Origin of the sequence: Klebsiella sp. AqSCr (assembly GCF_008452795.1) — a bacterium.
GTDB lineage: Bacteria > Pseudomonadota > Gammaproteobacteria > Enterobacterales > Enterobacteriaceae > Klebsiella > Klebsiella pneumoniae.
The window spans coordinates 1-55,490 of sequence record NZ_MJDM01000006.1 but is presented as its reverse complement, the minus strand read 5'-3'; the positions used below and the strand labels follow the sequence as shown (position 1 = coordinate 55,490).

General features: G+C 59.8%; 57 protein-coding genes (1 of these 57 running past the window's edge). 31 read left to right on the top strand and 26 right to left on the bottom strand.

The genetic code is table 11. The annotated features are described in order from the left end of the window. Positions 1 to 1,439: the 3' portion of a putative transporter gene (locus tag BHE81_RS22600; protein WP_019705399.1), read on the top strand. The gene continues 223 nt to the left of window position 1, outside the view; the window shows 1,439 of its 1,662 coding nt (coding positions 224-1,662); the start codon falls outside the window, past its left edge; it ends in the stop codon at positions 1,437 to 1,439. Here the strand turns inward: BHE81_RS22600 and BHE81_RS22595 are convergent. Continuing rightward, on the bottom strand, positions 1,431 to 2,153 hold the full coding sequence (locus tag BHE81_RS22595; protein ID WP_004210717.1) for a GntR family transcriptional regulator: 723 nt from the start codon (positions 2,151 to 2,153) through the stop codon (positions 1,431 to 1,433). The genes BHE81_RS22600 and BHE81_RS22595 overlap by 9 nt on opposite strands. 298 nt (positions 2,154 to 2,451) lie before the next feature. On the opposite strand from BHE81_RS22595, the gene BHE81_RS22590 reads away from it, so the two are divergent. From BHE81_RS22590 to BHE81_RS22570, 5 genes are all read left to right on the top strand, one after another. Beyond that, positions 2,452 to 4,074 (top strand): alpha-glucoside-specific PTS transporter subunit IIBC, encoded by a 1,623-nt coding sequence (locus tag BHE81_RS22590; protein ID WP_002923307.1) that lies wholly within the window; start codon positions 2,452 to 2,454, stop codon positions 4,072 to 4,074. Further along, positions 4,071 to 5,393: a 6-phospho-alpha-glucosidase gene (locus BHE81_RS22585; protein ID WP_149888838.1), complete on the top strand. Its 1,323-nt coding sequence runs from the start codon at positions 4,071 to 4,073 to the stop codon at positions 5,391 to 5,393. Before BHE81_RS22590 ends, BHE81_RS22585 begins: the two co-directional genes overlap by 4 nt. 101 nt (positions 5,394 to 5,494) lie before the next feature. Beyond that, on the top strand, positions 5,495 to 5,842 hold the full coding sequence (locus tag BHE81_RS22580; RefSeq protein WP_002923305.1) for a YidH family protein: 348 nt from the start codon (positions 5,495 to 5,497) through the stop codon (positions 5,840 to 5,842). Further along, complete coding sequence (locus BHE81_RS22575; protein ID WP_002923304.1) at positions 5,832 to 6,194, top strand: DUF202 domain-containing protein; 363 nt, start codon at positions 5,832 to 5,834, stop codon at positions 6,192 to 6,194. Before BHE81_RS22580 ends, BHE81_RS22575 begins: the two co-directional genes overlap by 11 nt. Before the next feature lie 74 nt (positions 6,195 to 6,268). Continuing rightward, positions 6,269 to 6,691: a hypothetical protein gene (locus BHE81_RS22570; RefSeq protein ID WP_002923302.1), complete on the top strand. Its 423-nt coding sequence runs from the start codon at positions 6,269 to 6,271 to the stop codon at positions 6,689 to 6,691. A gap of 3 nt (positions 6,692 to 6,694) precedes the next feature. Here the strand turns inward: BHE81_RS22570 and dsdA are convergent, their stop codons facing one another. Beyond that, entirely contained in the window at positions 6,695 to 8,023 is a 1,329-nt protein-coding gene (gene dsdA / locus BHE81_RS22565) for a D-serine ammonia-lyase (protein ID WP_020723563.1), read from the bottom strand. Positions 8,024 to 8,040: 17 nt separating this feature from the next. Further along, positions 8,041 to 9,378: a D-serine transporter DsdX gene (gene dsdX / locus BHE81_RS22560; RefSeq protein WP_004173855.1), complete on the bottom strand. Its 1,338-nt coding sequence runs from the start codon at positions 9,376 to 9,378 to the stop codon at positions 8,041 to 8,043. A gap of 91 nt (positions 9,379 to 9,469) precedes the next feature. Between dsdX and BHE81_RS28375 the strand changes: the two genes are divergently transcribed. Together BHE81_RS28375 and dsdC are read left to right on the top strand one after the other, a co-directional pair. Continuing rightward, on the top strand, positions 9,470 to 9,616 hold the full coding sequence (locus BHE81_RS28375; RefSeq protein ID WP_032410116.1) for a hypothetical protein: 147 nt from the start codon (positions 9,470 to 9,472) through the stop codon (positions 9,614 to 9,616). Continuing rightward, complete coding sequence (dsdC, locus tag BHE81_RS22555) at positions 9,604 to 10,527, top strand: DNA-binding transcriptional regulator DsdC (RefSeq protein ID WP_004150274.1); 924 nt, start codon at positions 9,604 to 9,606, stop codon at positions 10,525 to 10,527. The genes BHE81_RS28375 and dsdC overlap by 13 nt, the downstream gene beginning before the upstream one ends. 159 nt (positions 10,528 to 10,686) lie before the next feature. On the opposite strand, the gene emrD is transcribed toward dsdC, so the two are convergent. From emrD to BHE81_RS28370, 5 genes are all read right to left on the bottom strand, one after another. Next, positions 10,687 to 11,871 (bottom strand): multidrug efflux MFS transporter EmrD, encoded by a 1,185-nt coding sequence (emrD, locus tag BHE81_RS22550; RefSeq protein ID WP_004181587.1) that lies wholly within the window; start codon positions 11,869 to 11,871, stop codon positions 10,687 to 10,689. A 175-nt stretch (positions 11,872 to 12,046) separates the two neighbouring features. Beyond that, positions 12,047 to 12,880, bottom strand: a complete 834-nt coding sequence (locus tag BHE81_RS22545; RefSeq protein ID WP_021440941.1) for a DMT family transporter — start codon at positions 12,878 to 12,880, stop codon at positions 12,047 to 12,049. 68 nt (positions 12,881 to 12,948) lie between these two features. Further along, a complete protein-coding gene (locus tag BHE81_RS22540) occupies positions 12,949 to 13,395 on the bottom strand; it encodes a GNAT family N-acetyltransferase (RefSeq protein ID WP_002923294.1) in 447 nt (148 codons plus the stop codon). A 90-nt stretch (positions 13,396 to 13,485) separates the two neighbouring features. Then, positions 13,486 to 13,605: a type I toxin-antitoxin system toxin TisB gene (tisB, locus tag BHE81_RS22535; protein ID WP_004145059.1), complete on the bottom strand. Its 120-nt coding sequence runs from the start codon at positions 13,603 to 13,605 to the stop codon at positions 13,486 to 13,488. A 452-nt stretch (positions 13,606 to 14,057) separates the two neighbouring features. Next, positions 14,058 to 14,225, bottom strand: a complete 168-nt coding sequence (locus tag BHE81_RS28370; RefSeq protein WP_004150272.1) for a hypothetical protein — start codon at positions 14,223 to 14,225, stop codon at positions 14,058 to 14,060. Positions 14,226 to 14,237: 12 nt separating this feature from the next. Between BHE81_RS28370 and ivbL the strand changes: the two genes are divergently transcribed. The 8 genes from ivbL (at position 14,238) to BHE81_RS22495 (ending at position 22,126) form a co-directional block, all read left to right on the top strand. Beyond that, positions 14,238 to 14,333, top strand: a complete 96-nt coding sequence (gene ivbL, locus BHE81_RS22530) for an ilvB operon leader peptide IvbL (protein ID WP_002923286.1) — start codon at positions 14,238 to 14,240, stop codon at positions 14,331 to 14,333. A 104-nt stretch (positions 14,334 to 14,437) separates the two neighbouring features. Further along, positions 14,438 to 16,126, top strand: coding sequence for an acetolactate synthase large subunit (ilvB, locus tag BHE81_RS22525; protein ID WP_004173858.1), 1,689 nt, complete (start codon positions 14,438 to 14,440; stop codon positions 16,124 to 16,126). Positions 16,127 to 16,129: 3 nt separating this feature from the next. Then, the gene (gene ilvN, locus BHE81_RS22520) at positions 16,130 to 16,417 is read left to right on the top strand and encodes an acetolactate synthase small subunit (protein ID WP_002923283.1); all 288 of its coding nucleotides are present in this window, start codon (positions 16,130 to 16,132) and stop codon (positions 16,415 to 16,417) included. 150 nt (positions 16,418 to 16,567) lie between these two features. Next, on the top strand, positions 16,568 to 17,161 hold the full coding sequence (uhpA, locus tag BHE81_RS22515; protein WP_002923282.1) for a transcriptional regulator UhpA: 594 nt from the start codon (positions 16,568 to 16,570) through the stop codon (positions 17,159 to 17,161). Between the two features lie 17 nt (positions 17,162 to 17,178). Next, positions 17,179 to 18,660, top strand: coding sequence for a signal transduction histidine-protein kinase/phosphatase UhpB (gene uhpB / locus BHE81_RS22510; protein ID WP_004151519.1), 1,482 nt, complete (start codon positions 17,179 to 17,181; stop codon positions 18,658 to 18,660). Positions 18,661 to 18,671: 11 nt separating this feature from the next. Continuing rightward, positions 18,672 to 20,000 carry an MFS transporter gene (locus tag BHE81_RS22505; RefSeq protein WP_004145056.1) on the top strand — a complete coding sequence of 443 codons (1,329 nt, stop codon included), beginning with the start codon at positions 18,672 to 18,674 and terminating at the stop codon, positions 19,998 to 20,000. 145 nt (positions 20,001 to 20,145) lie between these two features. Next, positions 20,146 to 21,537 (top strand): hexose-6-phosphate:phosphate antiporter, encoded by a 1,392-nt coding sequence (gene uhpT / locus BHE81_RS22500; protein ID WP_002923280.1) that lies wholly within the window; start codon positions 20,146 to 20,148, stop codon positions 21,535 to 21,537. 136 nt (positions 21,538 to 21,673) lie between these two features. Beyond that, the gene (locus BHE81_RS22495; protein WP_004901545.1) at positions 21,674 to 22,126 is read left to right on the top strand and encodes a DUF1198 family protein; all 453 of its coding nucleotides are present in this window, start codon (positions 21,674 to 21,676) and stop codon (positions 22,124 to 22,126) included. 128 nt (positions 22,127 to 22,254) lie between these two features. Here BHE81_RS22495 and BHE81_RS22490 read toward each other — a convergent pair whose 3' ends face one another. Continuing rightward, positions 22,255 to 22,578, bottom strand: coding sequence for a helix-turn-helix domain-containing protein (locus tag BHE81_RS22490; protein WP_149888837.1), 324 nt, complete (start codon positions 22,576 to 22,578; stop codon positions 22,255 to 22,257). Further along, the gene (locus BHE81_RS22485) at positions 22,562 to 22,921 is read right to left on the bottom strand and encodes a type II toxin-antitoxin system RelE/ParE family toxin (protein WP_020316562.1); all 360 of its coding nucleotides are present in this window, start codon (positions 22,919 to 22,921) and stop codon (positions 22,562 to 22,564) included. Before BHE81_RS22485 ends, BHE81_RS22490 begins: the two co-directional genes overlap by 17 nt. A gap of 211 nt (positions 22,922 to 23,132) precedes the next feature. On the opposite strand from BHE81_RS22485, the gene nepI reads away from it, so the two are divergent. Further along, the gene (gene nepI, locus BHE81_RS22480; protein WP_004186250.1) at positions 23,133 to 24,326 is read left to right on the top strand and encodes a purine ribonucleoside efflux pump NepI; all 1,194 of its coding nucleotides are present in this window, start codon (positions 23,133 to 23,135) and stop codon (positions 24,324 to 24,326) included. Here the strand turns inward: nepI and phnX are convergent. Beyond that, complete coding sequence (phnX, locus tag BHE81_RS22475) at positions 24,323 to 25,132, bottom strand: phosphonoacetaldehyde hydrolase (RefSeq protein WP_015959164.1); 810 nt, start codon at positions 25,130 to 25,132, stop codon at positions 24,323 to 24,325. The genes nepI and phnX overlap by 4 nt on opposite strands. 9 nt (positions 25,133 to 25,141) lie before the next feature. Next, positions 25,142 to 26,245 (bottom strand): 2-aminoethylphosphonate--pyruvate transaminase, encoded by a 1,104-nt coding sequence (gene phnW, locus BHE81_RS22470; protein WP_023301414.1) that lies wholly within the window; start codon positions 26,243 to 26,245, stop codon positions 25,142 to 25,144. A 141-nt stretch (positions 26,246 to 26,386) separates the two neighbouring features. On the opposite strand from phnW, the gene phnR reads away from it, so the two are divergent. The 5 genes from phnR to phnV all read left to right on the top strand — a co-directional run bounded on the left by phnR (position 26,387) and on the right by phnV (position 31,076). Then, complete coding sequence (gene phnR / locus BHE81_RS22460) at positions 26,387 to 27,106, top strand: phosphonate utilization transcriptional regulator PhnR (RefSeq protein WP_004145049.1); 720 nt, start codon at positions 26,387 to 26,389, stop codon at positions 27,104 to 27,106. Between the two features lie 178 nt (positions 27,107 to 27,284). Further along, entirely contained in the window at positions 27,285 to 28,298 is a 1,014-nt protein-coding gene (gene phnS, locus BHE81_RS22455) for a 2-aminoethylphosphonate ABC transporter substrate-binding protein (RefSeq protein ID WP_004173867.1), read from the top strand. Between the two features lie 5 nt (positions 28,299 to 28,303). After that, complete coding sequence (gene phnT / locus BHE81_RS22450; RefSeq protein ID WP_023301415.1) at positions 28,304 to 29,416, top strand: 2-aminoethylphosphonate ABC transport system ATP-binding subunit PhnT; 1,113 nt, start codon at positions 28,304 to 28,306, stop codon at positions 29,414 to 29,416. After that, entirely contained in the window at positions 29,416 to 30,276 is an 861-nt protein-coding gene (gene phnU, locus BHE81_RS22445; protein WP_002923191.1) for a 2-aminoethylphosphonate ABC transporter permease subunit, read from the top strand. Before phnT ends, phnU begins: the two co-directional genes overlap by 1 nt. 2 nt (positions 30,277 to 30,278) lie before the next feature. Further along, complete coding sequence (gene phnV / locus BHE81_RS22440) at positions 30,279 to 31,076, top strand: 2-aminoethylphosphonate ABC transport system, membrane component PhnV (RefSeq protein WP_023288088.1); 798 nt, start codon at positions 30,279 to 30,281, stop codon at positions 31,074 to 31,076. A gap of 198 nt (positions 31,077 to 31,274) precedes the next feature. Here the strand turns inward: phnV and BHE81_RS22435 are convergent, their stop codons facing one another. The 4 genes from BHE81_RS22435 to BHE81_RS22420 form a co-directional block, all read right to left on the bottom strand. Then, complete coding sequence (locus BHE81_RS22435; RefSeq protein WP_016946134.1) at positions 31,275 to 32,654, bottom strand: carbohydrate porin; 1,380 nt, start codon at positions 32,652 to 32,654, stop codon at positions 31,275 to 31,277. Positions 32,655 to 32,798: 144 nt separating this feature from the next. Continuing rightward, positions 32,799 to 33,101 carry a PTS lactose/cellobiose transporter subunit IIA gene (locus BHE81_RS22430; protein ID WP_002923158.1) on the bottom strand — a complete coding sequence of 101 codons (303 nt, stop codon included), beginning with the start codon at positions 33,099 to 33,101 and terminating at the stop codon, positions 32,799 to 32,801. Positions 33,102 to 33,198: 97 nt separating this feature from the next. Further along, entirely contained in the window at positions 33,199 to 34,521 is a 1,323-nt protein-coding gene (locus tag BHE81_RS22425) for a PTS cellobiose transporter subunit IIC (RefSeq protein ID WP_002923156.1), read from the bottom strand. Positions 34,522 to 34,532: 11 nt separating this feature from the next. Next, positions 34,533 to 34,847, bottom strand: a complete 315-nt coding sequence (locus BHE81_RS22420; protein WP_004145041.1) for a PTS sugar transporter subunit IIB — start codon at positions 34,845 to 34,847, stop codon at positions 34,533 to 34,535. Between the two features lie 293 nt (positions 34,848 to 35,140). Here BHE81_RS22420 and BHE81_RS22415 point away from each other — a divergent pair, with 293 nt between their 5' ends. The 3 genes from BHE81_RS22415 (at position 35,141) to BHE81_RS22405 (ending at position 38,940) form a co-directional block, all read left to right on the top strand. Then, a complete protein-coding gene (locus tag BHE81_RS22415) occupies positions 35,141 to 36,082 on the top strand; it encodes a LacI family DNA-binding transcriptional regulator (RefSeq protein ID WP_002923154.1) in 942 nt (313 codons plus the stop codon). Between the two features lie 211 nt (positions 36,083 to 36,293). Then, complete coding sequence (locus tag BHE81_RS22410; protein WP_032426549.1) at positions 36,294 to 37,664, top strand: MFS transporter; 1,371 nt, start codon at positions 36,294 to 36,296, stop codon at positions 37,662 to 37,664. Between the two features lie 13 nt (positions 37,665 to 37,677). After that, complete coding sequence (locus BHE81_RS22405) at positions 37,678 to 38,940, top strand: gallate dioxygenase (RefSeq protein WP_002923152.1); 1,263 nt, start codon at positions 37,678 to 37,680, stop codon at positions 38,938 to 38,940. Here the strand turns inward: BHE81_RS22405 and BHE81_RS22400 are convergent. After that, complete coding sequence (locus BHE81_RS22400) at positions 38,937 to 40,163, bottom strand: LysR family transcriptional regulator (protein ID WP_002923147.1); 1,227 nt, start codon at positions 40,161 to 40,163, stop codon at positions 38,937 to 38,939. The two genes, BHE81_RS22405 and BHE81_RS22400, sit on opposite strands and share 4 nt — an antisense overlap. A gap of 127 nt (positions 40,164 to 40,290) precedes the next feature. On the opposite strand from BHE81_RS22400, the gene galB reads away from it, so the two are divergent. From galB to BHE81_RS22380, 4 genes are read left to right on the top strand one after another with little or no spacing between them, the layout of a single operon-like run. Further along, the gene (gene galB, locus BHE81_RS22395) at positions 40,291 to 41,031 is read left to right on the top strand and encodes a 4-oxalmesaconate hydratase (protein WP_002923146.1); all 741 of its coding nucleotides are present in this window, start codon (positions 40,291 to 40,293) and stop codon (positions 41,029 to 41,031) included. Further along, a complete protein-coding gene (locus BHE81_RS22390; protein ID WP_021440931.1) occupies positions 41,028 to 41,741 on the top strand; it encodes a 4-carboxy-4-hydroxy-2-oxoadipate aldolase/oxaloacetate decarboxylase in 714 nt (237 codons plus the stop codon). The genes galB and BHE81_RS22390 overlap by 4 nt, the downstream gene beginning before the upstream one ends. Continuing rightward, the gene (locus tag BHE81_RS22385) at positions 41,742 to 42,827 is read left to right on the top strand and encodes a 4-oxalomesaconate tautomerase (RefSeq protein ID WP_032428449.1); all 1,086 of its coding nucleotides are present in this window, start codon (positions 41,742 to 41,744) and stop codon (positions 42,825 to 42,827) included. It begins immediately after the preceding gene. 2 nt (positions 42,828 to 42,829) lie between these two features. Further along, complete coding sequence (locus BHE81_RS22380; RefSeq protein WP_032428448.1) at positions 42,830 to 43,693, top strand: NAD(P)-dependent oxidoreductase; 864 nt, start codon at positions 42,830 to 42,832, stop codon at positions 43,691 to 43,693. Between the two features lie 3 nt (positions 43,694 to 43,696). Here BHE81_RS22380 and BHE81_RS22375 read toward each other — a convergent pair whose 3' ends face one another. The 8 genes from BHE81_RS22375 to eefA form a co-directional block, all read right to left on the bottom strand. After that, positions 43,697 to 43,987: a YicS family protein gene (locus BHE81_RS22375; RefSeq protein WP_002923120.1), complete on the bottom strand. Its 291-nt coding sequence runs from the start codon at positions 43,985 to 43,987 to the stop codon at positions 43,697 to 43,699. A 106-nt stretch (positions 43,988 to 44,093) separates the two neighbouring features. Beyond that, a complete protein-coding gene (locus BHE81_RS22370) occupies positions 44,094 to 44,996 on the bottom strand; it encodes a DMT family transporter (RefSeq protein ID WP_002923118.1) in 903 nt (300 codons plus the stop codon). Positions 44,997 to 45,147: 151 nt separating this feature from the next. Continuing rightward, entirely contained in the window at positions 45,148 to 46,581 is a 1,434-nt protein-coding gene (gene murP, locus BHE81_RS22365; RefSeq protein ID WP_004150245.1) for a PTS N-acetylmuramic acid transporter subunit IIBC, read from the bottom strand. Positions 46,582 to 46,605: 24 nt separating this feature from the next. Next, positions 46,606 to 47,508 (bottom strand): N-acetylmuramic acid 6-phosphate etherase, encoded by a 903-nt coding sequence (murQ, locus tag BHE81_RS22360; RefSeq protein ID WP_021440928.1) that lies wholly within the window; start codon positions 47,506 to 47,508, stop codon positions 46,606 to 46,608. Positions 47,509 to 47,670: 162 nt separating this feature from the next. Further along, entirely contained in the window at positions 47,671 to 48,834 is a 1,164-nt protein-coding gene (locus BHE81_RS22355; RefSeq protein WP_002923107.1) for a multidrug effflux MFS transporter, read from the bottom strand. Between the two features lie 45 nt (positions 48,835 to 48,879). Then, a complete protein-coding gene (gene eefC / locus BHE81_RS22350) occupies positions 48,880 to 50,244 on the bottom strand; it encodes a multidrug efflux RND transporter outer membrane subunit EefC (protein WP_004889164.1) in 1,365 nt (454 codons plus the stop codon). Between the two features lie 3 nt (positions 50,245 to 50,247). Beyond that, on the bottom strand, positions 50,248 to 53,355 hold the full coding sequence (eefB, locus tag BHE81_RS22345) for a multidrug efflux RND transporter permease subunit EefB (RefSeq protein WP_004151514.1): 3,108 nt from the start codon (positions 53,353 to 53,355) through the stop codon (positions 50,248 to 50,250). After that, positions 53,355 to 54,479 (bottom strand): multidrug efflux RND transporter periplasmic adaptor subunit EefA, encoded by a 1,125-nt coding sequence (gene eefA, locus BHE81_RS22340; RefSeq protein ID WP_016529678.1) that lies wholly within the window; start codon positions 54,477 to 54,479, stop codon positions 53,355 to 53,357. Before eefA ends, eefB begins: the two co-directional genes overlap by 1 nt. Positions 54,480 to 54,685: 206 nt before the next feature. Between eefA and BHE81_RS28365 the strand changes: the two genes are divergently transcribed. Beyond that, positions 54,686 to 54,808 (top strand): hypothetical protein, encoded by a 123-nt coding sequence (locus tag BHE81_RS28365; RefSeq protein ID WP_032412474.1) that lies wholly within the window; start codon positions 54,686 to 54,688, stop codon positions 54,806 to 54,808. On the opposite strand, the gene BHE81_RS28360 is transcribed toward BHE81_RS28365, so the two are convergent. Beyond that, positions 54,768 to 54,884, bottom strand: coding sequence for a hypothetical protein (locus BHE81_RS28360; RefSeq protein WP_032428455.1), 117 nt, complete (start codon positions 54,882 to 54,884; stop codon positions 54,768 to 54,770). The two genes, BHE81_RS28365 and BHE81_RS28360, sit on opposite strands and share 41 nt — an antisense overlap. On the opposite strand from BHE81_RS28360, the gene BHE81_RS22330 reads away from it, so the two are divergent. Next, positions 54,859 to 55,275, top strand: coding sequence for a GNAT family N-acetyltransferase (locus tag BHE81_RS22330; RefSeq protein ID WP_004173879.1), 417 nt, complete (start codon positions 54,859 to 54,861; stop codon positions 55,273 to 55,275). The two genes, BHE81_RS28360 and BHE81_RS22330, sit on opposite strands and share 26 nt — an antisense overlap. The last annotated feature ends 215 nt before the right edge of the window (positions 55,276 to 55,490 follow it).

The following is a 55,490-nucleotide window of genomic DNA, read 5'->3' as shown; positions in this document are numbered from 1 at the left end:
GTATTCAGGTGGGGCCGGGCTTTTTCGCCTCGCTGCGGGTCTCAGGCCTGCGGCTCAATCTGTTCGCTATCCTTATCGTTATCCTCGGCGGCCTGGTGACCGCGGTGCTGCATAAGCTGTTCAATATTCCTCTCCCGGTGGTGCTCGGTATCTTCTCCGGCGCGGTGACCAACACGCCGGCGCTGGGGGCCGGGCAGCAAATTCTGCGCGATCTCGGCGTACCGTTCGAGGTGGTCGATCAGATGGGGATGAGCTACGCGATGGCGTATCCGTTCGGCATCTGCGGCATTTTGCTGACCATGTGGCTGGTGCGCCTGTTCTTCCGCATTAATGTCGAGAAAGAGGCCCAGCGGTTTGAGGAGAGCAGCGGTAACGGCCACGCCCATTTACACACCATCAACGTGCGGGTGGAAAACCCCAACCTCAACCAGATGGCGATTCAGGATGTGCCGATGCTCAATAGCGACAACATCGTCTGTTCGCGGCTGAAACGCGGTGAGCTGTTGATGGTGCCTGCGCCGGGCACCCTTATCCAGGCTGGCGACCTGCTGCACCTGGTGGGGCGACCTGAGGATTTGCACAATGCGCAGCTGGTGATAGGCCAGGAGGTGGCGACCTCGCTGTCGACGCGCGGCACCGATCTGAAAGTGGAGCGGGTGGTGGTCACTAACGAAAAAGTGCTGGGGAAGAAAATACGCGATCTGCACGTCAAACAGCGCTATGACGTAGTGATCTCCCGGCTTAACCGGGCAGGCGTCGAGCTGGTAGCCAGCAGCAGCGCCAGCCTGCAGTTTGGTGACATCCTCAACCTGGTCGGCCGTCCGGAGGCAATTGACGCCGTGGCCGCCGAACTGGGTAACGCTCAGCAGAAGCTGCAGCAGGTCCAGATGCTGCCGGTGTTTATCGGCATCGGACTCGGGGTACTGCTGGGATCTATCCCGTTGTTTATTCCCGGCTTCCCTGCCGCATTGAAGCTGGGACTGGCCGGTGGGCCGCTGATTATGGCGCTGATCCTTGGGCGTATCGGCAGTATCGGCAAGCTGTACTGGTTTATGCCGCCGAGCGCCAACCTGGCGCTGCGCGAGCTGGGGATAGTGCTGTTTCTGGCGGTGGTCGGGCTAAAATCGGGGGGTGACTTTGTCGCCACCCTGACCCAGGGCGATGGTCTGAGCTGGATCGCTTACGGCATTTTCATCACCGCCATCCCGCTGCTGACGGTGGGCATCCTCGCGCGCATGCTGGCGAAAATGAACTATCTGACGCTGTGCGGCATGCTGGCCGGCTCCATGACTGACCCGCCGGCGCTGGCCTTCGCCAACAACCTGCACGCCACCAGCGGCGCAGCGGCGCTCTCTTACGCCACCGTCTATCCGCTGGTGATGTTCCTGCGCATTATCACCCCGCAGCTACTCGCCGTGCTGTTCTGGGGGCTAAGCTAGCGGGCTTTGCGCCTGGACGCGGCGCAGGTGATAGTCCACCTGATACTCGCTGGCGTTGCGGAACATGACCGAATAGTTAAGAAACTCGCCGCTGTCGCTGTAGGAAAGGGAGGTAATACGCAGCAGCGGCGTCTGCTCCGGGACGTTCATTGAGCGCGCCAACTGCTTGTCCGCCAGCACCGGCGTCAGCGTTTCATAGTTCCCGCTGATGATGATCCCGCACTCTTTCTCAATATAATCAAATTTCGACCCTTCCAGATGACTCAGCGACAGGTTGCGGAACAGCTTCACCGGCATATAGCTATCCTCCAGCATCAGCGGCTTGCCGTCGACGTAGCGCCCCCGCCGTGAGAAGTAGATCCGTTCATCAATTTTAATCCGCAGCAGACTGGCGATGGCCGGCGGGGCGGGCATCACCTCGAAGGCCAGCACCTGACTCACCACCTCTTTACCCTGCTTGCGCAGCACTTCCGCCAGGCCGGTCAGATTGCTGGTTTCATGATGGACGTCTTTACGCGCCACGTAAGTTCCCGAGCCGTGGCGACGCACAACCAATCCCCAGTCCACCAGCAGATCGATGGCTTTGCGAATAGTCATGCGCGCCACCCCGAACTCCTCGGCCAGTTTTTTCTCTCCTGGTAGCGGGCTGCCGATGGCGAAGTCGGCGGAATTCAGCCGCAGCCGCAGGCGGTCAGCAATGGATTTGTAGATCACCAGTAGTCCTCTTGTGCAGGAAAAGGGGATGTCGCTTTGTGCTCTTTTTTCTAAAAAAATAGATTAATTACAATCAATTAAGACACGTTCATTTAGTTAATTTCGCTGCCTGACTTATCGATGTCTAACTTTTCTTACCGAAGTAGACAACTTTGGCCAAATTAAAACCATGAATGGGATCACGAATCGCAACGGCGCGGCATGTTGTCGGACGGGCAAATTTTTATTCTCCAGTCAGGCCGGTAATCAAGAAAAAGAAGGCCACTCACCCTACGAGTTGTTACATGAGGATTTTCCAATGCTCAGTCAAATACAACGCTTTGGCGGCGCCATGTTTACCCCGGTTTTATTGTTTCCTTTTGCCGGGATCGTGGTCGGTATCGCCATCATGCTGCGCAACCCGATGTTCGTCGGCGAAGCGCTGACCGCACCCGACAGCCTGTTTGCCCAGATCGTTCACATCATTGAGGAGGGCGGCTGGACCGTCTTTCGTAATATGCCGCTGATTTTCGCCGTCGGTCTGCCGATCGGCCTGGCGAAACAGGCCCAGGGCCGGGCCTGTCTGGCGGTGCTGGTGAGCTTTCTCACCTGGAACTACTTTATCAACGCCATGGGGATGACCTGGGGCCACTTCTTCGGCGTCGATTTTTCCGCTGAACCCACGGCCGGCAGCGGCCTGACGATGATTGCCGGGATTAAAACCCTCGACACCAGCATTATCGGCGCCATCGTCATCTCCGGTCTGGTGACGGCCCTGCACAATCGCTATTTCGATAAACCCCTGCCGGTATTCCTCGGCATCTTTCAGGGTTCATCGTTTGTGGTCATTGTCGCCTTCCTCGCGATGATCCCTTGCGCCTGGCTGACCCTGCTCGGCTGGCCAAAGGTCCAGCTGGGTATTGAATCGCTGCAGGCCTTTCTGCGCTCAGCCGGGGCGCTTGGGGTGTGGGTTTACATCTTCCTTGAGCGCATCCTGATCCCCACCGGCCTGCACCACTTCGTCTATGGCCCGTTCATCTTTGGCCCGGCGGTGGTGGAGGGCGGACTGCAGGTCTACTGGGCAGAGCATCTGCAGGCGTTCAGTCAGAGTACGGAACCGCTGAAGACGCTGTTCCCGGAGGGCGGCTTTGCCCTGCACGGTAACTCGAAAGTGTTTGGTTCGGTGGGGATTGCGCTGGCGCTCTACTTCACTGCCGCGCCGGAAAACCGCGTCAAGGTCGCCGGTCTGCTGATCCCTGCCACCCTGACCGCGATGCTGGTCGGGATCACCGAGCCGCTGGAGTTCACCTTCCTCTTCATCTCGCCGCTGCTGTTCGCCGTTCACGCGGTGCTGGCGGCGACTATGGCGACGGTGATGTACATCTGCGGGGTGGTAGGCAACTTCGGCGGCGGCCTGCTCGATCAATTCTTGCCGCAAAACTGGATCCCAATGTTCCATCACCACGCTTCGATGATGTTCATTCAGATAGGCATCGGCCTCTGTTTCACCGCCCTCTACTTCGTAGTCTTCCGCACCCTGATCCTGCGTCTGAACCTGAAGACGCCTGGCCGGGAAGAGAGCGAAATCAAGCTCTACAGCAAGGCCGATTACCAGGCGGCACGAGGTAAAACCACGGCCGCCGCCGCGCCAGAGACCCGGCTGGGTCAGGCCGCTGGCTTCCTGCAGGCCCTCGGCGGCGCCGACAACATTGAAAGCATCAACAACTGCGCCACCCGACTGCGCATCGCGCTGGTCGATATGGCGAAAACGCAAAGTGACGACGTCTTTAAAGCGCTGGGCGCCCACGGGGTAGTACGCCGCGGCAACGGGATTCAGGTCATCGTCGGCCTGCACGTTCCCCAGGTGCGCGACCAGCTGGAAAACCTGATGAAAGATTCTCTTTCGACCGAACATACCACCATGACGGAGGCAGTATCATGAAAAAATTCTCAGTTGTTATCGCAGGCGGCGGCAGCACCTTCACCCCGGCCATTGTCCTGATGCTGCTGGCAAACCAGGATCGTTTTCCGCTGCGGTCGCTGAAATTTTACGACAACGACGGCGCGCGCCAGGAGACCATCGCCGAGGCGTGCAAAGTGATCCTCAAAGAGCAGGCGCCGGAGATTGAGTTCAGCTATACCACCGATCCGCAGGCGGCGTTTACCGATGTTGATTTTGTCATGGCGCATATCCGCGTCGGGAAATATCCGATGCGTGAACAAGATGAGAAAATCCCGCTACGCCACGGCGTGCTGGGCCAGGAGACCTGCGGACCGGGCGGGATCGCCTACGGTATGCGCTCTATCGGCGGCGTGCTGGAGCTGGTGGATTATATGGAAAAATATTCGCCGAACGCCTGGATGCTTAACTACTCCAACCCGGCGGCGATTGTGGCGGAAGCCACTCGTCGTCTGCGGCCGAACGCCAAAATCCTCAACATCTGCGATATGCCGATCGGCATTGAAGGGCGGATGGCGCAGATTGTCGGCCTCAAAGACCGTAAACAGATGCGCGTGCGCTACTACGGCCTCAACCACTTCGGCTGGTGGACGTCGATTGAGGACCTCGACGGCAATGATTTGATGCCGAAACTGCGCGAATATGTGGCGAAATACGGCTATGTGCCGCCCTCGAACGATCCGCACACCGAGGCCAGCTGGAACGACACCTTTGCCAAAGCGAAAGATGTGCAGGCGCTGGATCCGCAGACCATGCCGAATACCTACCTGAAATATTATCTGTTCCCGGACTATGTGGTAGCCCACTCCAACCCGGAACGCACCCGCGCCAATGAGGTGATGGATCATCGGGAGAAAAACGTCTTCAGCGCCTGCCGGGCGATCATCGCCGCCGGGAAATCCACCGCCGGCGATCTGGAGATTGACGAGCATGCCTCCTATATCGTCGATCTGGCGACGGCTATCGCCTTTAACACGCAGGAAAGGATGCTGCTGATTGTGCCGAACAATGGCGCGATCCATAACTTTGACGCCGACGCGATGGTGGAGATCCCTTGTCTGGTAGGCCACAACGGACCGGAGCCGCTGACGGTAGGCGACATCCCGCATTTCCAGAAAGGGCTGATGAGCCAGCAGGTGGCAGTGGAAAAACTGGTGGTCGATGCCTGGGAACAGCGCTCTTACCACAAGCTGTGGCAGGCGATTACCCTGTCGAAAACCGTGCCGAGCGCCTCGGTGGCGAAAGCGATCCTCGACGACCTCATTGCCGCCAACAAAGATTATTGGCCTGAGCTGCATTAATCCCCGTTGTACTACCGGCGCCCTGCGGGGCGCCGGTTCTTCTCCCCGGTTCCTGATTTACGCTATGCTGAAGCCTGCAGCGCGATGAACAAGGAACTGTAATGAAAATCTCCCGCCTCGGCGAAGCGCCGGATTACCGCTTTTCGCTGGCTAACGAACGCACCTTTCTGGCATGGATCCGCACGGCGCTCGGTTTTCTCGCCGCCGGCGTCGGCCTTGACCAGTTAGCGCCGGACTTTGCCACGCCGCTGATCCGTGAAATTCTCGCCCTGCTGCTGTGTCTCTTTGCCGGCGGCATGGCCATCTATGGCTATCTGCGCTGGCTGAATAACGAGAAGGCGATGCGTCTCAAGCAGGACCTTCCCTATACCCGCACGCTGCTGGTAATTAGCATTCTGCTGCTGGCGGTGGTGGCCGCGGTGATGCTGCTGGTGGTGTATGGCGGATAAACGCCGGGCGCGGCGGGAAAGCGATCCCGGTCTTCAGCCAGAGCGCACCTCGCTGGCCTGGTTTCGCACCCTGTTGGGCTACGGCGCGCTGATGGCGCTGGCGATTAAGCACAGCTGGCACCGCGCCGGCCTGCCGTTCTGGCTGTCGATCGGCGTGCTGGCGATTGTGGCGGTGATCCTCTGGGGCTATACCCGCCGTCGTCATCTGATGGATGTCGACGATAGCGATTTTTTACAGCCGCGGGCGGTTCGTGACAAATTTTTGATCGCACTCGCAGTACTTTCTCTGGCATTCCTGTTTGCTGTTACTCACCTTCAACCGATCGTTTTATTCATTAGGGATATGTCATGACAGGATGTCCGGCGAATTTGCCTCTCACTCATGCCCCCGGCCAGCAACATGACACTCCCTTTCAGGCTGTCGTGGTGGAGGCGCATCATTGCCATCAACCGCAGGCGTTCTATGCGCAGCTTCGTCAACAGGGGCTCACCGCTATCCATTTTATTCCGCAGCTAGCGGCCGGCGACGCCGCGCTTTGGGGAGAGTTTCTCTGCGCAGTCTTTCACCGCTGGGTGCGGGAAGATATTGGGCGCATCAATATTTTACTGTTTAGCGAGACGCTGAGCGCCTGGTGCGGCGAGACGCTGACCCAGCCAGGCGCGCCGGCGGCCAACAGCACCTGCTACGGCTGCCCGTGGCTGCGCCTGTGCCGCTGTGGCGAACAGGAAGACCCGCTGTGCGCGGGTTACCGGCAGTTCTACGATTTTAGCGGGCCTTATATGCGAGTGATGCGGGACCTGCGGCGACAGCAGCGGCCGCCAGAGGCGCTGATGCCGCTGCTGCGCTAAAGATTAGCGCCCCTTCGCCAGGTACTGCGCCATCTCCTCCTCCGGCACCATGCCGCCGCCGGTGGCCCACACCAGGTGGGTGGCCTGCTGCAGCTGTTGCTCACTCAGCCCCTGCAGCTGATGGTACGCTTTGCTGGCGCAGACCCGCTGCGGTCCGGCCATCCCGGCCAGCGCGGAGGGTTCAAGGCGGATATTTTCCGCTGCCGCCAGCCAGCCCAGCATGTCATACATCGTCTGGTCGTCAAGGGTATAGAACCCGTCGAGCAGGCGCTCCATTGCCCGGCCAACGAACCCGGACGCCCTGCCGACCGCCAGACCGTCGGCCGCGGTCAGGTTATCAATGCCTAAATCCTGCACCGCTATCTGGTCGTGGAGCCCGGTATAGACGCCGAGCAGCATGCATGGCGAATGGGTCGGTTCGGCGAACAGGCAGTGAACGTGGTCGCCGAAGGCCAGCTTCAGGCCAAATGCCACGCCGCCGGGGCCGCCGCCGACGCCGCACGGCAGATAGACGAACAGCGGGTGATCGGCATCGACCACGCGCCCTGCTTGCGCGAACTGCGCTTTCAGGCGCTCGCCGGCTACGGCATAGCCGAGGAACAGCGTGCGCGAGTTTTCATCATCGATAAAAAAGCAGTTCGGATCGGATTCCGCTGCCTTGCGCCCCTGTTCGACCGCCACGCCATAGTCCTCTTCATACTCAACCACCGTTACGCCGTGGCTGCGCAGTTTGGCTTTTTTCCACGCCCTGGCATCGGCGGACATATGCACCGTGACTTGAAAACCAATGCACGCGCTCATGATGCCGATTGACATCCCAAGGTTGCCGGTGGAGCCGACGGCGATGCTGAACTGGCTAAAGAACTGTTTAAACTCCGGCGTCAGCAATTTGCGATAATCGTCTGCGGTCGTCAGCAGCCCGGCTTCCAGCGCCAGCTTTTCCGCATGGGTCAGCACTTCATAAATCCCACCGCGCGCCTTAATGGAGCCCGAAATCGGCAGATGGCTGTCTTTTTTCAGCAGCAGTTCGCCGCTAATTGGCTGGCCGAATTTTTGCTCAAGACTGCGTTTCATTGCCGGAATGGCAACCACTTCTGATTCGATAATCCCGCCGCTCGCGGCGGTTTCCGGGAAGGCTGCCGCCAGATAGGGCGCGAAGCGCTGAAGGCGGGCATGGGCGTCTTGCACATCGTCGGCGGTCAGACCGACGTAAGGCAACCCCTCCGCCAGGGTGGTGGTTGCCGGGTTAAACCAGGTGGTTTCTTTCAGGGCGATCAGATCCTGCACAAGCGGGAAGGTCGCGGTTAAGGTGGTCAGGTCAGCGTGTTTCATCATACGTCTCTTTGCGCTCAGATAATGAAAGAAAGCAGGAAGGTGGCGGCCAGTGCAAGTAGCGACGCGATAAATGTCGCTGTCGTGTAGTACTTGAACGTTTCACTGAGGCTGGCGCCGCAGTACTGTTTTACCAGCCAGAACAGGGAATCGGTGACGATCGTGCAGCCAATGGCGCCGGAACCGATGGCAATGGCGATGATCTCCGGGCTTACGCCGGGATAAAGCGGCAGCATCGGGGCAACGATGGCGGTAGCGCCCATCATCGCCACGGTGGCGGAGCCAACGGCGGCGTGCAGGATAAGCGCCACCAGCCAGGCCAGCAAAATCGGGTGCATATCAAGGTTCGACAGGATCACCGCGAGGCTATCGGCCAGGCCGCTGGATTTCAAAATCGCGTTGAATGCGCCGCCGGCGCCGATAATCAGCAGGATGTTGGCGATGGAACCAAAGCCGTTTTCGGTATGAGTCAGCAGAACGCCCATCCCCATTTGCCGACGGATGCCGAGCATGTAATAGGCGACAAAGACGGCGATAAACATCGCGGTGATGGGGTTGCCGATAAATTCCAGCACTGTATACAGCGTGCCGCCTTTCGCCATATTCAGTTCAGCGACGGTTTTCACCAGCATCAGGCCAATCGGTAACAGCACGGTAAACAGCGTAGCGCCGAGCGACGGCAGCGTCGATTCTTCGCGAACGTCGAGGTTGGAAAACTCGGCTGGCACTGGTTTAAACGGCAGGCGGTTGCCGAGCAGCCTGAGGAACAGCGGGCCGCCGACCAGCGAGGCGATCAGACCGACCAGCAGGCCATAGACGATAACCGTCCCGATATCAGCCCCCAGTTTATTCGCCACGAACAGCGCGGCCGGATGCGGCGGTACCACGCAGTGCACCGCCATCAGCGCGGTACACAGCGGAATAGCCAGCTTCAGCAGCGAAGTATTGGTTTTTTTGGCGATGGAGAATGCCAGCGGGATCAGCAGCACCACCCCGACTTCGACAAACAGGGTAATGCCGCAGATCAGGCCGACCAGCACCATAATCACATCCGCCGACAGCCAGCGGCAGCGCTGGAGCGTCAGGCCGATGCGCTCCGCCGCGCCGGAGACCTCCATCATCTTGCCGAGAATGGTGCCGAGACCGATCACCGCCGCCAGGAAGCCCAGCGTACCGCCGATCCCGCTCTCAATGGCGTTGACCATCTCCAGCGGGCCCATCCCCATCATCGCCCCGACGAAAAAGCTCGCCAGCAGCAGCGCCAGAAACGGATGAAACTTCAGTTTGACGATGGTTAATACAATTAACACGATGCTAATCAGCAATGTGCTCACAACCCAAATTTGCGATTCCATACCCCACCTCGCCGTAAGTAACGTGTGGTTATTGAACAGAAACTCGGCATGGGCTGACAAACGATATAAATGACCTTTCAGATGAGCCAAATTGAATCAAAAAGGTGATTTAGCTCTAAAAGTGACCTCTAAATATGCTATGGGTCAAATTACCTCATCCTTTAGCGGAAGTTCCGGCGTTATTTTTTTATCATCCAGACTCCCTTTTATCGCCAGGAGCGCAGAATGGATGTGCTAAAAACCTTAGGTACCCGGTTGCTGAACGGCTGGCAGCTCTCCAGGCTGTCGACGTTTGAGGTGGCGGCGCGGCACGAGTCGTTCGCCCTTGCCGCCGACGAGCTGGCGCTCACCCCAAGCGCCGTCAGTCACCGGATTAATCAGCTGGAAGAGGAGCTGGGGATCCAGCTCTTTGTCCGCTCGCACCGCAAAGTGGAGCTGACGCGTGAAGGGAAGCGCGTTTACTGGGCGCTGAAGGCGTCGCTGGATGGTCTCAATCAGGAGATTCTGGACATCAAAAACCAGGAGCTCTCCGGCAGTCTGACGGTCTACTCGCGGCCCTCTATCGCCCAGTGCTGGCTGGTGCCGGCGCTGGGGGATTTCAGTCGCCGCTACCCGGCCATCTCGCTGACCGTGCTGACCGGCAACGATAACGTCAACCTGCAGCGGGCGGGTATCGATCTGGCAATCTATTTTGATGACGCGCCGTCGTCGCAGCTAAGCCACCATTTTCTGATGGATGAGGCGATCGTGCCGGTATGTACGCCGTATTACGCCCGCCAGCTGCAGTTAACGTCAAATCCTGCCAGTCTGCGCCACTGTACGCTGCTTCACGATCGCCAGGCATGGAGCAATGATTCCGGCACCGATGAATGGTTCAGTTGGGCACAACAATTTGGGATTGAACTGCCGCAATCGTCGGGCATTGGCTTCGATCGTTCTGATTTAGCGGTGATTGCGGCGATGAATCATGTCGGGGTAGCGATGGGGCGTAAACGGCTGGTGCAGAAGCGGTTAGAGAGTGGGGAGTTGATCGCCCCGTTCGGCGATATGACGCTGAAATGCCATCAGCATTATTACGTGACCACCCTGCCGGGCCGTCAGTGGCCGAAAATCGACGCCTTTATCGAGTGGCTGCATAGCCTGACCTGAAAAAGAGCCGGGCTATCCCTCGGTGTTGTTAGGGAGGCCGGGTAAGGCGTGCGCCGCCACCCGGCAAAATGACGGCACTGCGCTTGCGCGGGCCGGCAGACGACCAGTCCGGTAGCCCGGATAAGGCGTCAGCCGCCAGCCGGTGAACCACCGCCGCGCTTATACCGGCTGCTGATGGTGGGTGAAGCGCGAGGCCAGCGGCAGCCAGCACAGCAGAATCAACAGGCCCATCAGCATCATCAGCAGGCCGAGGCTGCCCTGACCGGTTTGCGGCATCATCGCCGACAGCCAGGCCAGCACGCCGGAGCCGATATTCTGCAAGCCGCCCACCAGCGCCCCGGCGGTTCCGGCGAGGAACGGGAACGGCTCCATCGCGCCGCTGGTGGCCAGCGGGAACAACATCCCGGCGCCGAAGAAGAACAGCGCCGCAGGCACCAGCAGGGTCCAGACGGTCATGATGCCCAGCAGTCCAGGGATCCACATCATCAGACCCGCCAGCAGGCAGCAGATCACCGACTGCCACATCAGGGTCGGGAAACGCTTGTTGGGGCGGCCGGCAAACCACGCCCCGAAGAACGCCGCCGGGATCGGCAGAATAAACAGAATACTCACCGCCATGCTGCTCAGGCCGAGCACCGCGCCCATCAGCACCCCGGAGCAGGCTTCGAATACCGCAATCCCCGCCAGGCCGCCGATCAGCATCAGCAGATAGCAGTTAAAGGCGCCGGTGCCGAACAGCGTTTTGTAGCTGGCCAGAAGTTTGGTGCGCGGCGCCCCTTCCGGGCGCGTTTCCGGCATCCACTTCGCCATGCTGAAGGTCACCCCGGCGCACAGGACCAGCAGGAAAGCGTAGCAGGCGCGCCAGCTCCACAGGGTGTCGAGGATGCCGCCGAGCAGCGGGGCAATCAGCGGGCTGACCAGAATACCCATATTTAACAGGCTATTGGCATGACGCAGCTGAGCGCCTTCGTACAGGTCGCGGGGCAGGGTACGCGCCATCACGCCGCCGACCCCGGTGCCCATCCCCTGCATGGCGCTGGCGGCGATCAGCACTGGCAGGCTATGGGTGGTAATAGCTACCAGCGTCGCCAGCATAAAAATCGACATCCCGACGAGGATCACCGGGCGGCGACCGACGCGGTCAGAGAGCGGGCCGTAGAACAGCTGTGAAATACCGTAGGTCAGCAGATAGGCCGCCATCACGCTTTGTACCGCCCCTTCGCGGACGTTCAGCGCGACCGCCATGTCGGCGATGGCCGGAATATAAATGGTCTGCGCCATCTGGCCGACGGCCACCAGCAGTACCAGCATCAACAACAAATTGAAGTTCTTATGCCGTTTCATGTCGATGAATACTTTGTGAGTAAAGAGAAATGAAGAATATGTGACTACCACATCCCGTAAACGATGGAGGAATCTACCATATTAAAATGACAGAACAACTGCAAAGTGCCGATTGTTGAGGGAATTCCAGGCAGATTATGTAAACAGGAACGGCAACTAATGTTGCCATCTCAGGCTACGCCAGGCGCAGGAGGATCGCCCCGGCGGCAATCCCGCAGGCGGCCACGATGCGCAGCGGCATCAGTTGCTCTTTCAGGACGATAAAGGCGATCAGCGCGCCGAAGAGAATGGATGTTTCACGCAGCGCGGCGACCACCGCCAGCGGGGCCTGGGTCATCGCCCATAGCGCCAGGCCGTAGGAGCCCATGGTGCCGATCCCGCCGAGGATGCCTTTTTTCCAGTGCTGACGTAAATAACGACTGGCCTCACGCCGTCGCGCCACCATCGCCCAGCACAGCAGGCAGAAGCCGTTCATAAAAAAGGTCCACAGGGTGTAGCCCAGCGCCGAGCCCGCCAGCCGGACGCCGGTGCCGTCCACCAGCGTATAACCGGCGATAAAGCAGGCGTTGATCAGCGCCAGCACGATGCCTTTGCGCGAGCTGGCGCGGCCGTTAAAGGCCATCGCCAGAATCGCCAGGCAGATGACGCCGATACCCAGCCAGGCCAGCGGCGACAGACGATCGCCGAGGAACAGCACGCTTATCGCCGCCACCAGCAGCGGCGCAGTGCCGCGCATCAGCGGATAGGTCTGGCTCATATCCGATACCTGGTAGGTCTTCGCCACCAGCACCGTATACACCACCTGTAACGCGCACGACGCCAGCAGATAGGGGGCGCTGACCAGCGCGGGCTGCGGGGCAAAGGGGAGCATCACCAGGGCGATCAGCGCGGCCGAGCCGCTGACGCCGATCGCCGCGTACATTTTATCGCCGCTGGCTTTGACGATAGCGTTCCAGCTGGCGTGCAGCAGGGCGGCGAACAGCAAAATGCAGAATACGGAGAGGGTCATCGCAGACAGGTTCAACAGTGAAGGTCACCGGAATGTAACACGCGCCCGCGCTGCCTGCCAGCGGGGGGTTAAAGCGAACAAAACAGGCGATGCGTCACCCGCGGTTCATCGTACACCGGGCGAAAACCAAGCCTTTCATAAAAGGGCCAGGCCTGCGCCGGGGCATGGGTGTTGAGAAAGTCGAACCAGGCGCTGGAGTGGGTGATAACCGAGACCAGCAGCTGCTGGCCGATGCCCCGGCGACGATAGCGTTCGCTGATGTAGAGGTGGCGAATGCGCCCGGCCCGCGGCTGCGGACTGAAGGGATCGCTATTGATGCCGCATACCCCTACCAGCTGGTGGTTGACGAAGGCGCCCAGCAGCGTTTCGCCCGGCGCGTTAAAGCGGTTTTTGCCGCTCTGCCAGTTTTCCGCCAGGCGGCGCAGCATATTGAAATGCTGTTCAAGGCTTTCAATTCGTAGCGCCGCGAACCCCGGGGCATCCGGCGTCGTGGCAGCAATTAACAGGGGTGGCATAGCATCCTCCATCAAGTCATCCCGGGACGCCCGGCGGGCGCCTGCAGGGGGGCGGTTTCCCGCCCCCCTCAGGTGCGACTTGAACCTGAATCAGCGGAACTGTTTCAGGACTGCATCAAGTAGTTGCAACACAGCAACCATGAGTTTCAGGATCAAAATAATAATATCCATTCCGCCCATACGCGCGTCTCCTGTGGTTAAGGAGCACAATAAGCTGACGTACCTTTCCGCTGCCCGTTGCCAGCTTATCCCTGCCTGTCGCCGGCGGCGTCTGCCCTGGCCGATAGTTCGTCCTTTCCATGAACGGCTTCCCGGCCCGCCGCCTGCAACGACAGGGGTGCGCAGCGCTGAGCCACGCGTTGCCGCGCGGGCCAGTGACTGCACGTTGTTGACGTAACACAGTGTGCTCTCTCGGGGTTAAGGCACTGACGGCACCACCCGTTTCAGCCAGGACTTCGTTGCGCCGGTCAAACTTGCGGCCCCCGAATGGCACAAAGTGAACACACCCAGTATAGATAAACACTGTATGGATGAACAGTATTTTTTGGACAAATCCGCCCCTCTCATCCATACTCTATGACAGAGAAAAACCGACCTTAAATTGCGCGAACTGCAGCGATCGCGTATACTTTTGGCGTTGACGTAATACAGTGTGCTTGCGGCTACCACCTGTAACCATGCTGATAAAAACCTCGCTCCGGCGGGGTTTTTTGTTTTCTGTCCTTTTGCGCCGAACTGTGATCTTTCGCGCAAATTTTCGTGGATGAAAATAAATCCATTGTGAAAACGTAAAACCTGTGTTTGTATAAATTCAGCTTATTTTTCGACACAACAGGTCCCTAATGAACGCAACCCTGATCGCTTCGACCCTACTAAAAACCGCGCCAGCCGCGGTGGTCGTCGTGTCTGTGGTGGTCGTCGTCGGCAATGCGCCGTAGGGTCCGGAACAACACGAATTCCAAACCCCGCCGGCGCAAACCGAGCGGGGTTTTTTGTTGGCGAGCCCCCCGGTAAAGTCGGCCCAGAAGAAAAGGACTGGAGCATGGCAAGTTCGGGCACCACATCAAACACAATGCGCTTTACCGGCGCGCAGCTGGTTGTTCATTTACTGGAGCGCCAGGGTATCACTATGGTCAGCGGCATTCCGGGCGGCTCCATCCTGCCTATCTACGATGCCTTAAGCCAGAGCACGCAGATCCGCCACATCCTGGCGCGCCATGAGCAGGGCGCGGGCTTTATCGCCCAGGGGATGGCGCGTACCGAAGGCAAGCCGGCGGTCTGTATGGCCTGCAGCGGCCCGGGGGCGACGAACCTGGTGACGGCGATCGCCGATGCCCGCCTGGATTCGATTCCGCTGGTCTGCATCACCGGCCAGGTACCGGCCTCGATGATCGGTACCGACGCCTTCCAGGAAGTGGACACCTACGGCATCTCTATCCCCATCACCAAACATAACTATCTGGTGCGCGACATTGCCGAGCTGCCGCAGGTGATCAGCGACGCCTTCCGTATTGCCCAGTCCGGGCGTCCCGGGCCGGTGTGGATAGACATTCCTAAGGACGTGCAGTCGGCGACCATTGAGCTGGAAGCGCTGCCTGAGCCTGGCGAGCGCGCCCCGGCACCGGCATTCGCGCCTGAAAGCGTGCGTGAAGCGGCGGCAATGATCAACGCGGCGAAACGCCCGGTACTGTATCTGGGCGGCGGGGTGATTAACGCGCCGCAGGCGATCCGTGAGCTGGCGGAAAAAGCCAACCTGCCGACCACCATGACCTTAATGGCGCTGGGCATGCTGCCGAAGGCGCACCCGCTGTCGCTGGGGATGCTGGGGATGCACGGCGCGCGCAGCACCAACTTCATTCTGCAGGAGGCGGATTTACTGATTGTTTTAGGCGCCCGTTTTGATGACCGGGCGATTGGCAAGACCGAGCAGTTCTGCCCGAACGCGAAGATTATCCACGTCGATATCGACCGCGCCGAACTGGGCAAAATTAAGCAACCGCACGTGGCGATTCAGGGCGATGTGGCGGAAGTCTTAGCCCAGCTGAACCCGCAGATTGAGGCGCAGCCGCGCGAGGAATGGCGCCAGCTGGTGGCCGACTTGCAGCGCGAATTCCCCTGCGCCATCCCGCAGGAAAGCGACCCGCTCTCCCATTACGGCCTGATTAACGCCGTGGCCGCCTGCGTGGATGATGAAGCGATCATCACTACCGACGTTGGCCAGCACCAGATGTGGACGGCGCAGGCCTACCCGCTCAATCGTCCGCGCCAGTGGCTGACCTCCGGCGGCCTCGGCACCATGGGCTTCGGCCTGCCGGCGGCGATCGGCGCGGCGCTGGCGAATCCGCAGCGTAAGGTTATTTGTTTCTCCGGCGACGGCAGCCTGATGATGAATATTCAGGAGATGGCCACCGCCGCCGAAAATCAGCTGGATGTAAAAATTATCCTGCTGAACAACGAAGCGCTGGGGCTGGTGCACCAGCAGCAGAGCCTGTTCTATCAGCAGGGCGTTTTTGCCGCCACCTATCCGGGGATGATTAACTTTATGCAGATTGCCGCCGGTTTCGGCCTGCAAACCTGTGATTTAAATAATGAAGTCGATCCGCAGGCGGCGCTGCAGGCGATTATCGACCGTCCGGGGCCGGCGCTGATCCACGTGCGCATCGACGCACAGCAGAAAGTGTATCCGATGGTACCGCCGGGTGCGGCCAATACTGAAATGGTGGGGGAATAAGCCATGCAAAAACAATGTGATAACGTCATTCTGGAACTCACCGTCCGCAACCATCCCGGCGTCATGACCCACGTGTGCGGGCTTTTTGCCCGTCGCGCGTTTAACGTCGAAGGCATTCTCTGTCTGCCAATTCAGGGCAGCGAACACAGCCGCATCTGGCTGCTGGTAAATGATGACCAGCGACTGGGGCAGATGATTAGCCAGATTGAAAAGCTGGAGGATGTCACCAAAGTGGCGCGTAACCAGTCCGATCCCACCATGTTTAACAAAATTGCGGTGTTCTTCGAATAGCGCTCAAGGCTTGAACAGCCACGCGCTTATCGCTAAGGTAAGCGCCTTTACCGGATGACGCTGCGCTTATCCGGCCTACAAGCAGTGAATCCGTAGGCCGGATAAGGCGTTTACGCCGCCATCCGGCGTTTTCAGGCACCAGGACACACCATGACCACCATCGCCCTTATTGACGATCATTTGATTGTCCGCTCCGGCTTTGCTCAGCTGCTGGGGCTGGAAGCTGATTTTCAGGTTGTCGCCGAATTTGGTAGCGGCCGCGAGGCGCTGACGGGGCTACCGGGGCGCGGCGTGCAGGTCTGTATCTGCGATATCTCAATGCCGGATATTTCCGGGCTGGAGCTGCTCAGCCAGCTGCCGAAGGGGATGGCGACCATCATGCTGTCGGTACACGATAGCCCGGCGCTGATCGAGCAAGCGTTGAATGCCGGCGCGCGCGGCTTCCTGTCGAAACGCTGCAGCCCCGATGAACTTATCGCCGCGGTACGCACGGTGGCGGCGGGCGGTTGCTATCTCACGCCGGATATCGCCATGAAGTTGGCCGCCGGGCGCCAGGATCCGCTCACCAAACGCGAGCGTCAGGTGGCGGAAAAGCTGGCGCAGGGCATGGCGGTGAAAGAGATTGCCGCCGAGCTCGGTCTGTCGCCGAAAACCGTCCACGTACACCGCGCCAACCTGCTGGAAAAGCTGGGCGTCAGCAACGACGTTGAGCTGGCGCGCCGCATGTTCGATAGCTGGCAATGAAGGCCGTCGTCTCACGATTGCTGTCGGTCATCGGCTGCGCCTTTATCTTCGCGGCCGCCTGGTTCTGCCTGTGGAGCATCAGTCTGCATCTGGTGGAACGCGCGGATTTAGCGGTGCTGCTGTTTCCCTTTGGCCTGCGGCTGGGGTTAATGCTGCAATGCCCCCGCGGCTACTGGCCAGTGCTGCTGGGAACCGAGTGGCTGCTTATCTTATGGCTGGCGCAGGAGGTGGCGCTGGCGCACCCGATAATTTTGATGACCGGTAGCCTGCTGACTCTGCTGCCGGTGGCGTTGATCTCGCGCTACCGGCAGCAGCGCGACTGGCTGACGCTGCTGCGTCAGGGCGGGGCGTTAATGGCCGCCGCGCTGCTGCAATCGCTGCCGTGGCTGGCGGAGGGGGACGAGGGGCTTAACGCCCTGCTGTTGACGCTGACCGGCGGCCTGACGCTGGCGCCGACCTGCCTGGTTTTCTGGCACTATCTTACCAGCACCGTCTGGCGGCCGCTGGGGCCGGCGCTGGTGGCGCAGCCGGTTAACTGGCGCGGGCGGCATCTGATCTGGTATCTGCTGTTATTCACCATTAGCCTGTGGCTGCAGCTTGGCCTGCCCGCCGAGCTCTCCCGCTTTACCCCGTTTTGTCTGGCGCTGCCGATTATCGCCCTCGCCTGGCACTACGGCTGGCAGGGCGCGCTGATCGCCACCCTGATGAACGCTATCGCCTTGATTGCCAGCCAGACCTGGCACGATCACCCGGTCGATTTATTGCTTTCCCTGCTGGCACAGAGCCTCACCGGGCTGCTGTTGGGGGCGGGGATCCAGCGGCTACGCGAGCTGAACCAGTCATTACAAAGCGAGCTGGCGCGTAATCGTCGGCTGGCGGAACGCCTGCTGGAGACCGAAGAGAGCGTGCGGCGAGACGTCGCCCGCGAGCTCCATGATGATATCGGCCAGACCATCACCGCGATCCGCACCCAGGCCGGGATCGTACAGCGGCTGGCGCCGGACAACGCCAGCGTGCGCCAGAGCGGTCAGCTGATAGAACAGCTGTCGCTGGGAGTTTACGACTCGGTGCGTAGACTGCTAGGCCGTCTGCGTCCGCGTCAGCTCGACGACCTGCCGCTGGAGCAGGCGGTACGTTCGTTGATGCGCGAGATGGAGCTGGAGGACCGCGGCATTGTCAGCCATCTCGACTGGCGGATTAACGAGGCGGGACTGAGCGAGAACCAGCGCGTGACGCTGTTTCGCGTTTGCCAGGAGGGGCTGAATAATATCGTCAAGCACGCCAGCGCCAGCGCTGTCACTCTGCAGGGCTGGCAGCAGGATGAGCGACTAATGCTGGTGCTGGAAGATGACGGTTGCGGCCTGCCGCCGGGGTCGAATCTGCAGGGGTTCGGCCTGACCGGCATGCGCGAGCGCGTGACCGCCCTGGGCGGCACACTGACGATCTCCTGCACCCATGGTACCCGGGTGTGCGTCAATCTACCGCTGCGTTACGCCTGAGAGGATCGCCTATGTTCGCCTTTTTAAAAGCCCCGCCGGACGCTGCGCCGATAAGCGATAAACGCGAGCTTGATGCGCGTTATCGCTACTGGCGTCGCCATATCCTGTTGACCATCTGGCTGGGCTACGCGCTGTTCTATTTCACCCGCAAAAGCTTTAACGCCGCGGTCCCGGAAATTCTTGCCAGCAACGTCCTGACCCGCAGCGATATTGGCCTGCTGGCCACGCTGTTCTATATCACCTACGGGCTGTCGAAATTTTTCTCCGGTATCGTCAGCGACCGCTCCGACGCCCGCTATTTTATGGGGCTGGGGCTTATCGCCACCGGGGTGGTGAATATTCTGTTCGGTTTTTCTTCCTCACTATGGGCTTTCGCGCTGCTGTGGGCGCTGAATGCCTTCTTCCAGGGCTGGGGCTCGCCGGTGTGCGCCCGACTGCTGACGGCCTGGTATTCGCGGACCGAGCGCGGCGGCTGGTGGGCGCTATGGAATACGGCGCATAACGTCGGCGGCGCGCTGATCCCGATGGTGGTGGGAGCGGCGGCGTTGCACTACGGCTGGCGTGCCGGGATGACCATCGCCGGCTGTCTGGCGATCCTCGCCGGACTGTATCTGTGCTGGCGGCTGCGCGATCGCCCGCAGGCGGTGGGGTTACCCGCCGTGGGCGACTGGCGTCACGATGCGCTGGAAATCGCCCAGCAGCAGGAAGGCGCTGGGATGTCTCGTAAAGCGATCCTGACCCGCTACGTGCTGGCCAATCCCTACATCTGGCTGCTGTCGTTGTGCTATGTGCTGGTGTACGTGGTGCGGGCGGCGATTAACGACTGGGGCAATCTGTATATGTCGGAGACGCTCGGCGTCGATCTGGTGACCGCTAACTCGGCGGTGACCATGTTTGAGCTGGGCGGTTTTATCGGCGCGCTGGTGGCGGGGTGGGGCTCGGATAAGCTGTTTAACGGCAACCGTGGGCCGATGAACCTGATTTTCGCCGCCGGAATTTTGCTGTCGGTTGGCGGCCTGTGGCTGATGCCGTTCGCCAGCTATGTCATGCAGGCGGCCTGCTTCTTCACTACCGGTTTCTTCGTTTTCGGCCCGCAGATGCTGATCGGCATGGCGGCGGCGGAATGTTCGCATAAAGAAGCCGCCGGGGCGGCAACCGGGTTTGTCGGCCTGTTCGCTTATCTTGGCGCCTCGCTTTCCGGCTGGCCGCTGGCGCAGGTGATGGATATCTGGCACTGGACCGGATTCTTCGTGGTGATTGCGATTGCCGCCGGCATTTCCGCGCTGCTGCTGCTGCCGTTTTTAAACGCGCAGGCGCCGCGTACCGCCAGCGAAGCGTGATGTAGCTCACCCTTTCGCCGCGAACGGGGCAAAACTAAGAAATTTTCCCGGTTTTACCTGGACGCCGTCTCAGGCCAGACGGCGCGCTGGTTTTTACAATGCCTGGTTATTACGCAGGCATAAAAAATCAGCTCAGGAGATACCCATGCTGGCCTTTCTGAATCAGGTGCGCAAGCCGACCCTGGATCTGCCGCTCGATGTGCGGCGCAAAATGTGGTTCAAACCTTTCATGCAGTCCTATCTGGTGGTTTTCATCGGCTACCTGACCATGTACCTGATCCGCAAGAACTTTAACATCGCGCAGAACGACATGATCTCCACCTACGGGTTGAGCATGACGCAGCTGGGGATGATTGGCCTGGGCTTCTCCATCACCTACGGCGTGGGCAAGACGCTGGTCTCTTATTATGCCGACGGTAAAAACACCAAGCAGTTCCTGCCGTTTATGCTGATCCTCTCCGCCATCTGTATGCTGGGCTTTAGCGCCAGCATGGGGGCGGGTTCTACCAGCCTGTTCCTGATGATCGCCTTCTATGCGCTGAGCGGTTTCTTCCAGAGCACCGGCGGCTCGTGCAGCTATTCCACCATCACCAAGTGGACGCCCAGACGCAAACGCGGCACTTTCCTCGGCTTCTGGAATATCTCCCACAACCTCGGCGGCGCGGGCGCGGCGGGCGTGGCGCTGTTTGGCGCCAACTATCTGTTCGACGGCCATGTGATCGGCATGTTTATCTTCCCGTCGATTATTGCGCTGATCGTTGGCTTTATCGGCCTGCGCTACGGTAGCGACTCTCCGGAATCCTACGGCCTCGGCACGGCGGAAGAGCTGTTTGGCGAAGCGATCAGCGAAGAGGACAAAGAGACCGAAGAAAATGCGATGACCAAGTGGCAGATCTTTGTTGAGTACGTGCTGAAAAACAAAGTGATCTGGCTGCTGTGCTTCTCCAACATCTTCCTCTACGTGGTGCGTATCGGTATCGATCAGTGGTCCACCGTGTACGCCTTCCAGGAGCTGAAGCTGTCGAAAGAGGTGGCGATTCAGGGCTTTACCCTGTTTGAAGTCGGCGCGCTGGTTGGCACGCTACTGTGGGGCTGGCTGTCGGATCTGGCCAACGGCCGCCGCGCGCTGGTGGCCTGCATCGCGCTGGCGCTGATTATCGCCACCCTTGGGGTTTACCAACACGCCAGCAACCAGTACGTCTATCTGGCCTCGTTATTTGCGCTGGGCTTCCTGGTGTTTGGTCCGCAGCTGTTGATCGGCGTCGCCGCCGTCGGTTTCGTACCGAAAAAAGCGATCGGCGCCGCCGATGGGATCAAGGGCACCTTCGCCTATCTGATCGGCGATAGCTTCGCCAAACTGGGTCTCGGGATGATCGCCGACGGCACCCCGGTCTTCGGCCTGACCGGCTGGGCCGGCACCTTTGCGGCGCTGGACGCCGCCGCCGTCGGCTGTATCTGCCTGATGGCCATCGTGGCTATCTTTGAAGAGCGTAAAATTCGCCGCGAGAAAAAGAACCGTATTTTGCAGACCGCCTGATTCACCAGGTATTTGGTAACCTTGCCCGGCCTTCGCGCCGGGCTTTTTTATTTCTTGCGCATTATGCCAGGTCCGACAGTCGACAGCAGGCAAATTCCCATTATGATAGTCAGGCTGCGATTGGATGAGAGGATGCATGATCTGGATAGGACTGGCCACCCTGGTAGTGGTGTTTGTTGTGGGATTTCGGGTGCTTACCTCTGATTCACGCCGCGCGATCCGCCGCCTGAGCGAACGCCTCGGCATCACGCCTGTCCCGCTGGAATCGATGATCGATCAGCTGGGAAAAACCGCCGGTAATGAGTATTTGCGTTACCTGGAGCGGCCGAATGAAGCACATCTGCAGAACGCCGCCCAGGTGCTGCTGATCTGGCAGGTCGCGATTGTCGACGCCAGCGAAAAAAACCTGCATTACTGGTATCGCCTGATGCAAAAAGCACGTTTAGCGGCGCCGATTACCGACGCGCAGATCCGCCTGGCGCAAGGTTTTCTGCGCGAGCTGGACCCGGATGTGAGCGATTTACATAACCTACAGCAGCGCTACAACGACCTGTTTCTCCCGGAAGACGGCGTGCACTGGCTGCACTGATCTCATAGTTATTCGGCCTGGGGTTCATCGCTTTTTGTGCCGGATGGCGGCTGCGCCTTATCCGGCCTACGGTTTCCGCACTCGTCACTTGTAGGCCGGATAAGCGTAAGCGCCATCCGGCAGGATAACTACAGTAGGATTTTCAGGCCGTGTTTTTGTACGACGCTAAGCAATTTTAATGACATTCCGCTCGGTCGTTTAGCGCCAGTCTCCCATTTTTGCACGGTAGACACACTGGTATTCAGATAACGAGCGAACACGGGTTGGCTAACATTGAGTTGTTCACGTAGCGCTTTAATTTCAATGGGTTGAAGTGCGGCTACGCTACCGAGACATGATTCATCAAAATGGCGCATTGTTTCCTGTGGGATTGCGCTAACGCTGAATAGCCCCGACGCAGCGCTATGGATCGCTTCGAAAGCCGGGCTTTTGTATTTATTTTTTGCTGTCATCGCAAATCTCCACCAGTTCTTTACTTTTAACTAAGACCGTCGTTTTCTCTTCAGAGAGATTGGCATAGTGTTTTGCTAACTCACGAAAACCCATTAACTCGCGATGGTTGATATTGGCCATATCCTGTTTGGCATATAGAAAGGTATAAAACCAATACTCTGCGCTTTTGGTAAGTATGATTGCGCGATCGCGATTCTTGTTGAGTCGCTTTTTATAAACCCCTTCTCCTAAATCAACCACCTTGCCCTGAAGCGCAGATTGAATTGCCTGATAGAGCTCGTCGTCGGAAATGCCATGAGAGCTAGCCTCTCTGGCGAACCATTTGGTTTTAAAGATACGCATTGCTGACATCCTGTCGTTAAAAGTATAGCACATAGTGCTATATTAAATTCTCCTGAGATTTGTTAAAGCGATAGCAAGCATCGTTTTTTTAAACATGCGAGCAGCTACGCATCCTCTTATGAAAAACGAGAATAGTTGCGAAAACGTTAAATGCGTCACAAACAAAATGTTACACTGCGCAGCTTTCCGCCACTTTCTTCGCAGGTCACTCATGAGTCATTCAAATGAAACCAAACCCCATGCACGCGAGCTGGCGCGACCAAACTGGTCGGCGGTCTTCGCGGTTGCTTTCTGCGTTGCCTGCCTGATTACCGTCGAATTTCTACCGGTCAGTCTGTTGACGCCGATGGCGCTGGATTTAGGCATCTCCGAAGGGATGGCCGGGCAGTCGGTGACGACGACGGCATTCGTCGCGATGTTTTCCAGCCTGTTTATCACCACGGTGATAGGTAAAACCGATCGCCGCTACGTGGTTATCCTGTTTTCGCTGCTGCTGACCCTTTCCTGCCTGCTGGTATCTTTCGCTGATAGCTTCACCCTGCTACTACTGGGGCGCGCCTGTCTGGGCCTGGCGCTCGGCGGTTTCTGGGCGATGTCGGCCTCGCTTACCATGCGGCTGGTGCCGATGCGCGTGGTGCCGAAAGCGCTATCGATTATTTTCGGCGCGGTATCGATCGCGCTGGTAATTGCTGCCCCATTGGGCAGTTTCCTTGGCGGGCTTATCGGCTGGCGCAACGTCTTTAACGGCGCGGCGGTGATGGGCGTGCTGTGTACGCTCTGGGTGCTGAAAGCGCTGCCGTCGCTGCCCGGTGAATCGGCTTCTCAGCAGCAAAATATGTTTGGTCTGCTGAAGCGTCCGGGGGTGATGGCCGGGATGTGCGCCATTTTCATGGCCTTTGCCGGACAGTTCGCCTTCTTTACCTATATTCGCCCGGTTTACATGACCCTCGCCGGTTTTGACGTCGACGGCCTGACGCTGGTGCTGCTGAGCTTTGGTATCGCCAGCTTTATCGGCACCTCGCTCTCCTCGGTGCTGCTCAAGCGTTCGGTAAAAGCGGCGCTGGCGATCGCGCCGCTGGTGCTGACCGCCTGCGCGGTGGCGCTGGTGCTGTGGGGAGAGAGCAAAATCATCGCCTCGACGGTGGCGATTATCTGGGGCTTCGCGTTTGCGCTGATCCCGGTGGGGTGGTCAACGTGGATCACCCGTTCCCTCTCCGATCAGGCGGAAAAAGCCGGGTCGATTCAGGTGGCGGTGATCCAACTGGCCAACACCTGCGGCGCCGCGGTCGGCGGCATTGCGCTTGACCACTTAGGGCTGCTGTCGCCGCTGGTGTTGTCAGGGATATTGATGCTGTTTACCGGCCTGCTGGTGGCGGCCAAAGTGAAGGTGAATTCACCCGCTTAAGGCCGCTCGCCTTTTGCCAGCCGGGCATTGATGTCGGCAATCACTTCCGGCAGGTCCGCCAGGGTATCAACCACATAATGCGCCCCGGCGGCATACAGTTTGCCTGCCGCCCGCTCGCGGCGGGTGGCGATTTCCGCTTTCGACATCGCCTGGTACTCCTCCCAGGTTGCGCCGAATTCGTTACCGGACACCGCCAGCCCGACGCTCCACATCCCGGCATGTAACCCTTCGCTGATGCCCGGCGCGGCGTCGTCGACCTTCACGCAGTGGGCCACATCGTCTATGCCCAGGGTAATCACGTTCTGCAGCGCCATCCACGGGCCCGGACGACCGCCGGCGGCAAGGTCATCGGTGGCGACCCAGTGGTCCGGGGCGTAGCCCTGGGCGGCGGCGGCCGGTACCAGCTTTTCCATCACCGGACGCGGATAGCCCGAGCAGGAGCCGATCTTCAGGCCCTTGGCGCGCAGCGCGGCGATAGTGTCGACAACGCCGGCAATCGGTGCGGAAAAATCGACAACCTTAGCGATTTGCAGCGGCATAAACGCGGCGTAGATCGCATCGATATCCGCGGCCGTCATCGCGCGGCCGAATTTGGCCTGCCAGCGGCTATCGACAGCAGGGAGTTTGCCCAGCGCCTCAATGTGCTGCCACTTGCCAAGCCCCATCGGCACGCGGGCCTCTTCAAGGGTGATCTCAATATCGAAGGCCTGGCGGAAGGCCTCGACGAAGATTTGCGTCGGGGCGAAAGAGCCGAAGTCTACGGTGGTGCCTGCCCAGTCAAGGATCAGTGCGCTAATACGGTTCATGGCGGTTCCTTATTGTTTCCAGTACATGGCGTTGTCGATAGCCGCCAGCAGGGCGGTGATATCGGCGTCGTAGACTTCGCCAATGTTGCCGATGCGGAAGCAGTCGCTTTGCGATACTTTGCCCGGATAGATAACGAAGCCCTGATCTTTCAGCTTCTGGTAGAAGGTGTGAAAGCGATACTGCGGCGCATCCGGTGAATAAAAGGCGGTAATGATCGGCGAGTGCAGGCTATCGTCGAGCAGCGGCCGGAAGCCGAGCGCGCGCATCCCGGCGACCAGCCGGCGCTGATTGTTGCGGTAGCGCTGATGGCGAGCGCTGACGCCGCCCTCCTGCGCCAGCTCTTTCAGCGCCTGGGCGAAGGCCAGCACGGTATGGGTCGGCGAGGTGAAGCGCCACTTGCCGTGGTTGTCCTCCATGCAGCGCCACTGGGCGTACAGATCCAGCGACAGCGAGCGCGAACGGCCTTTGCAGGCGGCCAGCTCCGCTTCGCGGGCAATCACGAAGGCAAAGCCCGGCACGCCCTGAATGCATTTGTTGGCGGAGCTTATCAGGTAATCAATATTCAGCGCGGCGATATCCAGTGGAATGCCGCCGAAGCTGCTCATCGCATCGACGATATAGCGTTTATCGTACCGTTTCGCCAGTTCGGCCACCTCTTCGATCGGATTCAGCATACCGGTGGTGGTTTCGCTGTGTACCATCGCGATATGGGTGATCGCCGGGTCGTTCTGCAGGATCTGTTCGATCTCGGCCGCGTCCGGGCGGGAGACTTCGCCGCAGTCGTAAGGGTGGCAGGCGATGCCCATCAGTTGCGCCATCTCAATCATACGCGCGCCATAGGCGCCATTGCTGACGATCAACACTTTGCCCTGTTCGCCGATGACGCTGCCGAGCACCGCTTCGACCGCGTAGCTGCCGCTACCCTGCAGTAGCACCGCCGTATAACCGTCGGCCGGGGTAGCCAACTGCACCAGCTGCTGGCGAATGGTCTGTACCACGCCGAGATTGTAATCATCATCCCAGGTACAGCTATCGAACAACATCGCCTCTTTTACCGTACGGGAGGTGGTTAGCGGGCCGGGGGTCAGCAGCAGGTAGTTCCGTGAAGTCATTTGTCTCACCATTTGGTCTATACCAGATTTATAGTTATCATGGAGACAAAGCCGGGACAGGGTCAAAGGAAATGTGGCGCTGCAACAAAAAATTCATCTGGCTATGTATAATGAGCGCACGAAAAGTGGCAGTGAGTAAACATGAAATCACCCTCTGGCGAGATGCCGCAATACCTGATGATTAAGGCGCAGCTGCAGGCGCGTATTCAAAACGGCGCCCTCAAAAGCGGCGACAAGCTGCCTTCCGAGCGCGAGCTGTGCGCGCTGTTCAACACGACGCGGATTACGGTGCGTGAGAGCCTGGCGCAGCTGGAGGCCAGCGGCGTGATTTACCGCGCCGACCGCCGCGGCTGGTTTGTGACGCCGGAGCGTCTATGGCTGGATCCGACGCAAAATACCAACTTCCACAAGCTGTGTCTCGAGCAGGGTCGCGAACCGAAAACGGTGCTGCTTGATGGCCGCCTGGCTGCCGTGCCGCTGGATGTGATGGCGCCTCTGGCGCTGCAGCCCTTCGATCAGGTCTATTTGCTGACCCGGCTGCGCTATGCCGACGGCCGGCCGGTGTGCTACTGCGAAAACCACTGTCTGCCCGCGCGGGTGCCTGAGCTGCTGCGCCACGATCTCAACGGCAGTCTGACCGAGATTTATCAAACTCACTACGACCTGATCTATACCAGTATGCATCTGTCGTTTTATCCCACCTCAATGCCGCCGCAGGCCGCCGAGGCGCTGGGGGTGATGGAGGGGCGCCCGGCGCTGCTGTTGCGCAGGCTGAATTACGATCAGCACGGGCGTATTCTCGATTACGATATTGAATACTGGCGGCATGATAGCCTGCGGATCGAAGTCGATACCCATTGATTTTATTAGTTAAATTTTTTGATCTCCCCGGTGGCGCTAGCGCGTGCCGGGGCTACGCATCCCGCTCGTTTTAACTCCTTCGACACACTTCTTTCATCGTTTTGTCATAAACCCCCGGTAGCGTGAAGCTAAATCTGGTCTACACCAGAATAACTGACTATCCGATGAGGCTTACACGATGAAACTCTCCCGACTTGCTCTGCTGTCCCTGTTCGCGCTGACCAGCTCTCCGGTTTGGGCGGACGGCGTCGTCACGGTTTACTCCGCCGACGGCCTGCATGACGGCGATAACAGCTGGTATCAGAGCCAGTTCGCTGCCTTCACCAAAGCGACGGGCATCAAAGTGCAGTATGTGGAAGGCGGCTCCGGCGCTATCGTCGAGCGTCTGGCCAAGGAGCGCACCAATCCGCAGGCTGATGTGCTGGTCACGGTGCCGCCGTTTATCCAGCGCGCCGCGAAAGAGCAATTGCTGGCAACCTTTACCCCGCAGGGAAGCGCGCAGATCCCCGGCGCTAACGACCGCTACGCGCCGCTGGTGAATAACTATTTGACCTTCATCTATAACAGCCAGTTGCTGAAAAGCGCGCCGGCCAGCTGGCAGGATCTGCTGGATAGCCGCTACAAGAACAAGTTGCAGTACTCCACGCCGGGTCAGGCGGGCGACGGTACCGCGGTGATGCTGCAGGCGTTCCATAGCCTCGGCGGTAAAGACGCCGGTTTTGCGTATCTGGGTAAGCTGCAGGCCAATAACGTTGGCCCATCGGCCTCGACCGGTAAGCTGACGGCGCTGGTCAACAAAGGCGAGCTGTACGTCGCCAACGGCGATCTGCAGATGAACCTGTCGCAGATGGCGCGTAACCCGAACGTTAAAATTTTCTGGCCGGCGGATGACAAAGGCGAGCGCAGCGCGCTGGCGCTGCCCTACACCATCGGGCTGGTACAGAACGGACCGAACAGCGAAAACGGCAAAAAGCTGATCAATTTCCTGCTGGATAAACCGGCGCAATCCAGCGTCAGCGCGCGCTCCTGGGGCCTGCCGGTACGCAGCGATGTAGCGCCGGATGATGCTAACTTTAAGGCGGCGAAAGCGGCGCTCGACGGCGTGAAGAGCTGGGAACCTAACTGGGACGATGTCGCCGTATCGCTGTCGGCTGACATTGCCCGCTGGCATAAAGTGACCGATAGCGAGTAAGCCTGATGTTGATGAAAACCACCGTCACTTCTTCCCCGTCGCTGGCGGGGACGTCCGGGATCACCCTGGACTCGCTGCGCGTTTCATACCACGGCAACGTGGTCTTAAAACCGCTGTCATTGACCATTGAGCCCGGTGAGGTGCTGGCGCTGATTGGCCCTTCCGGTTCCGGGAAAACCACGGTGCTGCGGGCGATTGCCGGTTTTGTGCAACCGGCTGGCGGGCGGATCCTGATCGGCGATACGGACGTCACCCAGCTGCCGCCGTACAAACGCGGGCTGGCGATGGTGGTGCAGAACTACGCGCTGTTTCCGCATATGAAGGTGGAAGATAACGTCGCCTTCGGCCTGCGGGCGCAAAAGCAGCCCAGGGGGCTTATCGCCGAGCGGGTGACTGAAGCCTTAAAAATCGTCGGCATGGCGGATTACGCCACCCGCTACCCGCATCAGCTTTCCGGCGGCCAGCAGCAGCGCGTGGCGATAGCCCGCGCGATTGCCGTGCGTCCTCGGGTACTGTTGCTTGATGAACCGCTGTCGGCGCTGGATGCGCAAATTCGTCATAACATGGTGGAAGAGATTGCCCGTCTGCATCGCGAACTGCCGGAACTGACCATTCTCTACGTCACCCACGATCAGACCGAAGCGCTGACCCTGGCGGACAAAATCGGCATTATGAAAGACGGGTCGCTAATCGCCCACGGCGAAACGCACGAGCTCTATCACTATCCGCCGAACCGCTTTAGCGCCGAATTCCTCGGCCGCGCCAATATCCTGCAGGCGACGGCGCTGAAAGACAGCCCCGAGCCGGGGCTGGTTAGCGTGAGCTGTGGCGGCGGCCTGATTAACGCCTTCAGCCGGGGCGGCCTGCATGGCAACAACAAGCTGTTATGCATTCGCCCGCAGCACATGAGCCTGGCGCCGCGATCGGCAACCAGTAATCGTCTCAATGCTACCCTGACCTCGGTACATTGGCAGGGCGATCTGACGCATCTGCTGTGCGATGTTGCCGGCGAAGCGGTGCGGATCGTCATGACTCAGGTCAACCCACTGCCGCGCGCGGGGGACAAGCTGTCGCTCTACTTCGAACCTGGCGATGCGGTTCTGATCGAGGTGCAATGATGGCGCAAACCCTCACGCTTGCGCGTCCGGCGCGAAACCTACGCCCTTACCTGTGGCTGGCGTTGCCGCTGCTGGTGCTGGCGACGCTGTTTTTCTATCCGCTGCTGCTGATCGCCGAACAGGCGCTGCGCGACGCCAGCGGCAACCTGAGCCTCGAGACCTTCTGGCAGGTGATTGACTCAAAACGCTTTATTGGCGCGTTGCTCAATACCTTACAGATTGCGGTGTTCGCTACCCTTGGCTGCCTGGTGCTCGGCAGCGTCCTGGCGCTGATTCTGGTGTTTATTCCGTTTCCCGGCAGCCAACTGGTGAGCCGGGTCATTGATACTTTTATTGCGCTGCCGACCTTTCTTATCACTCTCGCGTTCACCTTTATTTACGGCTCGGCGGGGCTGCTCAACGGCACCCTGATGGCGCTGTTTGCTTTTGAACTGCCGCCGGTAGACTTCCTCTATTCGATTAACGGCGTGATTCTGGCGGAGATTACCGTCTTTACGCCGCTGGTGATGCGTCCGCTGATGGCGGGATTGCGGCAGATAGATAAGAGCCAGCTGGAAGCGGCGAGTATTCTCGGCGCTCATCCGTTACGGGTGATTACCCAGGTTATCTTCCCGGCGGCGCTCCCGGCGCTGATGGCGGGCGGCAGCCTGTGCCTGCTATTGACCACTAACGAGTTCGGGATCGTGCTGTTTATTGGCGCCAAAGGGGTTAATACCCTGCCGATGATGGTCTACAGCAAGGCGATTCTGGAGTCGGATTACAGCGTGGCCTGCATGATTGCGCTGATCAATATTCTGCTGTCGCTGGGGCTGTTTATGCTCTATCGGCTGGCGGCGGCGCGCACTGGCGTAAGGAGTTAACGATGTTGATTTGGTCGTGTAAAGGCCGCGCGGCGGCGGGCGCGCTGGCGGTGACGCTTTTTGCCGGCGTTTTCCTGCTGCCGCTGGCGGTGATTTTACTCTCCAGCCTGAGTAAACAATGGAACGGCCTGCTGCCCACCGGCTTTACCTTTGCCCACTTTGTTAACGCCTTTCGCGGCGCGGCGTGGGATTCGCTGTTTTCGAGCCTGATGGTGGGCTTCTGCGCCAGCCTGTTGGCGCTGCTGTGCGGGATGTGGGCGGCGCTGGCGCTGCGCCAGTATGGCGCGACGCTACAGAAATATCTTGGCCTGGCGTTTTATCTGCCCAGCGCTATCCCCTCGGTTTCCGTCGGGCTGGGCATTCTGGTGGCGTTTAGCCAGGGGCCGCTGCAGATGAACGGCACCTTCTTTATCGTTCTGGCGGCGCACTTCGTGCTGATCTCCGCCTTTACTTTCAGCAACGTAACGACCGGGCTGGCGCGTATTTCCGCTGATATTGAAAACGTCGCCTCCAGCCTGGGCGCTTCGCCGTGGTATCGCCTGCGCCATGTGACGCTGCCGCTGATGACGCCGTGGATGATCTCGGCGCTGGCGCTGAGCCTGTCGTTGTCGATGGGAGAGCTAGGGGCGACGGTGATGATCTATCCGCCGGGCTGGACGACGCTGCCGGTGACCATTTTCAGCCTCACCGATCGCGGCAATATCGCCGATGGCTCGGCGCTGACCATTGTGCTGGTGGGCGTCACGCTGCTGTTGATGATGAAGCTTGAGCGCATCGCCCGCCGATTAAGCCAGAGATAAAGAATTGATGACGCCACCAGGGCACGGGGCTGACTGCCCGGCGGCGCTGCGCTTGCCGGTCCTGGGGGGGAGCCCGCAGGAAGGAACGTAGGCCGGATAAGGCATTTATGCCGCCATCCGGCATAAATGGATCGCACCAGTTGTAGCCCGGCTAAGCGTAGCGCCAGCCGGGAACGCTCCTTCGACAACGCTATCGCATCAGAACCACGCCTCAAACATCCCGCCGACGTTCAGCGAATCCAGCTGCTGGTCCTGGGTGCCGTTTACCTTCGCGGTGTGCTCGTTGTCCACCTGGCCGCCGGTCACGTAGAAGCGCAGCATCGGACGGAACTCCGGCCCCATGCCGATGGCGATGTTCTGCGACAGCGTCAGCTTCCAGCCGTGGTTATCCCCACCCTGGTCGTAATCCACGCGCTGGTAGCCCGCTTCCAGCCAGGTGGAGTGCACGTCGTTCCAGAAGTACATCGGCCGCACGATGGCGCCGTAGTTTTTACGGTTGTCGGTATTATCCTTGCCGTTGTCGTAGTCGTGGAAGGCCAGCAGATATTCCACCTGCGCCTGCTGGGTGAACTTATGGCTGCCCTCGAAGCTGGCGTAGACCGTGGTCAGGGCGTCGGTTTTGTTGTAGACGCTGTTATCCGAGTTGTCGGAGTAGCGCAGGATCACCTTGTTTACCCCGCTGTCGTTGGTGTGGCTCAGCACCAGCCCGCCCTGCCAGGCTTCGAGACGCGCGTCGCTGTCCACCGCCTTTGAGTCAAAGCCGTAGTTGGCGTACACCTCGACGTCGATCGGCCCGGCCTTGATGTTGTGGGTTTTGGTGGTCAGCGCGTAGTGGCCGTTGTCGCCGGTGTCGGAGCTGCCGGTACAGGTGATGCGCGACGGGTTGGTCTCGTCGGCCATCACTTCCGGACTACAGGATTTCACCTGCGACACCGCCGCCACGTCGAACTGCACGCCGCCGATATCAAAGTTCTTCACCCCGGCGCCCTGGCCGTCGTGGTTCATCCAGAAGTAGTCGTTGATCCCCTGTTGCGGACGCTGGTGGAAGTCGCGGCCGGCCCAGATATAGGCGTTGGGGTTGGATTCCAGCACGTTGGTGACCCCGACGTAGGCCTTCTTCAGGTTAACTTCGTCGCTCCAGTGGTCGAACATCACGTTAAGATCCCAGATAGCCCCCTGCGCGCTTTTGAAGGCCTTGCTGATCTGGAATTCGCCGCCGTTGCTTTCGTTGCCTAGACGGCCGATCGCCGAGGCGCCGTTATAGGAGCCGTCGACGCCGACATATTTCTGGTCGCCGGTCTGGAAGTGGGCGCCATAGCGGGCGTAGCCGCTGAACTTGAGGCCGAACGGAATGGCCATATCCGGCGAGGCGGCGGTGGTTTCCGGGTTAGTAATCACGTCGACCTTTTTGTTGGCCGCGGCGTCGATTTTTGCCTGGCGGTCGGCCAGCGCTTTATCAACGGCTTTGGCGACGATGGCGTCGATCTGTTCCTGCGTAAATTCTTGCGCCATGACAGAAATTGGGCACAGCGCGGCGACCACCGCCATGGCTAAAGGCAGTTTTTTTACAGTATTCATGGTTATCTCGCTTTAATAATTAATATATTTCAGATAATAACCATCCCATTCTGGCTAGAATAAATAGCCAAAATAAGCTGATTTGTTTTTTAGGGTACAGCGACGCCGGAGAATAATATTCTCGCTAACGTTATTCCATATTAATTAACGCTGGTACAGATGGATTAATTCTTCTGAGAACTCGCGGGCCAGCAGCGAATTCATCAAATGATCCTGGGCATGTACCATAATCAGCGTCATGGGCTGACGCGCTTCACCGGCATCCTGCCCGATGAGCTGGGTTTGCATCTGATGCGCCCGGCGGGCGTAGCCGTCGGCCTCGTTTAAGAGTAAGCGCGCTTCGTCGATATTTCCGGTTCGGGCCGCATGCAGCGCTTCAAAACATAATGAGCGTGACTGTCCCGCATTAACGATAATTTCCATTACCGCATCTTCTAATTCAATCATGTGTATTCCTGAGGTATTTATTATTTAATAATGCAGTGAAAGTCCATTTTCTGCATTATTACGCTGTCATCTTATTATCTCTCCGGAAGGAGAGGGATTAGCTAACGGTTTCTGCTACCGGAACGCTATTTTTGGCTTTCTCAACTTCGGTTTTCATTAAGGAACGTTCATAAGCGCGCAGGAACGGCAGGTAAATGACCGCCGACATCACCATGCAGATGAGACACATCACCACCGGGCTCAGGGTCCAGTTAGCCGCCCACGACGCGCCAATTGGGGCCGGCGTAGTCCACGGCGTCAGCGAGACCACCTGGCTCAGCCAGCCAAGACGCGTCGCGCCGTAAGCCAGCACCGCGTTGACCATCGGTACGCAGACGAAGGGGATAAACATCATCGGGTTCATGATGATCGGCGCCCCGAACAGAATCGGCTCGTTGATATTAAAGAAGCTCGGCACGATGCCCATCTTGCCGATGGTGCGCAGATGGGTGGCCCGGCTACGCAGCAGCAGGAAGGCCAGCGGCAGGGTAGAACCGACGCCGCCAATCAGCAGATAGTGATCCCAGAAGCCCTGCAGGTAGACGTGCGGCAGTACCGTGCCAGCCGCCAGCGCCGCCTGGTTTGCCGACAGGTTGGCCATCCAGAACGGGTTCATAATGCCGGTAACAATCAGCGAGCCGTGGATACCGGCGAACCAGAAAATCTGGCACATCAGAACAGAGAGCAAAATCGCCGGCAGCGAGTCGGAGGCGGAAACCAGCGGCTCCAGCAGATGCATGATCGCCTGCGGCAGGATCATCCCGGTCTGTGCTTCGATAAACAGATTCAGCGGATGCAGAGTCGCAATAACCACCAGCACCGGGATCAAGATTTCAAACGAACGGGCGACGCCGGTGGGGACCTCTTTCGGCAGACGAATCGTAATGTTGTTTTGCTTCAGCCACGCGTAAACGCGGGTGGAGTAGATGGCGGTGATCAGCGCGGTGAAAATGCCCTGACCGGACAGATACTGAGTGGAAATTTTGCCATCGGCATAGGGTGCGGCGACCAGCAGGAAAGCCATAAACGCCAGCAGACCGGACATCACCGGATCGAGCTGAAACTGACGACCGAGGCTGGCGCCAATGCCGACCGAGATAAAGAAGGTCATCACGCCCATGCTGAGGTTAAACGGCAGCATCAGCTGTTCGCGGTAGTGCTGGGAGAAATCAAGCCAGCCGCGGGCAAAGCCGTTGGTGGTATCGGGTGAAAACGGCGGAAAGATAAATACCAGCATGAAAGAGCCGATGATCATAAACGGCAAGGCGGCAGTGAAGCCATCGCGGATAGCGATAACGTATTTCTGCTGCCCAAGGCGTCCTGCCAGCGGAGTAATAGATTGCTCGATCACGGCAATCATGGACTGATACAGAGAACTCATTTCAACACCTCTCAGTGCGCCGCTGGGATCAGCGACAGAGCATAATTCAGGACGTTGTCTCCCCGCTGCATACCGTAGTCCATCGTATCGATGGGCTGAACGGGAATGTTCAGGGAAGCCGCTTTGTCAGACAGGGTTTTCAACATGTATTTCACCTGGGGGCCAAGCAACACCACCTGATACTGCGGAAACTGCATGTCAAATTCGGAAACGCCATAGGCGTCAATCTGCACCGGCAGGTCACGTTCATTCGCCGCCTCAACCATCTTTCTGACCAGCAGACTGGTGGACATCCCGGCAGAGCAGCACAGCATAATCTTGTACATCGACGACCATCCTCAAAATGTAAAAAGTTATTGCGTGGGTGATTTGATATCAGACGGAAACCGGTTTCCATTTATAAAAAGCAGAACTGTGATAGTGGTCAAGATCTCCTGCTTATAGGGCGGATTTATTGGATTTCGCTCACATTATTCTGTCGATTTGGCGATGTTTTGCGCTGAAATGGAAAATCGGTTTCCAAACAAATGGCGAAATGGATATACTGCGCTGGTCATAATTGAAGCGATTCAGGTTTACAGGATTTTGGCGGGACGCGGCGCCCGCGCAGGGGAAAATGATGTCGACAATCAATGATGTTTCACGACTTGCCGGGGTTTCCAAAGCCACGGTGTCGCGAGTGTTGAGCGGCTCACGTGGCGTGAAGGAAGCCAGTCGTCAGGCGGTGCTGCAGGCGGCGGAAGCGCTCAATTACCGGCCAAACATGATAGCCCAGTCGTTGCTCAGCCAGTCCACCGGCTGCATCGGCGTCATCTGCGCCCAGGACAACATCAACCAAACCACCAGCTATCTCTACGCCCTGGAAAAACAGCTCAGCCAGCACCAGAAACACCTGCTGCTGCGCTTCGCCAACACCAGCCACGGCGTGATGAACTCTCTGGAGGAGTTGACCTGCGGGCTGTGCGATAACGTGCTAATCATCGGCGCGCGTTTTCCTCTGAATATTAACCGCCCGGACGTGGTGCTGGTGGACTGCCTCGATAGCGAAGGCGACAACAGTATTCAGTTCGATCATGCTTTCGCCGCCGAAACCGCCTGTCACTATCTGATTAGCCAGGGGAGACGGCAGATTGCGCTGATTCATCCGCAGAGCAGCGGCTTTGCCGACCAGGTGCTGCTGGGCTACAAGCACGCGCTGGAAAAAAACTTTTTGCCGTTTAATCGCAACCTGGTGTTTCTGGATAATACCTCGCCGTCGGTGGCGGTGCAGGAGCTGGTCAATAACGCCACGACGCTGAACTTTAACGCGCTGCTGGTGAGCGATGAACAGCAGGCGCAGCGCGTGGTGCCGCAGCTGCAGGCGTTTAACCGCGCCGTTCCGCAAAATGTCATGGTGTTTAGCCTCGCCGGATCGTTACAGCTGCCCGGTATCCCGACTATCCCGGCGATTGAATATTCCATGGACGCGATGGCGTCGCGGATCGTCAACTGGCTGACCGAGAAAACGGACAACCCGGGCGGCAGCCCGCTGCGCGGCGATTTAATTATTCCGAAGCACTAAACGCTGCTCTTGCCCTGACCCGCCGCCGTTGGCTGCGGGTTTTTTGCTGGCTGGTTTTTGTCGTATCCCTCACATTATAAATAAAACTCATATCTGACGCCGGATTTTCGAACCGGACAGCCTGCGTGACCTGCCTTAAGTTGAGTACGAAAGTTCCACTCAAAAAACACTAACCAGAACATTCGTACCGCCTGCTTGAGGAAGTCACCCTATGAATCACACGAACGTTGTCGATGTGAAAGCGTGGATAGATACCCGCCCGGTCTCGCGCTTTCAATGGAACGTGCTGCTGCTCTGTTTCATCATCATTATGCTGGATGGGTATGACGCCGCGGTGATGGGCTTTGTCGCCCCGGCGCTCATCGAAGACTGGGGCATCAGCCGGGCCGAAATGGGGCCGATTCTTGGGGCGGCCATGTTCGGCGTCGCCATTGGCGCCCTGGTAGCGGGTCCGCTTTCTGACCGCTACGGCCGAAAGCGAATTTTACTCTGGTCGGTGGCGCTGTTTGCGCTGTTCAGCCTGGCCGGCGCCGTGGCGCAAAGCCCGACGCAGCTGGCGCTGATGCGTTTTCTCACCGGCCTTGGCCTTGGCGCCGTAATGCCCAACTGCGTCACGCTGGTGGCGGAATATATGCCGGAGCGGCGTAAAGGGGTGATGATCACCCTGATGTACAGCGGTTTTAACGTGGGTTCCGGCCTCGGCGGCTTTATCGCCGCCGGTTTGTTATCGCATTACAGCTGGCACTCGGCGCTGGTTTTTGGCGGCGTGCTGCCGCTCGTGGTGCTCCCCTTTATGATCGTGATGTTGCCAGAGTCGGCGATGAACATGGTGGCGCGCCGACTACCGGGCGAGCAGATCGCCAGGGCGCTTAACCGGCTTGGGGGCCAGTTTACGGCTGAAACCGTTTTCCAGCTGAATGCGCCGCCCATCACGCGGAGCAGCAAAGTGGCGCAGCTGTTCCGGCATGGCTATGCCCGCGGCACGATAGCGCTGTGGTTAACCTATTTTATGGGGCTGTTCGTGATTTACCTGCTGAACGGCTGGCTGCCAACCATTCTCCGCTCCGGCGGGCTGTCGCTGCAGCAGGCGGCGATGATGACCGGCTTGTTCCAGCTCGGCGGCCCGCTGGGCGGGATCCTTGTCGGTATGATGATGGATCGCGCTTCGGCGAAAGCCGTGATTGCGGCAACCTATTTCCTCGGCTGTCTGTGCCTGTTGTCCCAGGGGGTAATGGATTTCGGTTCGGCGGTGCTGTCGGTGCTGATTTTTATCAGCGGGATGTGCATTAACGGCGCGCAGAACGGTCTGCAGGCCTATTCGCCCGCCTATTATCAAACCGAGATCCGCGCTACCGGAGTCAGCTGGATGCATGGTATCGGCCGTACCGGGGCTATCCTCAGCTCCACGCTGGGCGGGATGCTGATGCTGGCCGTGCCGGGACACTCGTCGATCTTTTTGGTGCTTGCGCTGCCGGCCTGCCTGGCGGGGATCTGTATTTTGTTGCACCGTATGAATCACGCTAAGCCTCGACTCACAGAGGCAGAACTTGACGCTTTGTCATCCCCCCTCGAACACCGATAAGTGGAGTTATCTGATGGCTAACATTCTCGGCGGTATCGCCGTCTCTCATACCCCGACTATCGGCTTCGCGGTCGATCATCATAAACAGCAGGACCCGGCGTGGGCGCCGATCTTCCAGAGCTTCGAACCGCTGCAGCGCTGGCTGGAGGAGAAAAAACCGGATGCGCTGGTGTACATCTTTAATGACCATGTGACCGCCTTTTTCTTCGATCACTATTCGACTTTTACGCTGGGAATCGACAGTCAATATGACGTTGCCGATGAGGGCGGCGGACCGCGCTGCCTGCCGCCGGTCCAGGGCAACGCGGCGCTCTCAAGGCACATTGGCGCCAGCCTGATGGCCGACGAGTTTGATATGTCGTTCTTTATGGATAAAAAGCTCGACCACGGCCTTTTCTCGCCGCTTTCGGCGCTGTTGCCCTGGGATGAAGCGCAGGGGTGGCCGACGGCGGTGATCCCGTTACAGATCGGCGTGCTGCAATTTCCGGTACCAAGCGCGCGCCGTTGTTACAAACTCGGCCAGGCGCTGCGCCGGGCGATTGAAAGCTTCCCGGAAGATATCAATGTGGCGATTGTCGCGACCGGCGGGCTCTCGCATCAGGTTCATGGCGAGCGCTGCGGATTTAATAATCCCGACTGGGATGCCCAGTTTGTTGATATGCTGGTTAATGACCCGGAAAAGCTTACCGAAATGACCCTTGGCGAATATGCCGAGCTGGGGGGGATGGAGGGGTCCGAAGTGATCATGTGGCTGGTGATGCGCGGCGCGCTATCAGCCAATGTCACCGAAACCTGGCGCGACTATTACCTGCCGTCGATGACCGGTATCGCCACGCTGATCCTTGAGAACAATGCGCGCCTGCCCCCCGTCGATACCCTGACGCGCCATCGCCAGCATATGGCGCAGCAGCTGGCCGGGGTGGAGAAACTGCCGGGAACCTATCCTTTTACCCACGAGCGCAGCCTGAATGGCTTGCGGCTTAACCGTTTCCTGCATCGGCTGATTGAGCCTGCCTGGCGCGAACGTTTTCTGCAGTCGCCTCAGTCGCTTTATGCCGAAGCCGGACTGAGTGAGGAGGAACAGCAGTTGCTCAACGCGCGCGACTGGCGGGGATTAATTCAGTATGGCGCCAGCTTCTTCCTGCTGGAGAAAATGGGCGCGGTGGTCGGCGTATCCAACCTGCATATTTACGCCGCGATGCGCGGGCAGACGCTGGAGGCGTTTCAGCAAACGCGCAACCAGCAGGTAACCTATTCGGTGGCGGGTAAACGTTAAACGGCCCCGTCCTGAACCTGCTGATAAATAAAACGCAACAGCGCCTGCGTCGCCGGGGAGGGCAGGCTGCCGGCGCGAAACGTCAGCCCGATACGCCGGGTGGTATCGGGCAGGGGAACCGGCAACACGCTGAGCAGCCCATTGTCAGTTTCAAAACGCATCTGGCTGGCGGAGACCGCCGCCAGCATGTCGGAGCCCTGCAGTAATCCTCGCACCATCGCCGCATCCCCGGTCTCTACCGTCGGCTGGGGCAGCGGCAGCCCCAGGGTGACAAACGCCTTATCCAGCAAATTGCGCGCCGGCGCGTTGGCGCGCGGCAGCACCCATTGCGCTGTCGCCAGCTGGCTGCGCGGGTCCGGATGGCGCAGCAGCGGGTGGTTATTACGCAGTAAAATCAACATATCCTCTTCGAATAACGCTTCGCTACAGAGGTCCGGGAGATCTTCATCCTGGCGCAGGGCGCCGATAATAAAATCGATATTACCTGCCCGCATATCGGCGACCAGCGACTCATACGGGCTTTCATTGGTCATGAGGGTGATGCCCGGGTGCTGGGCCAGAAAGGCGGCGATGGCGGAGGGCAGTAGCCGGGTCCGGCTCAGCGGCAGGGCGCCAATGCGCACGGTGCCCTCCAGCACCCCGCGACGGGCAGCGAGATCGCTCCAGATGTTTTCCAGCTCGTTGAGCGCTCTGCTCACCGGGGGATAGAGTAGCTCCGCGGCAGGCGTGGGACGCACCCCCTCTGGCGTCCGGCGAAATAGCGCCGAATCCGCTCCTTTTTCCAGGACCTTCAGCGCGGCACTGACCGCCGGCTGAGTGATCCCCAACTGTTGCGCGACGGTTTGGGTATGGTTGACGTGATAGAGCTGAATAAAAATGGCTAAGCGGCGGGTATTGAACAGCCAGCCGGCGTCCGCCAGCGGGCCGCTGCTGCGGGTATGGTGCTTCTGCAGCAGCGCCGGGATGGCCTGCAGGTCGTCAATCGCCCGCCGGGCGCGCGGCAGGATGCACTTGCCATACTCGGTGGGCACCATGCCGCTGTAATGGCGTTCGAACAGCGTGACGTTCAACGCGGCTTCAAGATCGCGAATAGCCCGGGTTATCGCTGACTGCGTGCGGAATAAGTCATCGGCCGCGCGTGAGACGCTACCGCGCAGCGCGACCTGACAGAAAAAGCGCAGCTGCATGATATTTATAATTTTATCGTGCTTTCTCTTTAGCATTGTTCGTCAGGCCTGAAAAAGTGAGTGAGACGACAACATAAATAAAAATCATAGCCTTCGCAAGTTAACGAATTACCTCCCCACGACGGGACATGACAAGCTGAAAAAAACAACAGAGGAAGCCATCATGTCTCATCCGGTTAGCGAAAAAAGTGCCCTTGTCGTCAGCGCCCACTCGGCCGATTTCGTCTGGCGCGCGGGCGGTGCGATAGCGCTGCATGCCCTGCAGGGCTATCAGGTCCATGTGGTCTGTTTATCCTTTGGCGAGCGCGGCGAGTCCGCCAAACTGTGGCGTAAAGGCAACATGACCGAGGAGGCGGTGAAGCAGGTGCGTCGCGAAGAGGCGCAGGCCGCCGCCGCGATCCTGGGCGCCAGCGTCGAATTCTTTGATATCGGTGACTATCCGCTGCGCGCCGATAAAGAGACGCTATTTCGTCTGGCGGATGTGTATCGCCGTATCCAGCCCCACTTTGTCCTGACGCACTCCCTGCACGATCCCTATAACTACGATCATCCGCTGGCCTCCCATCTGGCGCAGGAAGCACGGATTATCGCCCAGGCAGAAGGCTATCGCCCTGGCGAGAAAATTGTCGCTGCTCCCCCGGTTTACTGTTTCGAACCGCACCAGCCGGAGCAGTGCAACTGGAAACCCGATGTGTTGCTGGACATCACCGCCGTCTGGGAGAAAAAGTATCAGGCCATTCAGTGCATGCAGGGTCAGGAGCATCTGTGGGAATACTACACCCGCGTGGCGCTGCAGCGCGGGGTGCAGGCCAAGCGCAATATCGGCATCACGGCCGCGCGCGATATCGTTCACGGCGAAGCCTTCCAGAGCATCTTCCCCCGCGTAACGGAGAACCTGGCATGAACCTGTTAAATAAAAAAGGCCTTGTGATCCGCCACCTGCCGCGCCATGACGAGGCGGTTTTGCGCCGCTGTGAGGCGGCCGGGGTGGCGACGCTCCATGAAGCCTTGGATCGTCAGGGGCTGATGGGGCCGGCAATCCGTCCGATTCAGCAGGGCGTTAGCCGGGCGGGCAACGCGGTAACCGTGCTGGTGACGCCTGGCGACAATTGGATGTTTCATGTGGCGGTCGAGCAGTGCCGCGCCGGCGATATTCTGGTGGTGGCCCCGACCTCGCCGTGCGGCGATGGCTTCTTCGGCGATCTACTGGCGACGTCTCTCCAATCGCGCGGCGTGGTCGGGCTGGTGGGCGATATCGGCATTCGTGATTCGCAAACGTTGCGGGAAATGGGATTCGCCGTCTGGTCCCGCCAGGTTTATGCCCAGGGGACGGTGAAAGAGAGCCTCGGTTCGGTTAACGTCCCGGTGATATGCGCAGGTCAGCTTGTACAGCCGGGCGATGTCGTAGTGGCCGACGACGATGGCGTCGTGGTGCTGCCTCACGCCCGGGTCCGTGATGTGCTCCATAAAGCGGAAGCCCGCATGAGCAATGAGCTTGCGAAGCGTGAGCGGATGCGCAATGGCGAGCTGGGGCTGGATATTTACGCTATGCGTCCGCGTCTGGCGGAAAAGGGCCTGCGGTATTACGACCGCGCAGACGAGGTGGAGGAATAAATGGCGCAACGCGGAATCCCCTGTCTATGGATGCGCGGCGGCACCTCTAAAGCGGCCTGTTTTCTGGCCGACGATCTGCCTGCCGATCCGGTGCGACGTGATGCGGTGCTGCTGGCGGTGATGGGCTCGCCTGATCCCCGGCAAATTGACGGGATCGGCGGCGCCGATCCGCTGACCAGCAAAGTGGCGATTATCCGCCGCTCCGCACGGCCTGACGCCGATGTGGACTATCTGTTTGCCCAGGTGAACGTGGCGGCGGCTACCGTGGATTATGGCCAAAACTGCGGCAATATTCTCGCCGCCGTTGGCCCTTTCGCCATCGAGCGCGGTCTGGTTCGTCACGATGCGCCGCTCACTCGGGTGCGTATTTTTATGGAGAACACGGGGCAACTGGCGGTGGCAGAGATCCCCTGTGACGCCGACGGGGTCAATTACGTCGGCGAGAGCCGTATCGATGGCGTGCCGGGCAGCGCCAGCCCGATCCTGCTCCATTTTCTTGATGTCGCCGGCTCCAGCTGCGGGGCGCTACTGCCGACCGGCCGGGTCCGTGACCGTTTTGACGGCGTCGAGGTGACCTGCATCGATAACGGAATGCCGGTGATCCTGCTGCGCGCGTGCGACCTCGGTTGCACCGGCTATGAGACGCGCGAACAGCTGGATAATGACGACGCGCTTAAACGTCGCCTGGAGTCGATTCGCCTGCAGGCCGGGCCGCTGATGCAGCTTGGCGACGTCAGCCAGCGCACGGTGCCCAAGATGACCCTGATCGCCGAGCCGCGACACGGCGGCGCCATCAGCAGCCGCACCTTTATCCCCCACCGCTGCCACGCGTCGATCGGCGTATTTGGCGCGGTGAGCGTGGCCAGCGCTTGTCTGCTCCCCGGCTCTGTCGCGCAGGCCCTGGCGCAGGTAGCGCCAGGCGATACGCCGCTGCTCAGCGTCGAGCATCCGACAGGCGAATTTAGCGTGACGCTTCAGCTTGATGCTGACGGCGCCCTGGCTGGCTGCGGCCTGTTACGCACGGCGCGACTGCTGTTTGCTGGCGAGGTTTTTATTCCGGCCCGCGTCTGGCCGCGTGAGGAGTGATGATGACAATCGCGTTTATTGGTTTTGGCGAGGCGGGTGGCATTCTGGCGGCGGATCTGGCCCGTGAGCATGCGGTGACCATTTGGGATTGCAAGCTCAATGGCCCGGAGCGAGAGGCAATGCTCAGGAAAGCCCGTGATTCGCGCGTTCAGGTGGGAAATTCGCTGGCGCAGGCGCTGGAGGGGGCCACGCTGGTTTTTTCTACTGTGACCGCCGGTGAGGCGCTAAAGGTGGCGCAGCAGGCGGCCGCGCTGCTGCAGCCGGGACAATATTTCCTCGATCTCAACTCCGTGGCGCCGGAGACGAAACGGCAGGCGGCTGAACATTTTCTGCCGGGCGCCTACATTGATGTCGCGGTGATGGCGCCGGTACCGCCGGCCCGATTGCAGACACCGTTATTGATCGGCGGGCCGCAGGCGGAGGCGATCGCGCCGCGTCTGCAGGGGCTGGGGCTGAATGCCCGCTATGGCGCCAGTACGGTGGGCCAGGTGTCGGCGATAAAAATGTGCCGTAGCGTGATGATCAAGGGTCTAGAAGCGCTTACCACAGAATGCCTGTTCGCGGCTCGTGAATACGGCGTTGAGGAGGAGGTGCTTAGCTCCTTGCATCATAGTTTTCCCTCTCTGGGCTGGACAGGCGCGTTCCCCGACTATCTGATCAGCCGGGTGGCGGAACATGGCATTCGGCGCAGCGAAGAGATGGAAGAGGTGGTGAAAACCCTGCGTGACGTGGGGAGCGCCGGGATAATGAGCGAGGCGATCGCGAAAAGCCAGCGCCAGCTGCCGGAGCAGATGGCCGCCCGTAGCCTGAGCTACAGGCAGCTGATGCCGTTTGACTGGAAAACGCTGGTCGCGAGGCTGAAATAACCGCTATTTGGCCGGACAGACGATTTTGTCGATTGCGGCCTGGTAGCTTTTCTGGTTATTGCGCTCCTTCGCCAGCGTTGCTTCGCGGACCGCGTTCTTGTTACCGTCGGTCGCCAGCACTTTATTGGCAAAATCGTTGTCGCTGAGGTGGCTTGCTGGCGCGCATTTTTCCTTCACCGCTTTGAGCACCTGCTGTTTTTGCTGCTCGAACTGCAGGCTTTGCAGCGGTGATTCGGCCCACGCCGACGTGGCGCTCAGGGCGGTGACCAGGCATACCATCCAACATGCTTTCATCAGGCTTCTCCTTCCGTAATCGCTTCCGTCAACTATATGCGCAGGCGGGAAAACACGCAAATAGTGGTCAGTTTAACTTATTGAAAATGCGCTTTTTCTCGCCTGCTCAGGCGGCTCTCACCCGCCGCCGCGAGTCGATGGCGATCAGCACCACCGACGCGAGGATCAGCAGAGTGCCCAGCCAGTCCGGCAGCGTGAAGGTGATCCCCAGCAGCAGGAGCGACAGCAGGGCGCTGCTCAGCGGTTCGGCGCAGCTGAGGATCCCGGCCTTTGCGCCGCCAATCTTCTGCGCGCCGTTGAGATAGAGGCTGAAGGTCAGCGAAGTACCGATCACCACCAGGTAGAAAAAAGCTAACAGCAGGCTGCCGTTAACCACAAAATCGGTGCCCTGGCCGCCGTAAAACGGCAATAGCATCGCGCCGCCGAACAGCATGCTCCAGCCGACGATGGGCAGCGTCCCGTAGCGGGCAATCAGCGTTGAAGGATAGGTGGTATAAAACGCGGCGGCAAACGCCGAGGCGATCCCCCAGAACAGCGCCGCCGGCGAAATCGACAGCGTCGTTGGGTTGCCGTGGGTCACCAGCAGAAAGGTGCCCGCCAGCGAGGTGCAGATAGCTCCCAGCACCAGCGGTGTGGGACGCGCTTTGCGGGCGAGGGCGAACCAGGCGACGATGATCGTCGGCGACAGAAACTGCAGCACCGTGGCCGTGGCGGCATTGGATTTTTCAATGGTCATCAGAAAGGTGAACTGCACGGTTAGCGCGCCAAACAGCGAGAAAAACAGCAGGCTTAGGGCGTCGCGGCGGTTTTGCAGCACGCGGAAAATGCGGTCGCCGTGAACAAAGCCGAGCATCAGCAGGATCAGCCCGGCGAACAGCAGACGCGTCATGGTCAGAAACGGCGACGACATCTGGCTTTCCTGCATAATAAATTGCGCACACACCCCGGAACTGCCCCACAGCACGGCGGCAATCAGTACGTTCAGCATCCCTTTTTTGCTGGAGCCCATCTTTTCCTCAAGCGAAATATGACAAAGGGGAATCATAGCATGCGCGCGCCCGGGCGGCGGGGCAGGAAATGGTAGTCGGGCGCGGCGGCGTAACTATTTTGCAGGCCCGGTAAGGCGAAGCCGCCGCCGGGCATTAACCGATAGTCGCGTTCTAGCTTAAATCGACATTTTTACTGCCGAACAGCCAGGTGAGGACAAAGCCGCACAGGTAGGAGACCGCCAGCCCGCCGGCGTAGACCGCCATCCCGGCGTAAATTCCGCTGCCGGAGGTCATCAGCGGCAGCGCCACCAGACCGGACGGGCCGAACACCGTGTTCAGGCCGACCGGCAGCCCCAGCCAGGCGATCAGTCCGACGAAGAACCCGCCGCAGGCGCCGCCGAGGCAGGCGGTGACAAACGGCTTCATCCGCGGCAGGGTGACGCCGTAGATCAGCGGCTCGCCAATCCCGAGGAAGCCCGGAATAATCGCCCCTTTAATCTGGGTTCGCAGCAGCGAATCGCGCTTCGCCCGCCAGAACAGCGCCAGCGCCGCCCCCACCTGCCCGGCCCCGGCCATCGCCAGGATCGGGAACAGCGAGTTAAAGCCCTGGGCGTCCACCAGCGCAAAATAGACCGGGACAAACCCCTGATGGACGCCGAACATCACCGCCAGCAGGAACAGGCCGGCCAGCACCGCCGAGCCAAACGGGTTGCCGTTAAGATGCAGGAACAGCCATGACATGCCGGTAAACAACCAGCCGCCAATCGGCATGATCACCGTAAAGGTCACCGCGCCCATGATCAGCAGCGTCACCGCCGAAGTGAGGATCATATCGAGGTTGGCCGGCATCACCCGCCGCACCTGGCGTTCAACCCACGCGCCAAGGATAGCGGCGATCAGTACGCCGATGATATTGCCGCGCGGATCGATACCATGGCCGAAGAAGGTGGAAATGCCGGCGTAGAAGCCGCTGGTTGCCTCCGGGTTGTAGCCCAGCACGAACAGCGAGGCGATAATCGCGCCGTTCACGCCGGAGCCGCCGAACGCCTTCTGCGCGTTATAGCCAATCAGGATACTCAGAAAGGTGAACATCCCTTTGCTGAAGACCTTCATATAGCCAATCAGCGCCACCAGGCTGGCGTTCGGATGGGCGTTCTCCAGCACGAAAACCTGTTCCGCCAGGGTGGCGAAGCCCAGCAGCAGCCCGACGGCGATAAAGCCGGGGATCAGCGGCGTAAAGATAGTGGCGAATTTGGCGAGAAACTTCTGCACCGCGCTGGTCTGCCTGCCCTTCAGCGCCTGCTTTTTCTCCGCCGCGACGTCGGCCAGCGTCGGCGCGGCGGCGGGCGCCGCCTCCAGCAGGCCGTTCATCATTTCGGCGGCGGTTTGCGCCTTGCCGGGGCCGAGCACCACCTGGAACTGCTCGTCGCTGACGATCACCCCCATCACGCCGTCAATCTGGCGGATGGCGGCGCTGTCGGCCAGACTTTCATCGCGCAGGGTCAAGCGCAGGCGCGTCATGCAGTTGCCCGCCTGCGCGACGTTTGCGGCGCCGCCCACGTGGGCGAGGATCCGCGCTATCATCTCTTTCGTTATTTTTGCCATTGCCCGTTACCTGTCTGTCGGCGCTCAGGTGTTGCTGAGCGCCTTGCGGATATAGCCGTTGTTTTTCGCCAGCAGCGACTGCGCCTCTGCGGCGCTTAAGTCCGCCAGCACCATCACGATCGCCGTTTTACAGTGGCGGCCGCAGGCCTCCAGCGCCTTCTGGGCGGTGGCGCGATCGCAGTCGGTGGCCTCCATCACGATAGAGACCTGGCGCTCAATCAGCTTGGCGTTGGTCGCTTCAACGTCGACCATCAGGTTGCTGTACACCTTGCCGACGCGGATCATCGCCCCGGTGGAGATCATGTTCAGCACCAGCTTCTGCGCGGTGCCGGCTTTCAGGCGGGTAGAGCCAGTGACCACTTCCGGGCCGACTACCGGGGTGATCGCCACGTCCGCCAGCTGGGCCATTTCGCCATGCGGGTTACAGCTGACGATGGCGACAAAGGCATTCTGTCTATGGGCGTATTCCATGGCGCCAATGACGTACGGCGTGCGTCCGCTGGCCGCCAGCCCCACCAGCACATCGCGGTTGCTGAAGTTCAGGTTCTGCAGATCCATCGCCCCCTGCGCTTTGTTGTCTTCCACGTTTTCCACGGCGCTGAGAATCGCTTTATGTCCGCCGGCGATGATCCCCACCACCTGCTCCGGGCGGGTGCCGAAGGTCGGTGGGCATTCACTGGCATCGAGGATCCCCAGACGCCCTGAGGTACCCGCGCCAATGTAAATCAAGCGGCCACCGGCCTGCAGCGCCGCCGCGACCTTATCCACCAGCTCGGCAATCTGCGGCAGATAGGGCGTTATCGCCTGGGCTACCTGCTGGTCTTCCTGGTTTATCACCGTCAGCATCTCGAGGGTGGAGAGGGTGTCAATGTTGGCGCTGTTGGCGTTACGTCGCTCGGTCAGCAGTTTGCTCAGGTCGATACTCATAGAAACCTCGTTATTCTCAGTGGCGCGCAGTATAAGGAATTATTTATTCCTTGCCTGTGAAGAGTATCACGATTAGTACGTGGAGAATAATACGAGAATGGTAGATATGGCGGGAAATAGTGCGGTAATAAATCTGGAATATTTTATTACCGCAGCAGGAGATTAGCGTGCGTCGCGCGGTTTGCTGAGGCCCAGCAGCAGCGCCAGCAGGTAGCAGATGGCCATCGCGAGGCTCATTTTCAGCATCGTTTCGCCGCCGAGACCCGCCAGCGGCGCGGCGATGCCGCCGAAGACAAACATCAGGGTGCCCATCAGCGCGGACGCGGTCCCGGACTGCGCGGCGTCGACGGCGCTCATCGCCTCCGCGCCGGCGACGGTGCTGATGCCGCTCATCAGCGACACGGTAAAGAACAGGCCGACCAGCGCCAGCACCGGCAGATGCAGCCAGGCAAACAGCAGCATGATCGCCGCACAGCTCACGGCCAGCGTCAGGCCGCCGCGCAGCAGGCTTTCGGCGCTAAAGCGGCGCGCCAGACGGGAAAAGATCATCGCGGCGATGATCAGCCCGATACCGTTCAGACCGAACAGCAGACTGAACTGCATGGCGCTCATGCCGTATTCGCTCTGCATCACGAAGGAAGAAGAGCCGATGTAGGAGAACAGCCCGGCCATCATAAAGGCCTGGATCAGGCAGAAGCGCAGAAAGCGGCGATTTTTCAGCACCGGCTGGCCGGGCCGTTGGCGGCTGGCATGCGCCGCTGTGGCCGGGCGCGTTTCCCGCAGGATCGCCAGGCTCATCACCAGCAGCACGCCGCCAATGGCGGCCATCGTCCAGAAGAGAATTCGCCAGTCGAAGGCGGTGATAACGTAGCCGCCCAGCACCGGGGACAGCACCGGCGCAATGCCGTTCACGGTCATCAGCAGGGCGAAAAACTGGGTCAGCAGGGTGCCCTGGTATTTATCGCGGGCGATGGATCGCGACAGCACCGAGCCGCCGGCGCCGGCAAAGCCTTGTAAAAAGCGCCAGACAATCAGCATGTTGATATCGCGGGTCAGGGCGCACATCGCCGAAGAGAAGATAAACAGCAGCAGCGACAGCGCCAGCGGTTTCAGGCGGCCAATGCGGTCGCTCAGCGGGCCGAAAAACAGCTGACCCAGGCCGAGACCAATCAGCGCGGCGGTCAACGACAGCTGGGTCTGGGTGCTGGTGGCCTGCAGCTGCTGAGTGATCTCCGGCAGCGCCGGTAGATAAAAATCCGTGCACAGCGGGCCGATACCCGACAGCAGGCCGAGGATCAGCGCCCAGGAGAGGGAAACACGTGCCATAACGATTCCTTGTAGAGGCTGGGCTCGGTCGCCCGGCGGGTAAGTTTAACTGGCGCCGCCGCCCAGCGACTGCCAGAGGGTGATCCGGTTATTGAGGTCGGTCTGCTGCAGGGACAGCAGCGTCGTTTTCGCCGACCACAGCGTGCGCTGAGCGGTGAGCACCGACAGATAATCGCCGACCCCGGCCTGATAGCTCTTCATGGCGATATCCAGCGATGTCTGCTCGGCGGCGACATACTGCCGCTGAGCATCAAGCTCTTCGCTCAGCGTTTCCCGGCGCGCCAGCGCATCGGCAACGTCCTTAAACGCGCTCTGAATCGATTTCTCGTAGGTGGCGATCAGCCCCTTTTTCTCCGCTTCCGCATAGCGCAGCTGCGCCAGGTTGCTGCCGCCGGTGAACAGCGGCAGGCTGATGGAGGGGGCGAACGACCACACCTGCATCCCGTGGCTGAACAGCGACGACAGCGAGTCGCTGCCGACCCCGGCGCTGGCGGTCAGGGAAATCGACGGGAAGAAGTTCGCCCGCGCCGCGCCGATATCGGCATTGGCGCTCTTCAGATTGTGCTCCGCTTCCTGAATGTCCGGCCGACGCAGCAGCACCGACGACGACACGCCCGCCGGCACCAGCGCGATGCTGTTATCCCCGAGACTCTCGAGAGTGCCGGGCAGCAGGCTCTCCGGCACGGTTTCCCCCGCCAGCAGGTTAATGGCGTTTTTATCCTGCGCCACCAGCGTGCGATAGCTGGCGACGCTGGCGCGCGCCTGCTGATAGACGCTTTCCGCCGAGCTTACATCGCCGGCTGAGGCGGTGCCAACCGCCATCTGGCGGGCGACGATGTTGCGCGAGTTTGCCGCGCTGTCCATGGTCTGCTGCGCCAGCGCCAGATTGCTGTTATCCGTCGCCAGCGTCACCCAGGCGGTGGTCAAATCGGCAATCATCGTCAGCCGGGTATTCTGCGCGGTGAATTCGCTGGCAAGCCAGGTTTCGCGCGCCGCGCGCGACAGGCTCTGGTTCTTGCCGAACAAGTCCAGTTCGAAGCTGGAGACCGCGCCGTCGGCCTGTGAAGCGGAGCTCAGGCCACTGGCCACCGTTTTGCTGCGGGTGTGGCTCAGTTCGGCATCAACGGTGGGAAACAGCGATGCCCGCGTTTCGCCATACTGGGCGCGCGCGGCCTCGATATCGGCCAGCGCCTTTTGCACATCGCGGTTGCTGTTCAGCGCGATGCTGACCACTTTTTTCAGCCGCGCGTCATTGACCACTTTCTGCCAGTCGCCGACCACCGCCGTCGATTCGCCGTGCGCCCCGGGCAGGGTGGCCGGCACCGGCGCGGCCGGGCGATCATAATGCGGGTCAAGCGAGACGCAGCCCGCGGTCAGGAGCGCGATAAACATAAAACTCAAACGAAACATACCTTACTCCTGAGAAGGACGTTGGCGGGTGAAGAGACGTTTCACCAGCACGAAGAACAGCGGTACGAAGAACACCGCCAGCAGGGTGGCCGTCAGGGTGCCGCCGATAATCCCGGTGCCGATCGCCACGCGGCTGTTGGCTCCGGCGCCGGTGGCGATGGCCAGCGGCAGCACCCCGGCGATAAACGCCAGCGAGGTCATGACAATCGGGCGCAGGCGAGTCTGCGCGGCGCGGATCGCCGCCCGGGAGAGCGAATACCCCTCATCCACGGCGGATTCAGCGAACTCCACGATCAGGATGGCGTTTTTCGACGACAGGCCGATGGTGGTCAGCAGCGCCACCTGGAAGTAGACGTCGTTGCTTAAGCCGCGCAGCGTCGCCGCCAGCGCCGCGCCAAGCAGGCCGAGCGGGATGACCATGATCACCGAGAACGGCACCGACCAGCTCTCATACAGCGCCGCCAGGCACAGGAACACCACCAGAATCGAGATGGCGTACAGGCTCATCGCCTGGCCGCTGGCCAGCTTTTCCTGCAGCGAAATGCCGCTCCACGCCCAGGTGGAGCCCGCCGGCAGGCTGTCGGCCAGCTTTTCCATCTTGTCCATCGCCGCGCCGGAGCTGAAGCCGGCGGCGTTTTCGCCCTGGATCTCAAAGGCGGCGGAGCCGTTGTAGCGCACCAGGCTTTCCGGGCCGTATTGCCAGTGGGTGGTGGCGAAGGCGGAGAACGGCGTCATGCTGTTATCGCTGCCGCGAACGAACCATTTGCCAAGGTCCGACGGCACCGCGCGCGCGTCGCTTTCGCCCTGGATATAGACCTTTTTCACCCGGCCGCGATCGATAAAGTCATTCACGTAGGTACCGCCCCAGGCGCTGGAGAGCGTATCGGTCACGTCGCTCAGCGACAGCCCCAGCGAGACGGCTTTGTTGTTGTCGATATCCACCTGCAGCTGCGGCATCTGCGGCAGATCGTTAGCGCGCACCGACTGCAGTTCGCTGCTCTGGTTGGCCGCCGCCAGCAGCTGGCTGCGCAGCTTCATCAGGCTGTCACGGTCGGTACCGCCGCTGGCCATCAGTTCGAAGGTGAAGCCGTTGCTCTGCCCGAGACCGTCTACCGACGGCGGGGTCATGGCGAAGAGGGTGGCGTCGCGGATCGTCCCCAGCTCTTTGGTGGCGCGCAGGGCAATGGCCTGGGCGGTATTATCGTCCCCTTTGCGCTGCGACCAGTTTTTCAGCGACACGAAGGCCATCCCGGCGTTCTGCCCGCTGCCGCTAAAGCTGAAGCCGTCGACGGTGAAAATGACATCGGTATTGGCTTTCTCTTTGGTGAGGAACCAGTCGGTGACCTGGCGGCGCACCTCGGCGGTACGCACCGCCGTCGCCCCGGCGGGCAGGGTGTACTGGACCATGATCTCCCCCTGGTCCTCCACCGGCAGGAAGCTGCCCGGCAGCTTCCACATCGCCAGCGCCATCGCCCCGCAAATCAGCGCGTAAGCGCCCATCATCACTGCGCCCCGGCGCAGGCCGCCGAGCACCCGGCGCTGGTAGCCCGCCTCCGTACGTCCCCACAGGCGGTTAAAGGCGCCGAAGAACCCTTTGGTGTGCGGTTTGGAGTGGCTGAGCAGCGCGCCGCACAGCGCCGGGGTGAGGGTCAGCGCTACCACTACCGACAGCATCATCGCCGAGATAATGGTTACCGAGAACTGGCGATAGATGACCCCAGTCGAACCGCCGAAGAAGGCCATCGGCAGGAACACCGCCGACAGCACCAGGGCAATCGCCACCAGCGCGCCGGAGATTTCGCCCATCGATTTTTCGGTGGCTTCGCGAGCGGGGAGCCCTTCGTCGCGCATAATGCGCTCGACGTTCTCCACCACCACGATGGCGTCATCCACCAGCAGGCCGATCGCTAGCACCATGGCGAACAGCGTCAGGGTGTTAATCGAGTAGCCGAACAGGGCCAGCACGCCGAAGGTGCCAAGCAGCACCACCGGCACCGCTACCGCCGGAATGAGCGTCGCGCGGAAGTTCTGCAGGAACAGATACATCACGCAGACGACGAGGATAATCGCTTCGAACAGGGTCTGAATCACGTCCTCGACCGAGATTTTGATGAACTCGGTGCTGTCCTTCGGATAGGCAATATCGTAACCCTGCGGCATCTGACGCTGGAATTCGGCGATTTTGCTTTTCACCAGCGTCGCGGTGTCCAGCGCGTTGGCGCCGGGGGCCATCATCACCGCGATCCCGGCGGCCGGGTGGCCGTTCAGATTGGCGGTGGCGGTGTAATCCTCGCTACCCATCTCCACCCGCGCGACATCGCTCAGGCGCACTACCGAGCCGTCGGCCTGGCTTTTCACGATGATCGCTTTGAACTGGTCAGGGGTTTGCAGCCGGGACTGCGCGCGCACGGTGGCGGTTAATTGCTGGGCATTGGACGACGGTAGCGCGCCGATTTTACCGGCGGAAACCTGCACGTTCTGCGCCTCAATCGCCGACTGGACGTCGGAAGGCATCAGCGAGTAGGAGGCGAGTTTGGTCGGGTCCATCCAGACGCGCATCGCGTATTCGGCACCGAATACCTGCAGGCTGCCGACGCCCTCCACGCGCGCCAGCGGGTCCTGCATATTGCTGACCAGCCAGTCGGAGATATCGGAGCTGGTGGCGCGGTTGGTTTTGTCATACACCGCAAGGATCAGCAGAAAGCTGCTCTGCGATTTTTCCACCGTTACGCCGGACTGCTGGACTTCGCTCGGCAGCCGCGATTCCGCCTGCTGCACTTTGTTTTGTACCTGCACCTGGGCGGTGTCCGGGTCGGTCCCCTGCTCAAAGGTGACGGTGATGCTGACCGAGCCGTCGGAGCTGCTGGTGGAGCTGAAGTAGAGCAGATGGTCGAGGCCGGTGAGCTGCTGCTCGATGACCTGGGTGACGCTGTTCTCCAGGGTTTCGGCGGACGCCCCGGTATAGGTGGCGGAGATTTTCACCGCCGGCGGGGCGACATCCGGGTACTGGCCTACCGGCAGCGTGCGGATCGCCAGCACCCCGGCGAGCATAATCAGAATGGCGATCACCCAGGCAAAGACCGGGCGACGCACGAAGAAACGGGAGAACATCAGGCGTTGCCTCCGTTATTGTTGACGGCGACGGCCTTCACTGTCTGTCCGGGGGCCACTTTACCGGTGCCTTCGACAATCAGCTTGTCGCCCGCTTTCAGGCCGCTCAGCACCAGCCATTTATCGCCGTAGGTGTCGCCGGTTTCCACGGTACGCTGCTCAACTTTGTTGGCGGCATCGACCACCAGCGCCGTGGCGTCGCCTTTGGCATCGCGGGTGATCCCCTGCTGCGGGGCGAGGATCGCGTCGTTCATGATGCCTTCATCGATGCGCGCGCGGACGAACATCCCCGGCAGCAGGACGTGCTGCGGGTTGGGGAAGATAGCGCGCAGGGTCACCGAGCCGGTGGATTCATCGACGGCGACTTCGGTGAGCGCCAGACGCCCTTTTTCCTGGTAGGTACTGCCATCTTCCAGGGTTAACGTCACGCTGAGGGTGTCGCTGTTGCTGGCCAGGCTTTGTTTGCGTAAACGCAGGAGATCGACGCTGGATCGCGTCAGATCGACATACATGGTGTCGAGCCCGCGGATCGTCGCCAGCGCGGTATCCTGATCGGCGGAGACCAGCGCCCCCGGCGTAACCGACGAGATGCCGATGCGCCCGGCTATCGGCGCGGTGACGGTGGTCCAGTTCAGGTTAATGCGCGCGCTCTCCAGCGCCGCTTTCTTCGATTCCACGCTGGCCTTGTCCTGGGCGCAGGTGGAGGCGGCGTCGTCAGCATCCTGGCGGGAAACGCCGTTATCCCTGACCAGCGACGCGTAGCGCTGGGCCTTCTGGCAATCGGAGACCACCAGCGCCTGGGCCTGTTTCAGCGCCGCCGCCGCTTCGTTCCAGGTCGCGCGATAGCTGGAGGGATCGATCTGGTAAAGGGCCTGCCCGGCCTTCACCATATCGCCTTCGGTAAACAGGCGTTTCTGGATGATGCCGCCCACCTGCGGGCGAACTTCGGCGCTGAGCGAGGCGGTGGTGCGGCCGGTGAGCTGGCTGACTACCGGCACCGGCTGGCTTTGCAGGGTGACCACGCCCACTTCCGGCGTGGGTTGCTGCGGAGCAGATGTCTGCGCATTATCGCATCCGCTAAGGAGAAATAATGCTGTCGCGATGGGAGCTATGATGTATTTCATTATATTTTCTCAAGATATAAGACGTCCGCCCCGTTTATTTAAAAACGAGGGAATAGGTTGGGCGCTGAGGCATTTTCGGGTGAGCGAAAATGACAAAAAAGGAACACAGATGTTCCTGAACGTGATTGTTATTGTGTCTCCGCTGAAGCCAACCTCTTCGGTCTTCAGGAGGTGAAAAGCGCATCTCCTCTGGTTTTGTAGTGAGAATGATCATTCTCATTTTTCCCCATTATACGATCCATCGCGATAATGGAAAGGTTTTTTTGCTTACTTTTAGAACGCAAAAAATTAAGGCAAATAATCATGGAGAAAATAAGAATATTTTGTGAAAGTGGAGAGGGGAAATAACCATTCGGCAGCGCGATACTGGAGATAGTTAATGACACTAATCATTACAAAAAGCATTAACCCCGACGATCAACAAGAATTGTTTGCCGGTCTGCGGCAGTATAATCAGCAGTATCTCGATGCGGCGCAGTTTGGCGATCTGGGGATTTACTCGCGCGATGCGCAAGGGGTAATGCAGGGCGGGCTGATTGCCAAACGCAAGGGCAACTGGCTGTGCATTGAGTATCTGTGGGTTAGCGAGACGACGCGCGGGCGCGGGCTGGGGAGCGAGCTGATGCAGGAGGCGGAACAGCAGGCGCAGGCGCAAGGCTGCAGCCATCTGCTGGTGGATACCTTTAGCTTCCAGGCGCTGCCGTTTTATCAGAAATTAGGCTATCAGCTGCAGATGTCGCTGCCCGACTTCCCGCACGCAGGCATGCAGCGCCACTATTTGTCGAAGGCGCTGTAACGATCCTGGTATCCCCGGGCGGTCAGGTACCGTACCTGTGGTTGTGCCGGATGGCGGCATAAAGGCCTTATCCGGCCTACCTTCCGAGCGGCCTGTTATTGATATACCCACTTGCGCGACTGAAACTGCCGGTGCTGGCGGCCTCAAAATCGCTGAGACGTTCCCGGAAGGCCGGGGCAGCCCGCATGGATGCGGGCTGAGGGCCGTGTTTTGCA

Bases quoted from the DNA above. Each gene is read 5' to 3' on its own strand.
- eefB (WP_004151514.1), bottom strand. From the start codon at position 53,355: ATGTTCTCCCGTTTCTTCGTGCGTCGCCCGGTCTTTGCCTGGGTGATC.
- BHE81_RS22400 (WP_002923147.1), bottom strand. From the start codon at position 40,163: ATGCTAAAGAGAAAGCACGATAAAATTATAAATATCATGCAGCTGCGC.
- eefA (WP_016529678.1), bottom strand. From the start codon at position 54,479: ATGAAATACATCATAGCTCCCATCGCGACAGCATTATTTCTCCTTAGC.
- BHE81_RS22430 (WP_002923158.1), bottom strand. From the start codon at position 33,101: ATGATTGAATTAGAAGATGCGGTAATGGAAATTATCGTTAATGCGGGA.
- uhpA (WP_002923282.1), top strand. From the start codon at position 16,568: ATGACCACCATCGCCCTTATTGACGATCATTTGATTGTCCGCTCCGGC.
- phnU (WP_002923191.1), top strand. From the start codon at position 29,416: ATGGCGCAAACCCTCACGCTTGCGCGTCCGGCGCGAAACCTACGCCCT.
- BHE81_RS28365 (WP_032412474.1), top strand. From the start codon at position 54,686: ATGATCATTCTCATTTTTCCCCATTATACGATCCATCGCGATAATGGA.
- galB (WP_002923146.1), top strand. From the start codon at position 40,291: ATGTCTCATCCGGTTAGCGAAAAAAGTGCCCTTGTCGTCAGCGCCCAC.
- BHE81_RS22490 (WP_149888837.1), bottom strand. From the start codon at position 22,578: ATGACAGCAAAAAATAAATACAAAAGCCCGGCTTTCGAAGCGATCCAT.
- BHE81_RS22385 (WP_032428449.1), top strand. From the start codon at position 41,742: ATGGCGCAACGCGGAATCCCCTGTCTATGGATGCGCGGCGGCACCTCT.
- eefC (WP_004889164.1), bottom strand. From the start codon at position 50,244: ATGTTTCGTTTGAGTTTTATGTTTATCGCGCTCCTGACCGCGGGCTGC.
- phnV (WP_023288088.1), top strand. From the start codon at position 30,279: ATGTTGATTTGGTCGTGTAAAGGCCGCGCGGCGGCGGGCGCGCTGGCG.
- BHE81_RS22590 (WP_002923307.1), top strand. From the start codon at position 2,452: ATGCTCAGTCAAATACAACGCTTTGGCGGCGCCATGTTTACCCCGGTT.
- BHE81_RS22540 (WP_002923294.1), bottom strand. From the start codon at position 13,395: ATGCCACCCCTGTTAATTGCTGCCACGACGCCGGATGCCCCGGGGTTC.
- BHE81_RS22580 (WP_002923305.1), top strand. From the start codon at position 5,495: ATGAAAATCTCCCGCCTCGGCGAAGCGCCGGATTACCGCTTTTCGCTG.
- nepI (WP_004186250.1), top strand. From the start codon at position 23,133: ATGAGTCATTCAAATGAAACCAAACCCCATGCACGCGAGCTGGCGCGA.
- BHE81_RS22425 (WP_002923156.1), bottom strand. From the start codon at position 34,521: ATGAGTTCTCTGTATCAGTCCATGATTGCCGTGATCGAGCAATCTATT.
- dsdC (WP_004150274.1), top strand. From the start codon at position 9,604: ATGGATGTGCTAAAAACCTTAGGTACCCGGTTGCTGAACGGCTGGCAG.
- BHE81_RS22505 (WP_004145056.1), top strand. From the start codon at position 18,672: ATGTTCGCCTTTTTAAAAGCCCCGCCGGACGCTGCGCCGATAAGCGAT.
- phnX (WP_015959164.1), bottom strand. From the start codon at position 25,132: ATGAACCGTATTAGCGCACTGATCCTTGACTGGGCAGGCACCACCGTA.
- BHE81_RS22380 (WP_032428448.1), top strand. From the start codon at position 42,830: ATGACAATCGCGTTTATTGGTTTTGGCGAGGCGGGTGGCATTCTGGCG.
- BHE81_RS22485 (WP_020316562.1), bottom strand. From the start codon at position 22,921: ATGCGTATCTTTAAAACCAAATGGTTCGCCAGAGAGGCTAGCTCTCAT.
- phnW (WP_023301414.1), bottom strand. From the start codon at position 26,245: ATGACTTCACGGAACTACCTGCTGCTGACCCCCGGCCCGCTAACCACC.
- BHE81_RS22375 (WP_002923120.1), bottom strand. From the start codon at position 43,987: ATGAAAGCATGTTGGATGGTATGCCTGGTCACCGCCCTGAGCGCCACG.
- uhpT (WP_002923280.1), top strand. From the start codon at position 20,146: ATGCTGGCCTTTCTGAATCAGGTGCGCAAGCCGACCCTGGATCTGCCG.
- BHE81_RS22410 (WP_032426549.1), top strand. From the start codon at position 36,294: ATGAATCACACGAACGTTGTCGATGTGAAAGCGTGGATAGATACCCGC.
- ilvN (WP_002923283.1), top strand. From the start codon at position 16,130: ATGCAAAAACAATGTGATAACGTCATTCTGGAACTCACCGTCCGCAAC.
- BHE81_RS22370 (WP_002923118.1), bottom strand. From the start codon at position 44,996: ATGGGCTCCAGCAAAAAAGGGATGCTGAACGTACTGATTGCCGCCGTG.
- murP (WP_004150245.1), bottom strand. From the start codon at position 46,581: ATGGCAAAAATAACGAAAGAGATGATAGCGCGGATCCTCGCCCACGTG.
- ilvB (WP_004173858.1), top strand. From the start codon at position 14,438: ATGGCAAGTTCGGGCACCACATCAAACACAATGCGCTTTACCGGCGCG.
- phnS (WP_004173867.1), top strand. From the start codon at position 27,285: ATGAAACTCTCCCGACTTGCTCTGCTGTCCCTGTTCGCGCTGACCAGC.
- BHE81_RS22435 (WP_016946134.1), bottom strand. From the start codon at position 32,654: ATGAATACTGTAAAAAAACTGCCTTTAGCCATGGCGGTGGTCGCCGCG.
- BHE81_RS28360 (WP_032428455.1), bottom strand. From the start codon at position 54,884: ATGCTTTTTGTAATGATTAGTGTCATTAACTATCTCCAGTATCGCGCT.
- BHE81_RS22415 (WP_002923154.1), top strand. From the start codon at position 35,141: ATGTCGACAATCAATGATGTTTCACGACTTGCCGGGGTTTCCAAAGCC.
- BHE81_RS22495 (WP_004901545.1), top strand. From the start codon at position 21,674: ATGATCTGGATAGGACTGGCCACCCTGGTAGTGGTGTTTGTTGTGGGA.
- BHE81_RS22585 (WP_149888838.1), top strand. From the start codon at position 4,071: ATGAAAAAATTCTCAGTTGTTATCGCAGGCGGCGGCAGCACCTTCACC.
- phnT (WP_023301415.1), top strand. From the start codon at position 28,304: ATGTTGATGAAAACCACCGTCACTTCTTCCCCGTCGCTGGCGGGGACG.
- emrD (WP_004181587.1), bottom strand. From the start codon at position 11,871: ATGAAACGGCATAAGAACTTCAATTTGTTGTTGATGCTGGTACTGCTG.
- BHE81_RS22575 (WP_002923304.1), top strand. From the start codon at position 5,832: ATGGCGGATAAACGCCGGGCGCGGCGGGAAAGCGATCCCGGTCTTCAG.
- BHE81_RS22390 (WP_021440931.1), top strand. From the start codon at position 41,028: ATGAACCTGTTAAATAAAAAAGGCCTTGTGATCCGCCACCTGCCGCGC.
- BHE81_RS22330 (WP_004173879.1), top strand. From the start codon at position 54,859: ATGACACTAATCATTACAAAAAGCATTAACCCCGACGATCAACAAGAA.
- dsdX (WP_004173855.1), bottom strand. From the start codon at position 9,378: ATGGAATCGCAAATTTGGGTTGTGAGCACATTGCTGATTAGCATCGTG.
- dsdA (WP_020723563.1), bottom strand. From the start codon at position 8,023: ATGAAACACGCTGACCTGACCACCTTAACCGCGACCTTCCCGCTTGTG.
- phnR (WP_004145049.1), top strand. From the start codon at position 26,387: ATGAAATCACCCTCTGGCGAGATGCCGCAATACCTGATGATTAAGGCG.
- murQ (WP_021440928.1), bottom strand. From the start codon at position 47,508: ATGAGTATCGACCTGAGCAAACTGCTGACCGAGCGACGTAACGCCAAC.
- BHE81_RS22405 (WP_002923152.1), top strand. From the start codon at position 37,678: ATGGCTAACATTCTCGGCGGTATCGCCGTCTCTCATACCCCGACTATC.
- BHE81_RS22545 (WP_021440941.1), bottom strand. From the start codon at position 12,880: ATGACCCTCTCCGTATTCTGCATTTTGCTGTTCGCCGCCCTGCTGCAC.
- ivbL (WP_002923286.1), top strand. From the start codon at position 14,238: ATGAACGCAACCCTGATCGCTTCGACCCTACTAAAAACCGCGCCAGCC.
- BHE81_RS22355 (WP_002923107.1), bottom strand. From the start codon at position 48,834: ATGGCACGTGTTTCCCTCTCCTGGGCGCTGATCCTCGGCCTGCTGTCG.
- BHE81_RS22420 (WP_004145041.1), bottom strand. From the start codon at position 34,847: ATGTACAAGATTATGCTGTGCTGCTCTGCCGGGATGTCCACCAGTCTG.